This is a genomic window from Palleronia sp. LCG004, from assembly GCF_032931615.1.
GTDB lineage: Bacteria > Pseudomonadota > Alphaproteobacteria > Rhodobacterales > Rhodobacteraceae > Palleronia.
Genome location: NZ_CP136760.1, coordinates 57,672 through 113,896, shown reverse-complemented (window position 1 = coordinate 113,896; position 56,225 = coordinate 57,672). Strand labels below are relative to the sequence as shown.

Annotated in this window: 53 protein-coding genes and 2 pseudogenes (1 of these 55 only partly in view); 32 read left to right on the top strand and 23 right to left on the bottom strand. The window is 65.0% G+C overall.

Annotation, left to right across the window (positions count from 1 at the left end):
• Positions 1-708: 708 nt before the first annotated feature.
• On the bottom strand, positions 709-1,563 hold the full coding sequence (locus RVY76_RS15020; protein WP_317377065.1) for a fumarylacetoacetate hydrolase family protein: 855 nt from the start codon (positions 1,561-1,563) through the stop codon (positions 709-711).
• A gap of 72 nt (positions 1,564-1,635) precedes the next feature.
• A complete protein-coding gene (locus RVY76_RS15015; RefSeq protein WP_317377064.1) occupies positions 1,636-2,367 on the bottom strand; it encodes a GntR family transcriptional regulator in 732 nt (243 codons plus the stop codon).
• A 113-nt stretch (positions 2,368-2,480) separates the two neighbouring features.
• Between RVY76_RS15015 and RVY76_RS15010 the strand changes: the two genes are divergently transcribed.
• The 4 genes from RVY76_RS15010 (at position 2,481) to RVY76_RS14995 (ending at position 6,537) form a co-directional block, all read left to right on the top strand.
• Positions 2,481-3,503 carry an ABC transporter substrate-binding protein gene (locus RVY76_RS15010; RefSeq protein ID WP_317377063.1) on the top strand — a complete coding sequence of 341 codons (1,023 nt, stop codon included), beginning with the start codon at positions 2,481-2,483 and terminating at the stop codon, positions 3,501-3,503.
• A complete protein-coding gene (locus RVY76_RS15005) occupies positions 3,500-4,309 on the top strand; it encodes an ABC transporter ATP-binding protein (RefSeq protein WP_317377062.1) in 810 nt (269 codons plus the stop codon). Before RVY76_RS15010 ends, RVY76_RS15005 begins: the two co-directional genes overlap by 4 nt.
• Positions 4,306-5,193 (top strand): ABC transporter permease, encoded by an 888-nt coding sequence (locus RVY76_RS15000; protein ID WP_317377061.1) that lies wholly within the window; start codon positions 4,306-4,308, stop codon positions 5,191-5,193. The genes RVY76_RS15005 and RVY76_RS15000 overlap by 4 nt, the downstream gene beginning before the upstream one ends.
• A 726-nt stretch (positions 5,194-5,919) precedes the next feature.
• Positions 5,920-6,537 carry a hypothetical protein gene (locus tag RVY76_RS14995; RefSeq protein WP_317377060.1) on the top strand — a complete coding sequence of 206 codons (618 nt, stop codon included), beginning with the start codon at positions 5,920-5,922 and terminating at the stop codon, positions 6,535-6,537.
• 317 nt (positions 6,538-6,854) lie between these two features.
• On the opposite strand, the gene RVY76_RS14990 is transcribed toward RVY76_RS14995, so the two are convergent.
• Genes RVY76_RS14990 through RVY76_RS14965 form a run of 6 tightly spaced genes read right to left on the bottom strand, consistent with a single transcriptional unit; the run spans position 6,855 to position 14,679 of the window.
• Positions 6,855-7,931, bottom strand: coding sequence for an AbrB family transcriptional regulator (locus RVY76_RS14990; protein WP_317377059.1), 1,077 nt, complete (start codon positions 7,929-7,931; stop codon positions 6,855-6,857).
• A 35-nt stretch (positions 7,932-7,966) separates the two neighbouring features.
• Positions 7,967-8,743 (bottom strand): class II aldolase/adducin family protein, encoded by a 777-nt coding sequence (locus RVY76_RS14985; protein ID WP_410796051.1) that lies wholly within the window; start codon positions 8,741-8,743, stop codon positions 7,967-7,969.
• 2 nt (positions 8,744-8,745) lie between these two features.
• Positions 8,746-10,113: an aminotransferase gene (locus RVY76_RS14980; protein WP_317377056.1), complete on the bottom strand. Its 1,368-nt coding sequence runs from the start codon at positions 10,111-10,113 to the stop codon at positions 8,746-8,748.
• A gap of 27 nt (positions 10,114-10,140) precedes the next feature.
• Positions 10,141-11,793 carry a hydantoinase B/oxoprolinase family protein gene (locus RVY76_RS14975; protein ID WP_317377055.1) on the bottom strand — a complete coding sequence of 551 codons (1,653 nt, stop codon included), beginning with the start codon at positions 11,791-11,793 and terminating at the stop codon, positions 10,141-10,143.
• The gene (locus RVY76_RS14970) at positions 11,790-13,901 is read right to left on the bottom strand and encodes a hydantoinase/oxoprolinase family protein (protein WP_317377054.1); all 2,112 of its coding nucleotides are present in this window, start codon (positions 13,899-13,901) and stop codon (positions 11,790-11,792) included. The genes RVY76_RS14975 and RVY76_RS14970 overlap by 4 nt, the downstream gene beginning before the upstream one ends.
• A gap of 22 nt (positions 13,902-13,923) precedes the next feature.
• Positions 13,924-14,679 carry an amino acid ABC transporter ATP-binding protein gene (locus tag RVY76_RS14965; RefSeq protein ID WP_410796046.1) on the bottom strand — a complete coding sequence of 252 codons (756 nt, stop codon included), beginning with the start codon at positions 14,677-14,679 and terminating at the stop codon, positions 13,924-13,926.
• Positions 14,680-14,931: 252 nt separating this feature from the next.
• Here RVY76_RS14965 and RVY76_RS14960 point away from each other — a divergent pair, with 252 nt between their 5' ends.
• From RVY76_RS14960 to RVY76_RS14930, 7 genes are all read left to right on the top strand, one after another.
• The gene (locus RVY76_RS14960) at positions 14,932-15,651 is read left to right on the top strand and encodes an IclR family transcriptional regulator (protein WP_317377053.1); all 720 of its coding nucleotides are present in this window, start codon (positions 14,932-14,934) and stop codon (positions 15,649-15,651) included.
• A gap of 180 nt (positions 15,652-15,831) precedes the next feature.
• On the top strand, positions 15,832-16,677 hold the full coding sequence (locus RVY76_RS14955) for a transporter substrate-binding domain-containing protein (RefSeq protein WP_317377052.1): 846 nt from the start codon (positions 15,832-15,834) through the stop codon (positions 16,675-16,677).
• 119 nt (positions 16,678-16,796) lie between these two features.
• Positions 16,797-17,468 carry an amino acid ABC transporter permease gene (locus tag RVY76_RS14950; RefSeq protein ID WP_317377051.1) on the top strand — a complete coding sequence of 224 codons (672 nt, stop codon included), beginning with the start codon at positions 16,797-16,799 and terminating at the stop codon, positions 17,466-17,468.
• A 10-nt stretch (positions 17,469-17,478) separates the two neighbouring features.
• On the top strand, positions 17,479-18,153 hold the full coding sequence (locus RVY76_RS14945) for an amino acid ABC transporter permease (protein WP_317377050.1): 675 nt from the start codon (positions 17,479-17,481) through the stop codon (positions 18,151-18,153).
• A 9-nt stretch (positions 18,154-18,162) separates the two neighbouring features.
• Positions 18,163-19,638 carry an aldehyde dehydrogenase gene (locus RVY76_RS14940; RefSeq protein ID WP_317377049.1) on the top strand — a complete coding sequence of 492 codons (1,476 nt, stop codon included), beginning with the start codon at positions 18,163-18,165 and terminating at the stop codon, positions 19,636-19,638.
• Positions 19,635-20,585 (top strand): NAD(P)-dependent oxidoreductase, encoded by a 951-nt coding sequence (locus RVY76_RS14935; protein WP_317377048.1) that lies wholly within the window; start codon positions 19,635-19,637, stop codon positions 20,583-20,585. The genes RVY76_RS14940 and RVY76_RS14935 overlap by 4 nt, the downstream gene beginning before the upstream one ends.
• 12 nt (positions 20,586-20,597) lie before the next feature.
• Entirely contained in the window at positions 20,598-22,904 is a 2,307-nt protein-coding gene (locus RVY76_RS14930) for a molybdopterin-dependent oxidoreductase (protein ID WP_317377047.1), read from the top strand.
• 226 nt (positions 22,905-23,130) lie between these two features.
• Here the strand turns inward: RVY76_RS14930 and RVY76_RS14925 are convergent.
• A pseudogene (locus RVY76_RS14925) lies at positions 23,131-23,841 on the bottom strand (transposase); the annotation flags it as partial.
• A 683-nt stretch (positions 23,842-24,524) separates the two neighbouring features.
• Here RVY76_RS14925 and RVY76_RS14920 point away from each other — a divergent pair.
• From RVY76_RS14920 to RVY76_RS14880, 9 genes are all read left to right on the top strand, one after another.
• Entirely contained in the window at positions 24,525-25,355 is an 831-nt protein-coding gene (locus RVY76_RS14920) for a transporter substrate-binding domain-containing protein (protein ID WP_317377046.1), read from the top strand.
• 47 nt (positions 25,356-25,402) lie between these two features.
• Positions 25,403-26,059: an urea carboxylase-associated family protein gene (locus tag RVY76_RS14915; protein ID WP_317377045.1), complete on the top strand. Its 657-nt coding sequence runs from the start codon at positions 25,403-25,405 to the stop codon at positions 26,057-26,059.
• Positions 26,050-26,679 carry an urea carboxylase-associated family protein gene (locus RVY76_RS14910; RefSeq protein ID WP_317377044.1) on the top strand — a complete coding sequence of 210 codons (630 nt, stop codon included), beginning with the start codon at positions 26,050-26,052 and terminating at the stop codon, positions 26,677-26,679. The genes RVY76_RS14915 and RVY76_RS14910 overlap by 10 nt, the downstream gene beginning before the upstream one ends.
• A 2-nt stretch (positions 26,680-26,681) precedes the next feature.
• A complete protein-coding gene (locus RVY76_RS14905; protein ID WP_317377043.1) occupies positions 26,682-27,344 on the top strand; it encodes an amino acid ABC transporter permease in 663 nt (220 codons plus the stop codon).
• Positions 27,341-28,033 carry an amino acid ABC transporter permease gene (locus RVY76_RS14900; RefSeq protein WP_317377042.1) on the top strand — a complete coding sequence of 231 codons (693 nt, stop codon included), beginning with the start codon at positions 27,341-27,343 and terminating at the stop codon, positions 28,031-28,033. Before RVY76_RS14905 ends, RVY76_RS14900 begins: the two co-directional genes overlap by 4 nt.
• Entirely contained in the window at positions 28,030-28,851 is an 822-nt protein-coding gene (locus tag RVY76_RS14895) for an amino acid ABC transporter ATP-binding protein (RefSeq protein WP_317377041.1), read from the top strand. The genes RVY76_RS14900 and RVY76_RS14895 overlap by 4 nt, the downstream gene beginning before the upstream one ends.
• The gene (locus tag RVY76_RS14890) at positions 28,848-29,516 is read left to right on the top strand and encodes an urea carboxylase-associated family protein (RefSeq protein WP_317377040.1); all 669 of its coding nucleotides are present in this window, start codon (positions 28,848-28,850) and stop codon (positions 29,514-29,516) included. Before RVY76_RS14895 ends, RVY76_RS14890 begins: the two co-directional genes overlap by 4 nt.
• Complete coding sequence (locus RVY76_RS14885) at positions 29,513-30,367, top strand: MurR/RpiR family transcriptional regulator (protein WP_317377039.1); 855 nt, start codon at positions 29,513-29,515, stop codon at positions 30,365-30,367. Before RVY76_RS14890 ends, RVY76_RS14885 begins: the two co-directional genes overlap by 4 nt.
• Positions 30,368-30,717: 350 nt before the next feature.
• Positions 30,718-30,957, top strand: a complete 240-nt coding sequence (locus tag RVY76_RS14880; RefSeq protein WP_317377038.1) for a hypothetical protein — start codon at positions 30,718-30,720, stop codon at positions 30,955-30,957.
• A 381-nt stretch (positions 30,958-31,338) separates the two neighbouring features.
• On the opposite strand, the pseudogene RVY76_RS14870 reads toward RVY76_RS14880, so the two are convergent.
• The 4 genes and pseudogenes from RVY76_RS14870 to RVY76_RS14855 form a co-directional block, all read right to left on the bottom strand.
• Positions 31,339-32,311 (bottom strand): annotated as a pseudogene (locus RVY76_RS14870) (saccharopine dehydrogenase family protein).
• Positions 32,312-32,325: 14 nt separating this feature from the next.
• Entirely contained in the window at positions 32,326-32,679 is a 354-nt protein-coding gene (locus RVY76_RS14865; protein WP_317377037.1) for a nuclear transport factor 2 family protein, read from the bottom strand.
• Positions 32,669-33,070 carry a VOC family protein gene (locus RVY76_RS14860; RefSeq protein ID WP_317377036.1) on the bottom strand — a complete coding sequence of 134 codons (402 nt, stop codon included), beginning with the start codon at positions 33,068-33,070 and terminating at the stop codon, positions 32,669-32,671. Before RVY76_RS14860 ends, RVY76_RS14865 begins: the two co-directional genes overlap by 11 nt.
• 10 nt (positions 33,071-33,080) lie before the next feature.
• Positions 33,081-33,626, bottom strand: a complete 546-nt coding sequence (locus tag RVY76_RS14855) for an SDR family NAD(P)-dependent oxidoreductase (RefSeq protein WP_317377035.1) — start codon at positions 33,624-33,626, stop codon at positions 33,081-33,083.
• 131 nt (positions 33,627-33,757) lie between these two features.
• On the opposite strand from RVY76_RS14855, the gene RVY76_RS14850 reads away from it, so the two are divergent.
• Entirely contained in the window at positions 33,758-34,645 is an 888-nt protein-coding gene (locus tag RVY76_RS14850) for an AraC family transcriptional regulator (RefSeq protein ID WP_317377034.1), read from the top strand.
• A gap of 188 nt (positions 34,646-34,833) precedes the next feature.
• Here RVY76_RS14850 and RVY76_RS14845 read toward each other — a convergent pair whose 3' ends face one another.
• Positions 34,834-35,838 (bottom strand): hypothetical protein, encoded by a 1,005-nt coding sequence (locus tag RVY76_RS14845; protein WP_317377033.1) that lies wholly within the window; start codon positions 35,836-35,838, stop codon positions 34,834-34,836.
• Between the two features lie 208 nt (positions 35,839-36,046).
• Here RVY76_RS14845 and RVY76_RS14840 point away from each other — a divergent pair, with 208 nt between their 5' ends.
• Both RVY76_RS14840 and RVY76_RS14835 read left to right on the top strand, forming a co-directional pair.
• Positions 36,047-36,259: a hypothetical protein gene (locus RVY76_RS14840; protein WP_317377032.1), complete on the top strand. Its 213-nt coding sequence runs from the start codon at positions 36,047-36,049 to the stop codon at positions 36,257-36,259.
• A 44-nt stretch (positions 36,260-36,303) separates the two neighbouring features.
• A complete protein-coding gene (locus RVY76_RS14835; RefSeq protein WP_317377031.1) occupies positions 36,304-37,368 on the top strand; it encodes a molybdopterin cofactor-binding domain-containing protein in 1,065 nt (354 codons plus the stop codon).
• 60 nt (positions 37,369-37,428) lie between these two features.
• Here RVY76_RS14835 and RVY76_RS14830 read toward each other — a convergent pair whose 3' ends face one another.
• From RVY76_RS14830 to RVY76_RS14820, 3 genes are all read right to left on the bottom strand, one after another.
• Positions 37,429-38,367 (bottom strand): SDR family oxidoreductase, encoded by a 939-nt coding sequence (locus RVY76_RS14830; protein ID WP_317377177.1) that lies wholly within the window; start codon positions 38,365-38,367, stop codon positions 37,429-37,431.
• A gap of 649 nt (positions 38,368-39,016) precedes the next feature.
• On the bottom strand, positions 39,017-41,335 hold the full coding sequence (locus RVY76_RS14825; RefSeq protein WP_317377030.1) for a xanthine dehydrogenase family protein molybdopterin-binding subunit: 2,319 nt from the start codon (positions 41,333-41,335) through the stop codon (positions 39,017-39,019).
• A 10-nt stretch (positions 41,336-41,345) separates the two neighbouring features.
• Positions 41,346-41,807 carry a (2Fe-2S)-binding protein gene (locus RVY76_RS14820; protein ID WP_317377029.1) on the bottom strand — a complete coding sequence of 154 codons (462 nt, stop codon included), beginning with the start codon at positions 41,805-41,807 and terminating at the stop codon, positions 41,346-41,348.
• A 338-nt stretch (positions 41,808-42,145) separates the two neighbouring features.
• On the opposite strand from RVY76_RS14820, the gene RVY76_RS14815 reads away from it, so the two are divergent.
• The 9 genes from RVY76_RS14815 (at position 42,146) to RVY76_RS14775 (ending at position 50,119) form a co-directional block, all read left to right on the top strand.
• Positions 42,146-42,871 carry a response regulator transcription factor gene (locus RVY76_RS14815; RefSeq protein ID WP_317377028.1) on the top strand — a complete coding sequence of 242 codons (726 nt, stop codon included), beginning with the start codon at positions 42,146-42,148 and terminating at the stop codon, positions 42,869-42,871.
• A complete protein-coding gene (locus tag RVY76_RS14810; RefSeq protein ID WP_317377027.1) occupies positions 42,868-44,280 on the top strand; it encodes an ATP-binding protein in 1,413 nt (470 codons plus the stop codon). The genes RVY76_RS14815 and RVY76_RS14810 overlap by 4 nt, the downstream gene beginning before the upstream one ends.
• Positions 44,281-44,497: 217 nt before the next feature.
• Entirely contained in the window at positions 44,498-45,433 is a 936-nt protein-coding gene (locus tag RVY76_RS14805) for a LysR substrate-binding domain-containing protein (protein ID WP_317377026.1), read from the top strand.
• A 323-nt stretch (positions 45,434-45,756) separates the two neighbouring features.
• Positions 45,757-46,137, top strand: a complete 381-nt coding sequence (gene pcaC, locus RVY76_RS14800) for a 4-carboxymuconolactone decarboxylase (protein ID WP_317377025.1) — start codon at positions 45,757-45,759, stop codon at positions 46,135-46,137.
• Positions 46,134-46,850, top strand: a complete 717-nt coding sequence (pcaH, locus tag RVY76_RS14795) for a protocatechuate 3,4-dioxygenase subunit beta (RefSeq protein ID WP_317377024.1) — start codon at positions 46,134-46,136, stop codon at positions 46,848-46,850. The genes pcaC and pcaH overlap by 4 nt, the downstream gene beginning before the upstream one ends.
• Positions 46,850-47,455: a protocatechuate 3,4-dioxygenase subunit alpha gene (gene pcaG, locus RVY76_RS14790; protein WP_317377023.1), complete on the top strand. Its 606-nt coding sequence runs from the start codon at positions 46,850-46,852 to the stop codon at positions 47,453-47,455. The genes pcaH and pcaG overlap by 1 nt, the downstream gene beginning before the upstream one ends.
• Entirely contained in the window at positions 47,448-48,281 is an 834-nt protein-coding gene (locus tag RVY76_RS14785; protein ID WP_317377022.1) for a 3-keto-5-aminohexanoate cleavage protein, read from the top strand. Before pcaG ends, RVY76_RS14785 begins: the two co-directional genes overlap by 8 nt.
• Before the next feature lie 3 nt (positions 48,282-48,284).
• The gene (pcaD, locus tag RVY76_RS14780; RefSeq protein WP_317377021.1) at positions 48,285-49,067 is read left to right on the top strand and encodes a 3-oxoadipate enol-lactonase; all 783 of its coding nucleotides are present in this window, start codon (positions 48,285-48,287) and stop codon (positions 49,065-49,067) included.
• Entirely contained in the window at positions 49,064-50,119 is a 1,056-nt protein-coding gene (locus RVY76_RS14775; RefSeq protein WP_317377020.1) for a 3-carboxy-cis,cis-muconate cycloisomerase, read from the top strand. Before pcaD ends, RVY76_RS14775 begins: the two co-directional genes overlap by 4 nt.
• Positions 50,120-50,409: 290 nt before the next feature.
• On the opposite strand, the gene RVY76_RS14770 is transcribed toward RVY76_RS14775, so the two are convergent.
• The 6 genes in view from RVY76_RS14770 to RVY76_RS14745 are tightly spaced (at most 48 nt apart) and all read right to left on the bottom strand, a layout consistent with a single transcriptional unit that may run on beyond the window.
• Positions 50,410-50,763, bottom strand: coding sequence for a hypothetical protein (locus RVY76_RS14770; RefSeq protein WP_317377018.1), 354 nt, complete (start codon positions 50,761-50,763; stop codon positions 50,410-50,412).
• A 13-nt stretch (positions 50,764-50,776) separates the two neighbouring features.
• The gene (locus tag RVY76_RS14765) at positions 50,777-52,246 is read right to left on the bottom strand and encodes a glutamine synthetase family protein (RefSeq protein WP_317377016.1); all 1,470 of its coding nucleotides are present in this window, start codon (positions 52,244-52,246) and stop codon (positions 50,777-50,779) included.
• Positions 52,247-52,294: 48 nt separating this feature from the next.
• Positions 52,295-53,764 carry a hypothetical protein gene (locus RVY76_RS14760; RefSeq protein ID WP_317377015.1) on the bottom strand — a complete coding sequence of 490 codons (1,470 nt, stop codon included), beginning with the start codon at positions 53,762-53,764 and terminating at the stop codon, positions 52,295-52,297.
• A gap of 29 nt (positions 53,765-53,793) precedes the next feature.
• Positions 53,794-54,750 carry an ABC transporter substrate-binding protein gene (locus tag RVY76_RS14755; RefSeq protein ID WP_317377014.1) on the bottom strand — a complete coding sequence of 319 codons (957 nt, stop codon included), beginning with the start codon at positions 54,748-54,750 and terminating at the stop codon, positions 53,794-53,796.
• Positions 54,751-54,794: 44 nt separating this feature from the next.
• Positions 54,795-55,550 carry an ABC transporter permease gene (locus RVY76_RS14750; protein ID WP_317377013.1) on the bottom strand — a complete coding sequence of 252 codons (756 nt, stop codon included), beginning with the start codon at positions 55,548-55,550 and terminating at the stop codon, positions 54,795-54,797.
• Positions 55,547-56,225, bottom strand: partial view of an ABC transporter ATP-binding protein gene (locus tag RVY76_RS14745; protein ID WP_317377012.1) — the 3' portion only. It continues 146 nt past the right edge of the window; only the last 679 of its 825 coding nucleotides appear in the window; its start codon lies beyond the right edge, outside the window — the gene reads right to left on this strand; the stop codon is at positions 55,547-55,549. Before RVY76_RS14745 ends, RVY76_RS14750 begins: the two co-directional genes overlap by 4 nt.

Below are 56,225 nucleotides of genomic sequence, written 5' to 3'. Positions count from 1 at the left end.
TCTCAAAAAATTACGTCAGTCTACGGGCAATGCGTAACGTAGTGCGTCCGAGATGCCGCCGCTCAGCGTTGAAGCTGTCTTCCTAAGACAGCTTTGGGGAAGTTCCTCCTCGGCATTTGAGCGCTGACGAAAGGCAGCGCTGGAGCGATCGTGACAGGCGCACCCATGCTGCAACTGCGAACTCTCCCAAGATCGACACGGTCAGTTTGAGCTCGAAGCGGTCATGCGGCAGCGCGGCAAGGTGGCCTACAGCGCAGATCGCTGGTTGTAGGTTCCGGCCCATCGCTGACATTCGCTTTCCTACCGAGCGCTGTGGCACAGCTTCACGAGACCGGCCGTTCGTCCATCATTCAGCGTTTGCGGAGGTTGGAGGGCGGAGAACGGCAGATTGGGCTTCGATGCCGTTCGCTGCACGCGCGAGATAACCGCTGCGTCGGCAAGGGATACGATTGAAGGAGGGGAGGCTCGCTGTGCCGACAGTAGAATTCCCGTCAAACCGTGGCGGCGGACGTGATGGAAACAGATCAGCGGGGATGGTCTGGAAATAATTGTTTCAGCTGTGCCGAAAATCCTCCACGTCGGTTCAACCGGACAGGAAAGGAGAGGACGGAGCGCCCTCTCCCCCATGTTCTGCAACTTTTTCGGTGGGAGGATGGCCAGGACTTGAAGTGCCGGGGCCATTCCCGATCTGTCCGGTCAGCTCCCGCGTCATCCCATCGTGTTGACGAGCCGCGGGAGCCCCTCGATTTCGATCTCGATCCGGTCGCCCGCCTTCATGAACACCGGGGGCTTGCGCGCAAAGCCAACGCCCGATGGCGTTCCGGTCACGATCACATCGCCTGGTTCGAGCGTCATGCACTCGGATACATCAGCCACGATGCGAGCGACATCGAAGATCATGTCAGAGGTTGTGCCGTCCTGCATGACGTTTCCGTTGAGGATGGATCTGATGGACAAACCTGCAGCACCCCGCGGAAGCTCGTCCTTGGTGGCCAGAACGGGTCCAAGGGGCCCAGTGCGGTCAAAGTTCTTGCCCGCCGTCCATTGGCTGCTCCGCCGCTGGTAGTCCCTGACCGAGATGTCGTTGAAGGGCGCATAGCCGTAGACAAAATCGAGTGCATTCTCGACATCTACCCTCTTGGCCTGCTTGCCAATGATAATCGCAAGCTCTGCCTCATAGTCGATCTTGTCGGAGACCTCGGGGGTCGGGATCGTCTCTCCATGTGCCGCCATGCTGGTATTCGCGCGCAGGAAGAGGGTCATCTGAGTGGGAACGTCGCGGCCCCCCTCTTTCGCGTGCTCCGCATAGTTGAGGCCGAGACAGACCACTTTGCCGGGGTTCGGCACGACCGGGAGGAGGTCCAGCTCCTCGAGCCCCCCAAGCCCTGACTGTGAGTGTCCGATCGCATCCGCGATCCGGGCAGCAAGGTCGTCGCCACCGGCAATCACGTCGATCATGGAACTTGGGGCATCCGGCACAAGATCATCCAGGGCATGAACGATCCCTTCGTTCAGAACCCCGACCACCGGAATCCCGTCCCGGGCAAACGACAATAATTGCATGTATCCTCCATAGCTTCAAAAGCGCGAGATGCGCTGCGAACGTGTTCGAGATTCTTCGGGGGCCGTCCGAGGTCAGGTACGTCCGTCCTCCGGCTCCTCATCCAGGGCGCGAAGGTATTCCTCCACCACCCCGAGCGTTACTCTGTAGTGTTCCGTGAGTTGAGAGACGGCTCCGTCGATATCACCTTCGAGGCACGCATTTGCGATGTCCTGATGCTCGTCGTTGTAGGTGGTGCGGGCCGAAGGCGCGATTGCAGCGATGTGGCGGTACCGGGAAGCCATGTCACCAAGATCGTGGCAGAACTTGAGCAGGAGTTCCGCCCCGCACGTTGCAATGAGCGCGTCGTGAAATCGCCGGTGCACCGGCTCCCATTCTGGATTGGCAGCTTTCGAGTTGCCGGGCAAAAACCTCGGTGTCTTCTTGAGGCGATGCAACGAGAGGACAATTTCGTCCTCCCACTGCTCCGTACGCTGCGTGATGGCCTCGCGCAGGGCGGTGCCTTCGGCGAGGCATCGCGTGTGAACAAGGTCGCGCCAGTGCGAGAGGGACACGGGGGTGACCGAGAACCCGCGCTGATCTGCAACTTCGACGAGGCCTTCGGATACCAGCCGGTTGAGCGCTTCCCGTGTCGGGTTGATCGTCGCCTCGTACCGCGCACAGAGCGCGTCGACCTTGAGGCGTTCGCCAGGCGTAAGAACCCCCGAGAGTATGTCAGCTCGGATCTTGCGCGATACCACGCTGGCTGCGGTGACCCGCGTCCTCCTAACAACTGGTCTCGCAGCAGCTCCGCCATCCTCCGGCATTCTCAAACCCCCAAACCGCACAGCATTCGGCGCTGTTGTAAGAAAAAAACATTTTTGACAGGTCTGTGCAAGTGTCTTACACGATTGGGTGAGACAACAGGGAGGAATATAAAATGCGACTTCACTCGTGTCTGAAGCTGACCAGCTTCATGGTCGGTGCCGCGGTTTGGGGAAGTGTAGCTACGGCCCAGGATCTGGAGCAGGTGACTGTGGTCGTCCCCAATCCGTCGGCCATTCTGTATATGCCCATCGCCGTCGCCATGGGCGAAGGCTATTTCGAGGAGGAGGGGCTGGACGTCGAGGTAGAGGCCGTGAATGGTTCAGGTGCCGTTCTCCAAGCCCTTGTCTCCGGTCAGGGCGATATCGGGAACCCGGGTGCCGGTCCGTTCCTGCAGGCCCGGAATCGTGACGTACCGGTCAAGTTCATCTACCGATTGAACCCCAACAGCTCCTACGGGATCGTGGTCCCGGAAGATTCCGACTATCAGAGCCCGGAAGATCTCCGCGGACTGACGATCGGGGTTGGGACCGCAGATGGGGCAGAAGCTGCGTTTGCTCGAACGATCTTCAGCGAAGCCGGAATGCAGGAAGGCGAAGATTACGAGATCCTCGTGGTCGGAGATGGCGGTCAGGCGACTGCCGGTTTTCTGAGAGAGGATATCGACGCCTATGTTGCTGCGACCAATGATGCAGCGATCTTGAATGGCCGTGGGATGCCCGTCAGGAACATCACGCCGGCCGAGTTTCGGGTCTATTTCGGAAATGGCCTTGCTGCCATGGAGTCCTGGCTCGAGGAGAACGAGGAGACCGTCTTGGCCTTCGGACGCGCTCTGGTACGTGGAGCCGAATTTGCAGCGCAGCCGGACAATATCGAGGCCGTAATCGATCATGCTGCCGCACAGAACCCTCAGGAAGGCGAGGATCGGGATTTCGCTCGAAATCTCGTAGAGCAGATCGTCATCCGGCAGACGCCGTTCGAGCCGGAGCGTGGCTGGGGTTATCAGGATCTGGACGCCTGGCAAGCTTGGCAGGACAGCCTTGTCTCGTCTGGTGAACTCGACGAGCCGATCGAGGACTTGGAGGCAGTCTACACCAACGAGTACATCGATCCGTGGAACGAGGCGGTCCAGCAATGATCGCCGAGCTCAGAGAACTGAGTGAGGGAGCGGCACCGGCCGCTCCCCCGATCTACGAACTCCAAGGCGTGGGAAAGGTCTACGGCAACGGTCTCGAGGCGCTACGCTCCGTGGACCTGACTCTTCCCCGGGCCAGCTTTTCGTCGGTCATCGGCTCGTCAGGCTGCGGCAAGTCGACCCTTTTGAAGATCATGGCCGGCCTCACTTCGCCGAGCAAAGGGTCCGTCTACCTGGCAGGACGGCCCGTACTTGGTTCCCGCGAGGACATCGGCATGATGTTTCAGCAGGCGACGCTGTTTCCCTGGCGGACGACCCTCGACAACATCCTTCTGCCGATACAGATCCGGGGAGGCCGGAAGGCCGCAAATGCCAAGAAAGACGATGCGATCGACCTCATGAGGCTCGTGGGGCTCGGCGGCTTCGAGGATGCCTATCCCACCGAATTGTCCGGAGGTATGGCACAGCGCGCTGCCATCTGCCGCATGCTCATCACCGAGCCCGCTGTTCTGCTGCTGGACGAACCCTTCAGCGCGCTCGACGAAATTGTCCGCGACTTCATGAACATGGAATTGCAACGGATCTGCATGGAGCGCGAGGCAACGGCCTTCCTCGTGACCCATTCCATAGGCGAAGCCGTCCTATTGTCCGACACTGTCTATGTGATGGCACCGCGACCAGGACGCGTTGTCCGCGCCGTTCAAATTGACCTGCCCCGGCCACGGACGCTCGACATGATGAACTCGCAGAAATTCGGCGACTATGTCAGCGAAATCCGCAACCTCCTCGGGGAGGAGATGACCCCATGACAGACATCACACCAAGCGATGCTCTCGGCCCCAGTCACGCTGTTCTTCCCACGGAGGATAGGCGGTCGGATACAGTCTGGACTGAAACGACATCATTCGCAGACCGGATCCCGAAACCGATCGCCATCCTTCTGCTCGGCGTCATCATCCTCGTTGTCTGGCACCTGGCGGCGACCGTCGGCGTGGTTTCGACGATCATCCTGCCCACCCCGCTCCAGACGGCCAATGAGTTGGTGGTCGTCGGCACGAACCTCCTGACCGGAGGCTACATGCTCGGAGCCCTGTGGATCACGTTCCTCGAAGTGCTGCTCGGTTTTCTCCTCGCCACCGTCATAGGAGTGACCCTGGGCGTCATCGTTGGCGAAACATCGTTCGGCGAGCGGGCGGTTATGCCCTATCTCGTTGCCCTCGATACGATGCCGAAGATCGCCTTCGCACCGCTCTTCGTCGCGTGGCTCGGCTTCGGCATCGAATCGAAGCTCGCACTCGCGACGTTCATGGCAACGTTCCCGATCATCGTGGGCACTGCTGCGGGTATCATGTCGGCGGAGCGGAATGCGGTCATGCTTTTCCGGACAATGGGTGCCACGCGCTGGCAAGCTCTGACGATGATGAAGATCCCGACTGGCCTGCCGCACATATTCACCGGGCTGAAGATCGCGTCCCTCGCGGTCATGGCTGGCGCAATTACGGCAGAGTTCCTCGGTGGCGGCAAAGGATTCGGCGAGTTGATCAGGGTCTCGGCATCTCAACTCGACACCGCCCGGGTCTTCGCTTTCATAATCTATCTGAGCCTCGTCGGCGTCCTGATGTACGGCACTGTCCGCCTTGCCGAGCGTCGTCTCGTCTTTTGGCAAAGCAGCAAAAGCCGCAGCACGGAGTAGCATCGCTAGGCACGGAGTGGGCGAGCAATCGGCCACTCTATCGACCGTCGCGCCTCGTATGACAGCTCATGGGAACACCGGCTTGAAGGACTGCCGCCTCTTCGACCAGGATTGCCATGTCAGTGGGTATGGCCGGTACGGCCGTAGTAGGCGAGCAAAACTGACCCCGACGGGGCAGTCAGCGGACGGCAGTTCACTGAAAGCGCGTCGCAGCATCAGATGAGGAGGGGTGACGGCGACTTTGCGCGTTCACATGCCAACGCTTATACTATGACCGCGAGAAACCCCTTCCTCGCTGAAATTGCAAAGGGCTCTGAGCGGTCATGCGGCAGCGCAACAGGGTTGGCCTGGAATGCAGATCGCGAGTCGTAGCTTCTCGGCCCTTACCCGCAATTCGCTTTCTGACCCAGCGCTGCGGTGCAGTTTCACGAGACCGGCCATTCGTCCATCGCGCAGCATTTAAAGAGAGTTAAGGTCGGCAAATTGGACTACCCGGTCTTTCAGTAACCAATCTATGCAGTTGCAGAATATCAATGGAAGTCGCTCGCAGCAGCAGCAAGTAGAAGTCCGCGCCGCGACCCGTCATGCACTAAGATTGAAACCGGACCATCCGAAAGGGGCAGGCCACCCCCAGATCACGACGGTCATGCCGTCTTTCTACACTTTGAACAGCCTCCGAAAGACTGAGCATTCGCTAGTCCATTAGCCCCGCCATAACCTGACTTGATGCCAGTCGACGATTGCGCTGTTGATAACCGTGATAGCCGCCTAGGAATCCATAGCGGATGGAAGAACCCTGTCGGAAGTATCCACAATCTGATCGATATCCTCGGTCGAAAAGGCCAGAAGGCCAATACCGGCCATGAGCACGCCTTCCTCGAACAGCGCCCCGGTCAACGCAGCTACCTTTCGGGTGCCGCCCCCGCCGGCCATCACGGTCGAGCGGAAGTCGCTGAGTTTAGCCCCGCTGGTCTACTGTGCAGCCTCGCTTTCGCGCTGGCGCTAACCGCGATCGGGGCGGAGGCCGACGCGTGGAAGCCCGACGTCGACCTGACGTTCCTATCGCTCAAGATCGAAGCCTCGGTCGACAGGCCTGGCCTCGGCGATCACGCGACGCTCAGTGCAAATTCGGGCTCAGCAAATTCCTGTCCCTCGGGGGCGATGCCAGCCAACCTGTCTCCCGGCGTCAGCATGGGCATCGTATTCCTCCAGCCCCCCGCCCTCGGCTCCAGACCGAACGTCTTCTCCATGCAGCGGGGCATCGGCGGCACCAATGTGACGGGCGAGCGCCGCGCTCCGTTGCGGTCCGGTTTTGCCCGGGGCCGGCCCTACGAAGCCCCCTAGGGCAACGTCTGAATGGGTATCGACGCGACCTTCGCCATCAACCACGCCAACGGTTCGCTGAGCTCTGACCGACAAGCCTTTCCAAAGCTGAGCGCGGTGCAGGAGCTTGGCAACGATGTCGCCTCGCTGAAACTCGGGGCTGGACAACGTTCCGACACAGCCTTTGAGGCCTACCAGCCAACCCCGCCCCACCGGGGTCGGCATGCAGGCAGACGTGTTCGGATGTCAGCAGGTGCCGCAGCCTCCGATGACACCTCTTTCGGGGAGGCGCAGAGGAAGAGAGGCCATCAGGCCCCTCTCCACGTTACTGACCCTGCTCAGCATAGCTTGAGGCGATCGGCCAGCCGCCAGACCGGCTCGATCAGAAAGTTTGCCACGACGACCCGGACCAGATGAAAGCCAAGCACCAGCGGCACTGATACGCCAAGCGCATGGGCGGTGACCGCCATCTCAGGCATGCCGCCCGGTGCCATCCCGAGCAGCAGCGCCCCGAGCGGCAGATCTGTAAGCGCATAGACTGCAAAGGCGAGGGTGATCAGCACGGCGCTGATCAGCAGTGAGGACGTTACCGACGCCACGAAAAGCGGCCCTGCCTGGCGCAGAAACTGCGGCGTCACCTGCACCCCCAACGACAGGCCCAGCACGATCTGCGCCGCGACGATCATCGGCTGCGGTATCTGCGCAGGCAGCACGTCCAGTGACGCGGCCGCGATGGCCAGCAAGGTCGGTGCCAGCATCCACGGGTTCGGCGTGCCGAGCTGCCGCCCGACCACCGCCGCCATGCATCCGGCAAGGAACCAGAGCGGCAGCACCCAGCTCCAGCTGGAAATCGAGGTGCCGACACTCAGGATATCCCCGGTCTCATGCGGCACCAGCAGTGTGATGAGGGGCGGATAGAGCAGCACAACCACCAACAGGCGCACGGTCTGCGCAAGCGCGACCTCATGCTCAGGAAGCCCCGCACGCTCGGCATGGATGGCCATGAGCACCACGCCGCCGGGAACGCCGCAGAAAAAGGCTGTCTTCGGGTCCAGCCCAGCTTGGCGCCGGTAGATGCCGGCCCCGAGCGCACCGCTTGCGATGGTCAGAACCGCGCAGATCAGGATAAGCGGAAACATTCCGGCGAGAGAAGCGAGGATCGGCGCAGTGAAACTTTGCCCGAGCCCCAGCCCGAGTACGATGAGCGCATAGCGCCTGGCCCCTCGCACGTCGAACGCGAGCCCAGCAGAGGCAAGCAGGATGGCCGCAATCAGCGCCCCCAGTAGCCAGGCGAGTGGCAGGCCTGCGAGATGCGCGAGCGCCCCCCCGAAGGTTCCGAAGGCAAGTGCAAGCACAAGCTTGCCGGTCCCACGCCAGAACCCGGGCGCGAGAAGGTTTGAAAGCTGGCGGGGCATGCGCCCTTCCTTGTCCTAGAGGGGTATGACGGTGATCAGGTCCAGACGTCCGAGTTTTCGGCGTCGATCAGCCTCAGCGCCGCCATCCAGGCCATATCGACGTAGGAGGGGATCTCGTCGTGCCGAAATTGCGAGGCGGTGTGTGCGCGCACTTCCTCGTCAGGCAACATGACAAGCTCGGCACCCCCGGATTGCGCGGCGATCTGGGCCTCGCAGGCGCGCTCTAGGAAATAGATGTGGTCGAAGGCCTCGGGTACTGTGCGCCCCCCGACAAGCAGTCCATGATTGCGCAGGATCATCGCGCGGTGCGACGTCCCAAGATCCGCCACCAGCCGATCGCGTTCGTCCAGATCGAGCGCGATGCCCTCGTAGGTGTGGTAGGCGAGGTGGTTGTAGAACTTCAGCGCATGCTGGCTCATCGGAAGAAGTCCGTCGCGCTGGGAAGCGACAGCGATGCCGGCCTTGGTGTGCGTATGCACGATGCAGGTCAGTTCCTCGCGCGCGGTGTGGAGCGCCGAATGGATGACGAAACCCGCGCGGTTGACCATCTGCTCGGGGCGGCTCTCCGCGTCGAGTTTCTTGCCCTCCAAGTTGATCTTGACGAGATCCGAGGCGCGCATCTCGTGAAACATGCGCCGGTAGTCATTGATAAGGAAGTGATGCTCCTCGCCCGGCAGACGGGCGGAGATATGCGTGTAGATAAGATCGGTCCAGCCGAAGTGCGCAACCAAGCGGTAAAGGGCCGCCAGATCGCACCGGATGTCCCATTCTTCCGACGAAATGTCGGCGGGTCGGTTCCTCAGCTTGTCCATGGTCATGCGATTTCCTTGGCGACGGCATCGAGCGCATCGCGGTAGCGGGAGAACATTTCCTCGACCTCGGCGGCTGTGATGATCTGCGGCGGCGAGAGCGCGATGCGGTTGCCGATGTTGCGGGTGATCAGTCCCCGTTCCAGCGCGGCGGCCTCGAAACGGGCCGTAATCTGGACCTCGGTCGCATGTTTCGCCTTGATCTGCTTGTCGGCAACAAGTTCCGCGCAGCCGATGAGACCGACGGCGTTGACGTCACCGACAAGCGGATGGTCGCGCAGGCTCTCGAAGCCCTGCACAAAGGCCGGCTCGACCGATTTCACATGGCCGATAAGGTCCATCTCCTCGTAGATAGTCAGCACCTCGGCCGCCACCGCGCAGCTCACCGGATGGCCGCCATAGGTGTAGCCGTGGGTGAAGGTGCCGTACTTGTCCGACTGGTTCAACATTGCCTCGAAGACGCGCTCGCCGATCAGAACTGCCGAAAGCGGCAGCATCGCCGCCGAGAGCGACTTGGCGCAGCAGATCAAGTCGGGGCGAATTCCGTAGGTCTGGCTACCCCACATCTCGCCGGTGCGCCCGAAGCCGCAGATGACCTCGTCGGCGACGAAGAGAATGCCATACTTGTCAAGCACCGCCTGGATTTTCGGGAAATACCCCTCCGGTGGGGTGAACACGCCGCCGGAGCCGATCACCGGCTCGGCCCAGAAGGCGGCGACGGTCTCGGGGCCTTCGGCGAGGATCATGTCGTCGAGCTCCTGCGCCAGCCGCGAGGAGAACTCGGCCTCGGTCTCCCCCGGGAGCGCCTTGCGGTAGTGGTATGGCTCGGTCACGTAGCGGAACCGGTCAAAGGAGGGGCCGAAGCCAACGTGGAAGTTGGCCTTGCCAGTCAGTTGCGAGGTCAGCGCGCCAGTGCCGTGATAGCTATTGTGGCGCGAGATGATCTTGACCCGCGCCGGCTCGCCCTGGGCTTCCCAGAACGACCAGACCAGCTTCATCGCCGTGTCGTTGGCTTCCGAGCCAGAGGTCTGCAGCAGCACCTTGCCGAGCCCCTTGGGGGCAATCGCACCAAGTTTGGCCGAAAGGTCCGAGACCCAAGGCGTCGAGGCCCCACGGAACGTGTGATAATAGCCGATGTCGGTCATCACCTGCTTGGCGACCTCGCCCAGCCGTTCCGATCCGAAACCGAGCGCCGCACACCACAGGCCGGCAGCGCCCTCGATGTAGCGCTTCCCCTGGGCGTCGATCACCTCGATGCCATCGCCCTTGACGATCATGTTGGGACCGGACTGCAGATGGCGCCGCAGGTTGGTATGCGGGTGCACCGCATGTGCCGCGTCAAGCGCGGCCGTTTCGGAGATGCGTTCGTTCATCGCGATGTCCTCTGGAAGTCGAATGGGTCAGGCCTGACCGCGCGCGGCACCTGCTTCGGTGACGAAGCCGTCGGCAATGTCATTTTCAATGGCGGCGGCGTCGCGGTCTTCAACTGGTCCGAAGCCGCCGGCACCAGCCAGTTGCAAGCGCAGGATGTCGCCCCTTTGCAGATCGACCATCTGTTTCGAAATAAGGGCGATCTCCTCACCGCCGCGCAGCAGGGTCGAGCTGGCGAGCGCGCCGGCCTCACCGCCGAAAAGGCCGTGTGGCGGTTTCACATGGCGGTCACCCAGAAGGGTCAACGATGCGTTGGAGGCCAGCAACTCGACCTCCTTCACGATCCCGCAGCCGCCGCGATACTGCCCTGCCCCGCCAGTGTTGGCCTTCAACGCCAGACGGTGAATGACGACAGGGTTGTAAGTTTCGTGCACCTCGACGGGAATGTTGGCGCAATTGATTACGGGTGCCGTGCCCTCGAGCCCATCGGCCCCATGACGTGCGCCGTAGCCGCCGAAGATCAGGTCGTAATAGATGAAGCGTTCGCCGGTGTCGTCATCGGTCCCCGACAGGATCGGGTTCGACCAATGTGAGTAGGCGGCCATCACCCGGTCCGGCAGTGCCTTGGACATGGCACCATTGATCAGCTCGAAGATACGGATCTGGATCGCCGCGCGGCCACCGGAGGGTGCCGGGAACCTGGGATTGAAGAAGCACCCTTCGCGCGCGCGCACGTCGATGGCCCTCAGGCCGCCCTCGTTCTGCGGCAGCTCTGGATCGGTGAAGACCTTTACCGCGAAGAACCCATGCGCCCGGGTATAGTTGAAATAGGCGTTGATCGCCGCGGCGACCTGATCGCCGGAGCGCGAGAAGTCAATGACCATGCCGTCCCCCGCGACGGTGACATCCACCGCCACCGGGATCAGACCCGCCTCGCCCTCTTCTATGCCATCGAGCCAGTCGTCAAAGGAGTAGGTACCGTCGGGGATCTCCGCAATCGCCTCGCGCATCCGCGCCTCGGAGGCATCGAGGATCGCATCGACAGCCGCGTCCAGGGTCTCGCGCCCGACCGAGCGCAGCAGTTCGGCAAAGCGGTCCACGCCGACCTCGTTGGCGTTACGCTGTGCCGCGAGATCACCCTCGACTGCAGCCGGGATGCGGACGTTGGCGGTAATCATCCGCAGCAGTTCCACGTCGAAGACACCTTCGCGCACCAGCTTGACCGGCAGGATGCGCAAGCCCTCTTGATAGGCCTCGGTGACACCTATCACCTTCTGCGAGCCGGGAGCGGCCCCGCCGACATCGACGTGGTGGGCGATGTTCACGACCCAGCCGGAGAACGCCCCGTCGACGAAGACCGGGGTTACCATGTAGAAATCGGGGAAATGCCCCGAGCCGAGAGCGCTGTCGTTCAGCACGATTGCATCTCCGGGCCTGAGACTCTCCCCGAGATACATCGAGGACACCGTCTCGACCACGGCAGGCATCGAGCCGAGGTGACCGGGAGTGAAATTGCCTTGGCTCAGCAGCCGCCCATGTCGATCAAAAACGCCAGTCGAAAAGTCGTCCGCCTCGCGCACGGCTTCCGAGAAAGCCGTCCGGCGCAGGGTCGATCCCATTTCCTCGGCAATGGATACCAGCGTGTTCCAGACCAGCGATTGCGTGATTGGCGAGATGGTCATGCGTCTGCACCTTCCATGCTTTTCGTTGTGGCGTTCTCTCCGACGTTGATCGTGATGACGAGATTGCCACAGGCGCTGATCTCGGCGCGGTCTCCGGGCAGAAGCAAAATGGTGGTCTCCGCTTCTTCGATGACACAGGGTCCGAGGACGGGTGTGCCCGGCACTATCCGGTAGCGATCGTGGATGGCTGTTTCGACGGGGCCGGCGGTTTCGAACCAGCCCTCGCGGGTTCCGATGCGGCTGTCGCCCTCGGCCGGACGATCCGGTGCCGTGAGGCCGGCACCGATAGGCATCACCGCTTCGAAGCTCCAGTCGATCGCCTCGATCGGGCGGGCCGGGTCATGGTAGCCGTAGGTCTTGGCATAGGCTGTGCCGAACCGCGCCCGCGCGGCATCGAGGAACTTGGCCTCGGGCAGGTCGGGATCGGGCATCTCTACCGAGATCTCATAGCCCTGACCGACATAGCGCAGCGAGGCGATGAGCCGGTGCCTGCGCGCACCGTTCGCCACCAGACGGTCGAGATCGGCGTCAGCCTTGCCGCGCAGTGTGTCACGCAGGGCTTTGACAGTGGCACCGGCCCCTTCGACGAGACGCACCGGACAGGTCATCGCGTAATCGACCTTCGGATCCGCCGCCAGCAGACCCACCGCCGAGCCGACACCGGCACCGCGCGGCAGGATCAACTTGGGCACATGCAGGGCCCGCGCCAGGCGCGCCGCATGCACGGGGCCAGCTCCGCCGAAGCCGACCAGCGTGTAGTTGCGCGGATCGCGTCCGCGTTCGACAGAGACGATGCGCAGGGCGCGCTCCATGTTCGCCGTTGCCATGAGGTGAATCCCCAAAGCGGCTTCCTCGATGCCCAGTCCCAGTGGCTCGGCCAGGTGCACCCGGATCGCCTCGCGGGCGGCCTGCAGATCGAGGCTCATGTTGCCGCCGTTGAAGATGCCGGGGTTGAGATACCCCAACACGAGGTTGGCGTCGGTCACGGTGGGCCTGGTTCCGCCATTGCCATAGCAGGCCGGACCTGGCTCTGAGCCTGCACTTTCCGGGCCGATGCGGATGCCGCCGAGATGCGGCGTCGCGATCGACCCGCCCCCCGCACCGATTTCGAGCAGTTCGATCGCCGAGATGTTGAGAGGCAGGCCCGAGCCCTTCGTGTACTGGACCTGATCGACTTCGAAGGTCGGCAGAATCGCAGGCTCGCCGTTGTCGATCGCGCCGAGCTTGGCTGTGGTGCCGCCCATATCGAAGGTCAGAAGGTCCTTGATCCCTTCCTCGGCACCCACGGCGCGGCACATCAGAACGCCCGCAGCCGGGCCGCTTTCAACGATGCGCACCGGAAAGTTCGAGGCCAGCTCCGGCGAGACAAGCCCGCCGTTGGACTGCATGATGTAGAGATCGGCGGTCAGCCCCTCGGCCTTCAGCGCTTTCTCCAGCCGGTCCACATAAAGCGCCACGACCGGCTTCACATAAGCATTCGCGGTGACCGTCGACGAGCGCTCGTATTCGCGATAGCGCGGCGAGACATCCGAGCTGAGCGACAGTACGATATCGAGACCCAGCGCCTCGGCGCGCGCGCGGATCAGGCGCTCATGCGTTGGATCGACGTAGGAATGCAGGAAGCAGACAGCGATGGCCTCGTAGCCCGCCTCTGCGATCCTGATCAGCAGAGCGTCGATTTCGGCCTGTTCCGGGGCGCGGGCCTTGTGGCCACGCAGATAAACGCGCTCGGAGAGCTCGAAGATGTCCCGGCGCCTGATCAACGGATCTGGCTTGGCAAGGTGCATGTTGTAGGTCGAATAGCGCTTCTGCCGGCCAAGCAGCAGCACGTCGCGGAACCCCTCGGTGGTGATCATCGCGGTCTTCGAGCCCTTGCGCTCGAGAATGGCGTTCGTGGCCACGGTGGTGGCATGCAACACCATGCCAACATCCGCCGGGTCGACCGCTTCGGCTGCCAGCAGCTCCCTGACCCCGCGCACCACGGCCTTTTCCGGCGCGTGCGGTGTGGAAAGAGTCTTCCAGAAGCGGGTGCGGCCACGTGCGGAATCCTGGAGCACGAAATCGGTGAAGGTCCCCCCGATGTCGAAGGAAAGGCGGATCTGGCTCATCTTGGTTCCTCTTGGCCGGTCTTTAGTGCCCGTCGAGCGAAGACAGGAATTCACGAGTGCGCACGACTTGCGGTGCGCCGAAAATCTGTTCAGGCGGGCCCATTTCCTGGATCACGCCGTCGGCCATGAAGACGACCCGGTCCGCCGCATCGCGCGCGAACCGCATCTCGTGGCTGACCACGACCATGGTCATGCCTTCCTGGCGCAGCTTCCGCATGACTTGCAGCACACCGCCCACAAGCTCCGGGTCGAGCGCCGATGTAGGTTCATCGAAGAGCACGATCTTCGGGCCGAGGGCTAGCGTACGCGCTATGGCGACGCGCTGCTGCTGCCCGCCGGAAAGCTGTGAGGGAAAATGATCGACGCGATCGCCCAGGCCGACACGGGTCAGCATCTCGATGGCGATCTGGTCGGCTTCGTCCTTGGACTTCTTCTGCACCTTGCGCAGGGCAAGCATCACGTTCTGCTTCGCCGTCATGTGCGCGTAGAGATTGAATGACTGGAACACCATGCCGATCTTTTGGCGCAGCTTGTTAAGATCGTTCTTCGGGTCGCAGATGTCCTTGCCGTCCACGTAGATACGCCCGTCGCTTGGCTCTTCGAGCCGATTGCAGCAACGCAAAAGCGTCGACTTGCCCGACCCGGACGGACCTATGATGAAGACCATCTCTCCCTGCGTCACAGCGAGATCGACGGCCTTGAGAATTTCCGTGTCCCCGAAGGATTTGGTCAGCCCTCGCAATTCGAGGATGGGCCGGGTCGTCTGGGCGTCGGACAAGAGAGCCTCCGAAGTTGCGCTGTGCGAAACGTTACGTTCGTAAGGTAGAACGACGATTTTTAGGTAGGTCAAGCGCAGTCGCAGGATTTCCCCGCCCTCCCCGATGTTCGCCTATTTTTTTTGCAATCTCCTCCCGCGCAGCGATCAACAAGATGATCGCTCCTTGAGGTGTTCCACTTGTCGAAATGATGTTCTAAAAAAGGGGCCGAGGCAGACGTCACTTATGACGCGCGTTGGCGCTTTGGAGGAGCAATGACAGACCCGCAAACCGAGCGAAAAACAAAATCCGTGGAGGCCGTGATTCGCGCCCTCCAGGTACTCAAGCTCTTCGACAAAAGCACTCACGAAATGTCACTTGCCGAGATCAGTCGCCGCACGGGCATGGTGAAAAGCACCGCGCTTCGCATGCTGGTATCACTTGCGGAAGAGCAGATGGTGACCGTCACCGCAGACCGTAAATATGCCCTCGGCCCCGAGATCTATCGCCTCGGCAAGGCGTATACTTCAGGCTTCAACCTCGAGTCGCATGTGCGCCCCGCCATGAAGCAACTGGTGCTCGATGCCAATGAATGCGTGTCTTTTTTCCAGAGGGTGGGCAATCGCCGCATGTGCCTGTTCCGTGAGGACAGCGACCACCTGCTGCGCGAGCACGTGGCCGAGGGCGATACAGTCAGCCTCGATCGCGGAGCGGCGGGCCGGGTTCTCACCACCTTCCCCAAGCAAGACCCGAACCTGACCGCGCCGCTGCGCACCCTGGAGCAACTGCCCATCGTCTCGGTTGGTGAACGCGATGCTGAAATCAACGGCCTTGCCGCGCCGGTGTTCTCCGCCGCGCAAGGGCTTGTCGGGGCGCTAACGATCTCCGGGCCACAGTCACGCCTCAGCGAGAGCTATCTCGATGAGCTCAAGCCGAAGATGTTGCGAACCGCAGCCGACCTCTCGGCGCGCTTAGGTGCACGGTTCTACGGTTGAGTGATTAATTTGCGGGCAGAGAGGGGATCGGAGGGGAGTTTTCGACGGAAATAATAGGAAGTCAGCTTGACCTGAATGCTGCCAGCGTTCCAATCGACGGATATGCGTTGTAACAGGCAGAACGCGCGGATTAACAAGACCTGAGTTGCTCGGGCGTATATCCCAACAGGAGACTTCCAGATGAACACTCTCTTCCCTCTCCGCCTCACCATTTGCGCCCTAGGTGCCGCCGCGCTGACTGCCGGCACGTCCCAGGCCGAGATTGTCGCGGCTGCCGATGTCGGCTATGCGCCTTTCGCGATGGTTGCGCCGGACGGCACCTTCGAAGGCATCGACATCGACATCGCAAAGGCGCTGTCCGAAGAACTCGGTGAGGAGATCAGGGTCATCGACCAACCCTGGTCGGCGACGATCCCCGGGCTGATGGCCGGCAAGTTCGACATGATCCTGGCACCCGCGACGATCACCGAGGAGCGCGCGCAGAGTATCCTCTTCGCGGAGGGCTACGGCGACGCGACCTTCGGCCTGCTGCTGAATGCAGGCAACGACGATGTCACCTCGCTGGAGGACCTGCGCGGCACGACCGTGGCAACCAACAAGGGCAACCTCTTCGATCGCTGGATTTCCGGTCAGGCCGAGCAGTATGACATTACCGTCGCACGCTTCGACAAGCATTCTGACTCGGCCCAGGCCGTGGCCACTGGGCAGGCGGATGCCGCATTGATGTACAGCGCCTCGGCCGGTCAACTTTCGAAGGAACAGCCGATCTTCAAGCCCTCGAGCTTCTACGTCGATGAGCAGCAATATTTCGGCTATGCGTTCAACAAGGATGATGCAGAACTGCGCAACCGCGTCGACGCCGCGCTCGAATGCCTCAAGATCAAAGGCGAGATTGCCGCGATCTTCGAGAAATGGACCGGCATCACCGCGATCGAGAACAGCATCACCGGCACGCCGGTTGCAGGCTATGGCCCCGAAGGCCTGACCGGTCACGACGCCACCAAACACGAGACGACCTGCAAGTAAGGGCGCGCCGGCAAGACCGGCAGTCCCATCGGCGGCTGGGCCATGTCTCGGCAACCTCTCCCTACCGGCCGCCGAAGTTTCCCTTGCAACCTTACCGTCCCTGACGACCCGGAGCTCCCATGAACGATCTGCTTCAGGCGTTCTTCAACCTGAATGTCATCCTGACCTATCTTCCGGACCTGTGGAAAGGCCTCGTCGTCACGGTCGAGCTTTCAGTGCTCGTGGTGACCACTGGATTTGCCATCGGGATCGGCCTTGCACTGCTGCGCACCCTCGAGAACCGGGTCATCAACCTCTTCATCGTGCTGTACGCCGATATCCTGCGCGCGCTGCCGCCACTGATGCTGATCGTCGTAGGCTTCTTCGGCCTGCCCTATCTGGGGCTGAGACCCAGCGGCTTCGGCACTGCGTGGATAGTGCTTGCCATGGTGCTTTCGGCCTTCACCGAGGAGCTTGTCTTCGCCGGGATCAACGCGCTGCCCAAGGGTCAGAGCGAGGCCGCGCGAGCCTCCGGCCTGACGCGCTGGCAAGTGCTGATCTACGTGGTGCTGCCGCAGGCCATACGCCTTGTCATCGCGCCGCTCACCTCGCGCACCATCGCCACGGTGAAGAACACCTCGCTGGCCTCGGTCGTAGCAGTGCCTGACCTTCTGGCAGAAGCGACGGCAGCGCTCGGCTATTCGTCCAACGCATCGCCGCTCTTTGCCGCCGCGATCGGCTACCTGCTGATCCTATTCCCCCTCGTCATTTTCAGCCGCCGGCTCGAACGCCGCCTGCGCTGGTCTCACTGAGGAAAGCCTGATGGAAACCTTCCTGTTCCAGTTCCTCAACGTCGAAATCGCCAAGGCCGCGTTGCCTCAGCTGCTGATCGGGCTGAAGACCACGTTGATCCTGTCGTTCATCGTCGTGCCGCTCGGGGTTCTCGGCGGCATCGCGATCTCGGTCCTGCAGGATCTGCGCATCCGGTCGCTCAACATGCTACTGATCACCTACATCGACTTCTTTCGCGCCTTCCCGCCGCTGGTGCTGCTGATCTTCATCTACTACGGCCTGCCGTTCCTAGGCTTCGAGACGTCCTCGATGCAGGCGGTGGTCCTGGCGTTAGTGTTCAATACCTCGGCTTATTTTGCCGAGGTCGTCCGCGCCGGCATCGAGAGCGTGCCGCGCGGGCAAGTCGAGGCGGCACGCGCCACCGGGCTCGGCACCGCGCAAACCATGCGCTGGGTGGTACTGCCGCAAGCGGTCCGCAACGTGCTGCCCGACCTGATGTCGAACGTCCTCGAGTCGATCAAGCTGACTTCCATCGCCTCGGTGGTGACCATGCCCGAACTGCTGCGTATGGCCCGGGTGGCGCAGGGCAACATGTTCAACACGACACCGCTGATCATGGCCGCGCTGATGTATCTCATGCTGCTCTGGCCGCTGGTCCGGCTTATCACCACCATCGAACGCCGCTCGTTGAAAGCCCGTGGCTGAGGAAGATTGATGCAACACCATACCAATTTCATCGACGGCACCCGGGTTGCGCCGATCACCGGGCAATACACGGACACCGAAAACCCCTATACGACCAAGGTCTGGGCACGGATCGCACGCTCGGGCCCCGAGGATGTCGACCGGGCTGTCGCCGCGGCTAAGGCTGCCTTCACCACAGGCACTTGGTCACGACTGACAGCGCCACAACGTGGTGCCCTGCTCCGGCGCTTTGCCGAGCTCGTCGTGGAGAACGCCGAAGAGCTTGCCCGGATCGAGGTTACCGACAACGGCAAGCCGATCTCGGAGATGCTGCCACAGGTCAAGAAGATCGGCGACTGGCTGATCTACTACGCCGGTCTCGCCGACAAGATCGCAGGTGCGACGCTGGCCACTGACAAGCCCGGCTTCATGGCGCACACGCTGAAGGAGCCGCTTGGCATCATCGCGATGATCACGCCTTGGAACTCGCCGCTGATGCTGCTGACCTGGAAGCTCGCGCCGGCGCTGGCGGCCGGCAACGTGGCAGTGATCAAACCGTCTGAATACACCTCGGTTTCGGCCCTGCGCTATGCCGAACTGGCCAGCGAGGCTGGGTTCCCGCCGGGGGTGATCAACGTGGTCACCGGCCTCGGACATGAGGTGGGCAGCGCACTTACCGCCCACCCCGACATTGCCAAGGTTGCCTTCACCGGCGGCGGAACGGGCGGGCGGGCAGTCTATCGTGCCGCATCGGACAGGCTGGTTCCGGTTACGCTGGAACTTGGCGGCAAATCACCCAACATCGTCTTCGAAGACGCCGACATCGACATGGCGGTCAAGGGGATCGTGTCGGGCATCTTCGCCTCGGGCGGACAGAGCTGCGTGGCTGGCTCGCGCGCGCTGATCCAGCGCCCGTTGCTCGACAAGATGCTGCCTCGCATGGCCGAGCTGGCCGGCAAAATCCGTCTTGGCGATCCGATGTCCTCCGAGACCGATATCGGTCCGATCGCCACGCGTCCGCAGTTCGAGCGCATCCAGCAATGCATCGCGTGGGCCAAGGAGGATGGCGCGACATTGCTTTGCGGGGGCGGTCCGGTGCCCGACCCCTCCGGCGGGCCCGCACTTTTCGTCGCCCCCACGATCTTCACCGATGTGCGCAGCGACATGCGCATTGCCCAGGAAGAGGTCTTCGGTCCAGTGCTATCGGTGATCCCCTTCGACACCGAAGAAGAGGCCCTGAGGATCGCCAACGACACGCCATTCGGGCTCGGAGCCGGCATCTGGACCCGTGACCTGCGCCGCGCCATGGTGCTGTCCCGCGAAACCAAGGCGGGCACGGTCTGGATCAATTCTTACAAGGGCGTCTCGCAGACGGCACCCTTCGGCGGCTTCAAGGAGTCCGGCATCGGGCGCGAGGGCGGTTCCGCGATGATCGACGCCTACCTGCAAACCAAGACCGTGTGGCTGAACCTCACCGACTCCGTGCCATACACCTTTCCGCAATGAGCCTGCGCATCGTCAATCATCTGGGGCCGGAGGTGGGCGCGCAGCTCGCCGCGCACCCCGCCGCGCCAGAGGTGATCACGCCCAACGCGGAGGACCCGGCCTGGCAGTTGCCAGAGGGCACCGAAGCGCTGGTCACCGCGCCGCGGTTCTGGAAGGGTGCCCCGACGCCTCTGGATCTGCCGGCGAGTCTGCGCTGGGTCCAGAGCCTGTCGGCGGGCATCGAAGCTTATCCGCAGGAACTGCTCAGCGGCCGCACCGTCACCTGCGGGCGCGGCCTGACCGCCCAGGCGATCGCCGAATACGTGCTCGCCGCAATCCTTCAGCATCGCAAACCCCTCGCCTCCCACGCCGTGCGCAACGGGGACTGGAGCAAGGCTGGCAACAGTGACGGCCTGCCGGCGCTGGCAGGTCAGACGGTGGGGCTTGTCGGTTTCGGCGCGATCGGCCAGGCCGTCGCGCTGCGCGCCCGCGCCTTCAACCTCGCGATCGTCGCCACCCGGCGCGGCCCCTGGACTTCGGAGCCGGACGGCATCGAAATCCGCCGCGATCCAGCCTCGGTCGCCGCCGAGGCAGATCATCTGGTGATCGCCGTCCCGGCGACGCCGGCGACCCGGGGCATGATCGGCAAGGACGTCTTTGCCGTCGCCAAGCCAGGCCTGCACCTCATCAACGTTGCGCGGGGCGCGATTGTCGATCAGGACGACTTGCTCGAGGCTCTCGCCTCTGGCCGGGTCGGCGCTGCCACGCTCGACGTCACGGACCCAGAGCCGCTGCCCGACAGCCATCCACTCTACGCTCATCCGCGGGTGACCATCACCCCTCACATCTCGTGGGTTGGAGGCAATGACCAGGTGCTGTTCTCCCAGCAGCTCATGACCAATCTCGATCGCTGGCTGTCAGGCGGCCAGGACATGATCAACCGCGTCGATCCCGAACGCGGCTACTGACCGGAGTCTCCGATGCGCTACACCATGTCTCACTGGGGCACCTACGAAATCCACGAAAAGGCCCGTGGACCTCGCCTCAAGCCGTTGACCGGTGATCCAGATCCGAGCCCGATCGGCCTACACCAGCTCTCGCCCCAGGTCTCCGCCACCCGCGTCCGCCGGCCCGCGGTGCGCAAGAGCTGGCTGGAGAAGGGCGCAGGCGCACACCCGGAGTTGCGTGGCCGGGAGCCCTTTGTCGAGGTAGACTGGCAGACGGCTTTCCGGCTCGTCGGCGACGAGCTGGACAGGGTACGCGGGGAGCATGGCAACGAGGCCATTTTCGGTGGTTCCTATGGCTGGGCCTCGGCCGGGCGCTTCCACCACGCCCAGAGCCAGGTCCACCGCTTTCTAAACGTGATCGGCGGCTATGTCGCTCATCGCGACAGCTACTCCCTCGCGGCAGCGCGGGTGATACTGCCGCATATCGTGGCCCCGATGAACTGGCTGATGGAGAATCACAACAGCTGGGACGATCTGGAACAGAATTGCGACCTCTTTCTCACTTTCGGTGGCGTGCCCGCAAAGAACGCGCAGATTTCCCAGGCGGGGGTCGGACGGCACCGGGTGCGCGAGGGGCTACGCCAGATGGCCGCCGCCGGCGTCGAGTTCGTCAACGTCTCGCCGATCTCGACCAACCTCGAGACCGGTGCCCCGGTCGACTGGGTTCCCGTCCGGCCCGGCGGCGACACCGCCTTCATGCTCGCCCTGGCACACGAGCTGCATCGCCAGCGGGCGCATGATCTGGAGTTTCTCTCCCGCTACTGCACCGGCTGGGAAACCTTCGAAGCCTACCTGACCGGCGCGATTGATGGCACGCCCAAGGATGCCACTTGGGCCGCACCGCTCTGCGACGTGCCCGCCGAGCGGATCCGCGCACTCGCGTCAAGGATGATAGGCAAGCGCGTGATGATCAACATCGCCTGGGCGTTGCAACGGGCTCAGCACGGCGAGCAGCCGTTCTGGATGGTCGTGACGCTTGCCGCCATGCTTGGCCAGATTGGCATGCCCGGCGGCGGCTTCGGTGTAGGCTACGGCGCCGAGAACATGCTGGGCAGCCCCCACGCGGCCCTCAAGGGGCCAAGCTTTCCGCAGGGGCGCAACCCGGTGAAAGCCTTCATTCCGGTCGCGCGGCTGTCGGACATGCTTCTCAGCCCCGGCGCAGCTTTCCGCTACAACGGGGGCACCTACAGCTATCCCGACATCCGCCTGATCTACTGGGCCGGGGGCAACCCCTTTCACCACCACCAGGATCTTACCCGGCTGGAACGCGCCTGGCAGAAGCCCGAGACGATCATCGTGCACGAGCAGGCCTGGACGGCCACCGCGCGCCGGGCCGACATCGTCCTCCCCGCCTCGATGAGCCACGAGAAGGACGACATTGGCTATGCCACGCTCGAGGGCCTGCTGCTCGCGACCCGCGCCGCCTGTCCGCCGGAAGCCGAGGCCAGAAGCGACTACGACATCTTCGCCGGGATCGCGGCACACATGGGGCTAGGCGAGCCTTTCACCGAAGGCCGCAGCGCCGAGGACTGGGTGCGCCATCTCTATGACGAGCTGCGCATTCGCTGGGACGCGGAGGGCGTCGAGTTGCCCGAGTACGACGCCTTCGTCGCACGCGGGATGATCGACCTATCCGACCGCGATCCGCAGACGCGGATCATGCTCTCGGAGTTCCGCGCCAATCCAGAGGCCCATCCGCTCTCGACGCCCTCGGGCCGCATCGAGATCTTCTCCGAAACGATCCAGATGATGGACCTTCCCGACTGTCACGGCCACGCGACCTGGCTCGCCCCGGAGGAATGGCTGGGCAGCGCGGGCCGGCAGACGCTCCTCCACCTGATATCGGACCAGCCAGAGCGGCGCCTACACAGCCAGCTCGATGCCTCGCAGCATAGCGGGGCCGGCAAGATCAAGGGTCGCGAGGCGGCTGCGATGCATCCTGAAGAGGCGGCGCGGCGCGGCCTCTCGCACGGGCAGATCATCGAGATTTACAACGGGCGCGGTCGGTGTCTGGCCGGGCTTTGCATCGACCCCGAGATGACCCTGCGCTGCGTGCGCCTGTCGACCGGTGCCTGGTTCGATCCCGACCCCGAAACCGGTGTCGAGCGCCATGGCAATCCGAATGTGCTCACCGCCGACGTGCCCGCCTCGGAGCTGAGCCAAGGCTGCACGGCGCACAGTTGCCTCGTCGAGGTTCGCGCAGCGACGCATCACCCCGAGGTTCGCGCCTTCGACCTGCCAGAGTTCACGCAAGGCACCGAGGACATGTCCGAGGGGTAGTTGGCGTTCGGCGGAGACGCCGCACCCGGCGAGGTCGGGCTCGGTGCGCCCGCGATCTGCTCACCAAGGACCATGCGCGGGACTGATCGGACCGATCCTGCTTTAGAGGATCGAGGTAGAGCTCCACGATATCCGTGACCTGAACAGCCCCATGTTTCGTAGACGCCTTTTCGCTAACCTCGAGGCAAAAAGAAAGCTATGGCAGAATTTGGGTGACACGGCCTGATCATGCGGCGCGGTCGGTGGCGTCGGTCTCGGCGACGCAGTTGGTGAATTTGACGCCCTCGATCACCTTTGGCAACTGGTTGGCACCCTTCAAACGTCGCCAACCTTTTGATGCGGCCTGGATGAGCTTTTATACCATCAGCCGAGCCGTCTTGTGCGATAGCGCCCCCTTGGTTCGAACGGTCCGATGTCTGACCGTGGCGAAGACACTCTCGATCGGGTTGGCGGTTCGCAGATGGTCTCAATGCTCCGCGGGGTAATCGTAGAAGGCCAGCAAGGCCTCGCGATTCTCTGTCAGGCACGTGACGGCCGTCTCGTACTTCGCTCCGTACTTGCCGGCGGAGACGTCCATCGCAGACCCGGCCGCGGCGCGGGCCTATGCCTGCCAGATGTCACGGAGATCGGATTTCACTGCCGGCTGGATCGACTTTGGGACGTTGCTGAGCCCCTTCGCCGTCTTGTGGACCCAACAACGCTGGTGTCGCGTGGCCGGGAAGGTTTCGCCGAGGGCCTTCCAGAACCCCAAAGCGCCATCGCCGACAGCAACCTCTGGCGGTACCGCGAGGCCACGCGCCGTGATGTCGACCAGCAACTCGCGCTAGCTCTGAGCGCTCCTCCGCATGCCCACCCCGGATCAAGTCCGGGGCAGGCTATAAAAGCCGACGAGCTCTTTCTTCCCTTCAGGCGTCGCCCCGATCATCCCCGGCATGCACCCCGGCCTGCGTGCCGCACGATCACCTTTGACCAGGGCTCCGGGTTCGCCAGCCTGTCGCCTTTCCGGGCCAAGCCGGGACACGGAGCCGGGTCCGCGACGCTCGGTCTCCACACTGAAAAGGCACCGTCGAGAACATCGACCGGCACCTCCCCCGCTTCCTGCCGAGAAAGACCGGCACGCGTTGGCGCACCGACGTTGGCATTCACTTGATCGCCGACGGTACGAACACCACCCCTCGCACGTGCGTCGGGGGAGACCTCGCCGAGATCCTCACGGAGATGTCGGTGAAGAGCGGCGTCCGACAGTCCCCCCCTTCGACCACGGGAAAGTCGCGTTTCACGCAGCGCTCACCGGTCGAAAACACGAGCGACTCGCTCTTGCAGCGATCATCCAGGTGCCCCGATATTGGGCAGACGTCTCAAAACGGGGCCAATGTTTGGTCACGCCCCCCTAAACTACAGCTACGGAAGGGTGCCGCCCCCTGCCTGACTGGAAAGCCCGCTCCCCGTGGATAAACCTTCTCGCAGACGGCGGCAGATGTCGCCTTTTTTCAAACCGCCGAATGAAATTCTAATTTCATTACACAAAACCGAAGAAACAGAACTTTCTCAGGAAGCGTCGAAGCCCTTCCCGCAAGCAACAGACCAGGAGACCATCTCGTGACACAGCAGGCATCCCCCATGCGCCGCCTTGTTCTCGGCGCATCCGCGGTTCTCGCAACCGCCATCGGCAGCGCTGCGGTCGCCGATACGCTCGATGACATCATGGAACGCGGCACCATTGTCGTCGGGCTGGACCCGACCTTCGCGCCGTACGAGTTCACCACCGACGATGGCGCGATCACAGGCTATGATCCGTCGCTACTCGAGGCGATCGCCGAGGATATGGGCGTAGACGTCGAATACCGCGTCATGGCGTTCAGCGGCATCATTCCGGGTCTGATTGCCGGCTCGTTCGATTTCACCGCCACCGCCCTCAACGTGACGGCCGAACGCGCCGAGCGTATCTCCTACACCATGCCTGTCAGCCAGACAGTCAACGGAGTGCTCCGCCGGGTCGGCGATGAGCGGGTCAACGGCGACGACCCTGCCTCGCTCGTTGGTCTTACTGCCGCGGTGAAGCAATCCAGCACTCCCGAGCGCGTCGTTCAAGAAGCCAGCGCGGCACTGGACGAGGACGGGACGGGAACCATCAAGACACTCAGCGTCGAGACCACGGAACAGACCGTGACGGCGCTCGCCACGGGCCGTGCCGACTTCCTCGTCGATGACATGAGCGTCCTGACTGCCGTGATGGCCGGGCGCCCGGACCTCTTCGAGGTCGCCGGCTCGCTCGGAGCCACCGATTACATCGCCTGGGGCGTACGTCAGGACGACACCGCCCTGCTCGAGGCGATCAACGCCGGCCTCGCCGGGCTGAAGGAAGACGGGACCATGGCCGCGCTCCAGGAGGAGTTCCTCGGACTGACCTTCGAGCTTCCGGAAACCGATTTCATCCCGGCCGCCGAATAATTCCAACGCGAAAAGGCAGGCCTGCGCATGCAGGCCTGAAAAAACCCATGTGCAATCAACAGACGTCCGTCAGTCCGAAGGGCACCGTGGTTCCGGGTGGTTTCGGCCGGGGCTTCGAAGCGAAGGCCGGGCAACACGTTACCATCGTCGATCTCGAAGGCCAGCAGGCGGGCGATTTCGTCGCCCTCTCGCTCGCCGATCACGAGGAAATCCTCTCCCCCGTCCACACCCGCCGGCACAACCGGTCGATCTACCTCGGGCTTGGCGACTACCTCGTTTCCTCCGAGGGGCGACCGATGTTTCAGGTCGTCAAGGACACGGTCGGCATCCACGACGCCAACGTGCCCGCCTGCGATCCCACCCGTTACGCCGTCGATTTCGGCGTGCCGGGGCATCGCAACTGTCTCGAGAACCTCTACGAGCCGCTAGCGAAATACGGCATCGACATCCTGCAGGTGCCCGAGCCCTTCAACTTCTTCCAGAACGGCCCCGTCTCGCCCGATGGCCGCATGGGCGTGACCGATCCCGTCAGCCGGGCCGGCGATTACCTCGTTCTGAAGGCGCTGATGGACGTGGCCTGCGCGCTCTCGCCCTGCCCGCAGGACATTATTCCCGGCAACGGGCTGGTGGTGACCGACATGCTCTACGCCGTCACCGACGAGGCCCCTACCGACGCGACCCTGGAGATGCTGCAATGCCATTGATGATGATCGAGCCGGCGAGCAGCGAGCTGCCGCCCGAAGCGACGCTTGTCGTAGAGCACGGCAGTGTTACGGCGATCCCGGTCAAATGCGGACAGCTGATGACGATCACCGATCTGCAAGGCGGCCAGCCGGTGCAGCTGCACGCCTATACCGACGCTTCCACGGGGGAATTCCTGTCGGCGCATCACACGCGCGTCTTCTCCAATTCCTACCGCCTCAACCAGGGCATGCGCATGGTCACCAACCGGCGTCGCCCGCTCATGGTTCTGGGAAAGGACAGCTGCGGAAAGCATGATCTCCTCATGCCCGGCTCGACCGGCACCAGCCTCGTGGAAGCCGGGTTCCAAGACGAGACCGGTTCCCGCGAAGCGTTCCGGGCGGCGGTGGCGGCGGCCGGGCTCTCTCCGGTCAAGTTTCCCGACCCGATCAATCTCTTCCTCGACGTGGAGATCGACACCTCAGGCACGATTACGCCACGCGACCTGTCGCATCCGGCCGGAACCTCGGTCGTCTGCCGCGTCGTGATCGATTGCACGCTGTTCGTCGGGGCCTGCGCCTCTGACCTGCCCATCGCGCAGTCGCGCGGGCCGGTCGAAGTGAAGATCAGGAACCAGCTCTGATCATGCTCGACCTGGCGAACCTGCAGGCGGCGTTGCCCGAGCTCGCGCACGGGCTGTACATGACCGTCATGCTGAGCGGGTGCGCCATGGTCCTGAGCTGGCTCTTCGGCACAGCGCTCGTCGTCTGCCTGCTCTCGCCCGCCGCCCTGCCGCGGCGTGCGGCGGCGATCCTCGTCAGCTTCCTGCGCGGCACGCCCGCGCTCGTGCAACTCTTTCTCGTCTTTTTCACTCTGCCGCTGGCGGGCATCAAAGTGCCCCCCTTCACCGCCGCTGCCGTGACACTGGGCCTCAATTCCGGTGCCTATGTCGCCGAGATCCTGCGCGGCGGGCTCGGCTCGCTCCCTTCCGGTCAGGCGGAAGCGGCGGAGGCGCTCGGCTTTCCCAGATGGCGGATCTGGACCCGGGTTCTTCTGCCCCAGGCGGTTCGCGTCAGCCTGCCCTCGCTGGTCAACGAGCTGACGTTGCTGGTCAAGACAACTCCGCTCGCCTCGGTCGTGGCCGTGACCGAGCTGACCTTCGCAGGCCAGATCGTTGTCGCCCGCACCTTCGAGCCGACCGAAGTTCTGCTGGCCGTGGCCCTCGCCTACATCCTCCTCAACCTCGCGCTGACCGATCTGGCCGCGCGGCTCGACCGGCGCCTCGCCCCGGCGGGAGGCAGATCATGACCCTCGATCTCGAGCTCTTCGCCTACGCGATCCCGGTCCTGCTGACCGGCGCCCTGTTCACCTTGAAGATCGGCCTCGCCATCGCCGCTGCCTGTCTCGTGCTCGGCGCGCTCCTCACCATCCCCCTCTCCTCGAGGAACCGGTTCGTCTCGGGGCTCGCGCGCGCCTATATCGCCGCGATGCGGGGTACGCCGCCCCTGATCCTCATCCTGATCTCCTTCTACGTCCTGCCGGCGGTGGGGCTCCTGCTATCGCCCGCGCTGTCGGGTGCCACGGCACTGTCGCTCTACTTCACGGCCTATGTGGCCACGGCGATCCGCGGTGCCATCGCGTCGATCGAGGCGGGCCAGATCGAGGCGGCGCTCTGCATCGGCATGGGGTGGCGGCAGCGGCTCTTGCGCATTCTCTTGCCGCAGGCCTGGCCCGTCGTGCTGCCCGCCCTCGTCGGCCTGATGATCGGGCTCTTCAAGGAAACCGCGCTTCTGTCGGTGATCTCTGTCCCCGAGCTGACCTTCCAGACCAAGCAGGCCGTCGCCCGCACCTACGCGCCCTTCGAGATCTACCTGCTCGCCGCCCTCGCCTACTGGCTGTGGTCGGCAGTGCTGGAAGCCCTCGGGCGCCGGCTTGAAAGCCGGGCGACCCGCTTCCGTCGGCCGCGCCCCATGCTCACGAAAGGAACTGCGCAATGACCAGGCCGGCCCTTCGCGTCGAGTCCCTGACCAAGGCCTTCGGCGATACCGAGGTTCTGCGGGGCGTCGACCTGACCGTCATGCCGGGCGAAGTCGTCTGCATCATCGGGCCCTCGGGCTCGGGCAAGTCGACCTTCCTGCGCTGCCTGAACTGGCTGTCGCCGCCCAGCAGCGGGCGGATCTTTCTCGATGGCGAGCTGATCGGCGAGGCGGAAGACCGCGGCGGGCGGATCTGTGCGCTGCCGCATTCGGTGCTACAGAAGCAGCGCCAGCGCATGGGCATGGTCTTTCAGGCTTTCAATCTCTGGCCCCACCGCACAGCGCTACAGAACGTGATGGAAGGCCCTCTCATCGTGCAGGGGCGGCCGCGCGCGGAGGCCACCGAGCTTGCCGAAACCCTCCTTGCCCGCGTCGGCCTCGCTGCCCGGCGCGATTATTACCCCGGCCAGCTCTCTGGCGGCCAACAGCAGCGCGTCGCGATTGCCCGCGCGCTGGCCATGCAGCCAGAGGTCATCCTCTTCGACGAGCCCACCAGCGCGCTCGACCCCGAACTCGTCGGCGAAGTGCTGGCGGTGATGAAGGAGCTGGCTGCGGGCGAGACCACGATGGTGGTCGTCACGCACGAGATCGGCTTCGCCGCCGAGGTCGCCGACCGGCTCGTCCTGATGGACGGCGGCGTGGTGGTCGAGGAAGGGCCGCCGCTCGAGTTCATCCGCTCCCCGCGGGAAGAGCGCTCCCGCCGCTTCCTGCGCCACATCATGAACCGCGGCCTGCCGTTCGACCCCTCCCATCTCCCCCCCGAAGAGGATACCCCATGACCCGCACCATCGTGCCCGCCCGCCACGGCAAGGCCCTTCGCCTTACCCGCGGCCAAGCCGTCAAGCTGATCAACATCCATGGCACCCAGGTGGTCGACTGCTGGGCGTGGAACGCGGCCGATCTCGAGGAGCATATGTCCATGGAGGCGAGCCGGGTGTGGAACCAGCGGCTCAATCCGCTCGTCGGCGACACCTTCGTTACCAACCGCCGCAACCCCATCCTGACGATCGTCGAAGACACCTCCCCCGGCGTGCACGACACCTTCATGGCCGCCTGCGATGCCCATCGCTACGAGCGGCTCAACGTGAAGGAGTATCACCGCAACTGCCTCGACAACATGTATGAGGCTCTCGAGGAACTCGGCCTGAAAGCGCCGCATCCCATTCTGGCGTCGTTCAACATCTTCATGAATATCGCCGTGCAGCCCGATGGCCGGGAACTCAAGACCCAGCCAACCGTGACAAGCCCCGATGATCATATCATCCTGCGGGCCGAAATGGATTGCGTCGTTGCCTTCTCCGCCTGTCCTCAGGATATTGTGCCCATTCAGGGCCGGGACCAGAACATACCCAAGGATGCCGCATACGAGATTCTGGACAGCGGTTTCCCGGATCTTCCGATCTCCATCACCTGGGTGCCGAACGAAGGGATCGACCGCGCTTGAATGACCTGCCCGCCAGCTCGCTCGAACGACGCATTCGGTCCAGCTATGCGACGCTGCCCCTGAACGAGCAGCGCCTCGCGGACACGATCCTGAGCTTCCCGGGGGAGCTGGCGAGCTATTCCGCGGCGGAGCTCGCCCGGCTTGCGGAGGTCTCGCCCGCGACGGCGAGCCGCTTCTTCAAACGCATCGGCTACGAGAATTACGCCGCCGCCCGCCGTGATGCCCGCGCGGCGCAACGGTGGGGTTCGCCCTTCTACATGCAGACCCGCGAGGCGACGGGCCGCAGCATCGGCGAGTCCCTCCGGCAGCATGTCGAGGTCGAGAAGGCCAATATCGACCACACCTTCCAGCGCCTGTCCGAGAGCGATCTTCTGGCCGCGCTGGAGATGCTGAAGGAGGCCGAGCGCGTGTTCTGCCTCGGCTTTCGCACCAGCGCCATGGTCGCCAGCTATGCCGCCTGGCTCTTGGGTCAATTGCGGGACCGGGTCACGGTCATCGGCCGGGCCGACAACACGCTCTCCGAGCAGATCGTCGGCATCGGCAAGGGGGACGTCGTTCTCGCCGTCGGTCTCCGGCGGCGCCTGCCGATCTTCTCACGCCTGCTGGGGGAGATGCGCAAGAATGGCGCCCGCGTCATCCTCATCGCCGATCCTACGGCACAGAAATCGGCTGCCAATGCCCATCTCGTCCTCTCCGCCGACGGCCGCAGCTCCTCGCTCTTCGACAGCGACGCCGCCGCCAACAGCATCGTCCACCTTCTCTGCGGCCTCCTCTCCGCCCACCTCGGCCAGGCCGCTCAGGACCGCCAACGCGCCATCGAAAGCCTGCATTCGGACCTCGGCGAATTTTGATCGCTATCGAAGGGGCTTGATATTCTAAAGCCGGGACATTGCCGGACGGGATGTCCAAGCTTTCGCCCCCCTGTTACCGTAGCCTGAACTGGTCCAGTCACAACGTGACGCTGCGCAAGCATGGGTCGGTGACGGTCTGGTTCGATCCATCGGTGCCGCGGCATGCCGCCGTCCGGCAAGCGCGGCGCGGAGCCGGCCTACGACGACATCGCCATCCAGGCAGGCTCTACGATCAAAGGACCGTTCGGTCTGCTGCCGACCGCGCTGCCCAAACGCGTCGCTTGTTATGCCACCGCCGAACCATATCGTCAGTGAAGCGCGGTTGCGCATCGACGCATTGTGGCTGGCCGATGCTGCTTCTGGTATTCTTCTTCACCTTCTTCACTCTCTTCGGTGCTTGGGTCAGTCCGTATGACCCGGCCAGGCAGGACCCGATGTCGGCCATGCAGTGTTTTCCGATCCAGCACTGGTTGGGCACCGACAAACCTGGCCGGGACACGCTCAGCCGGCTGATCGCCGGAGCGCAGACCACGCTGATAGACGTCACCACAGTTCTTCTTCTGGCCGGCATCGCTGGAATGCTCTTGTAAGCGCCCGGCCGGTTACTTTGGTGGCCGGCTCGATGAAATCGTGATGCGTCTGTGCTGTTTCGGTTTCTCTGTCTGGCCTGCCCCTATCGGGTGGTCCGGTTTCAATCTTGGTGCATGACGGGTTTCCGTGCCAAGGCGGATGCCTGCGGCGGGGCTGATCCCCGCCCACGAGAGGGCCAGTGAACAGCCTCCGGCGCTCGCGATCGGTAGCCCAGCGACGAATGGGGCTTGGCACCCTCCGACGCAAACCGGGTGGCGATCGCTTCGCCGATGCCGCTGGTCCCGCCGGTGACGAAGGCAACCTTGTCCGCAAGTCTTCCTGTCATCTCGCTGTCTCGATTCATGTTTCGATGTTGCCTGCCGATCCCGTGAGCCTCGCGGTCAGAAACCGACGATCCGGGTATCGGCGATGGCTTCGGCGAACGCTGCGCCGAACAGTTCCGCCGGGGTCTGGAAGCCTGCCCGCCAGCACCCGCCGCGCGGCCTCGGCCGCGGCCAGTGGGGTGAAGCTGTAGCCGTTGACCGTGTCGAGCCGCGACCTGGCGACGCGCCCGTCCGCGCCGGTGACCTCTGCCACGGCCCGATAGCGATGCGCCGCGCGCTCCGCGTCGGTAGGTCCGTCGGCCAACGTCTCCGTGTCGCCCTGCGGAAAGGCCCCGGTTGCGACATGGACGAAAGTCTCCACCTCGCCGATGCCGGTCGACCGGCCGATGGTCAGCAGATCAGGCAACGTGACGCTGAAGCAGTCGACGGCCCCGTGCCCGAAATCGAAGCCAAGGGTCGGGGTCGCCTCAAGCAGCACAAGCCTGCCGTCCCGGAGTGCGAGAACCTCCGATGTCACGCTTTCCGCCGCGCTCAGGACAGAGCCGCGCGACATCGGGCCGGAGACGCGCAGCGCAACGGCGATCGAGTACGGTTCGGCGACCCTCGCCACGGCGTGGGCTGCCAAGCTTCCGAGCATCGCGACGCTGCCGCCACTTCCCGGGAGAAGCATGACGCCGGCCACCGTGGCGCGGGCGTCCAATTCCCGGGCCCGGCGATAGCTGTCGACCTCGGCCGAGACATCGAGATAATGGCAGCCGGCACGCAGCGCCGCTTCCATCAGCGGCGCGGCAGTTCGACGGTAGGGGCCAGCACAGTTCAACACCACCGATGCACCCGCCAACCCGGTCTCGATAGCTGTCGGATTATCGAGGCCGAAGCAGCGTTAGGGCACGCCCAGTTCAAAGGCCAGCGCGGCCAGGCTCTCGACCGAGCGGCCTGCCAAGATGACTGACAGCCCGGCTTCGAGGGCGCTGCGGGCCGCCAGGCACCCGGTATATCCGGTCGCGCCGTAAAGGATCAGGTCTGACATGGTGGTCTCCGAGGTCACTCGAGATCCGCATCGATGCGCAGGATGCGGCCATGCTTGTCGGTCACGACGTCGAGCCGGCCTATCTCGTGGCCGAAATCGCCGGTGAAATCGACGCGAAGCCGGGCGCGGTCACCCTCCAGCCGGTCCACCGAGATCACTCGCGAACGGGTCCGATAGCCGACGAAGAAGCGCATGACGTAGTCTTGCACACCTTCGATCCCCTCGAAGCTCTCGCCGGTCGAGGGGTCATCGATCACCGCATCGGGACGAAAGCAGCGCAGCACCGCCTCGATGTCGAATTCATGGGTCGCGGCGAGGAAAGCACGCGCTGCGATCGCGGAGCGGAAGGGGGTGGCCTCAGCTGTCATGCTGCCAGCTCTTGAAGACGAATTCCATGGAATGGCCGTCGGGGTCGCGGACCTGCGCCGCGTAATAGCGCGGGTCGTAATGCAGCTGCGGTCCCGGAGCATGGATCTCTTGCGCTCCGGCCGCGAGTGCGGCGGCATGCGCCTTGCGCACTTCGGCCTCGGATCGGGCGACGAAGCCCACATGCACGGCACCGCCGGACGCTTCGCCCTGCCTGAGCCAGAAGAAGATCCGGCCGCCGGCACCAAAGCCCTTAAGATCGGGATGGCCCTCGGGGCCATCCTTGCCGTGATAGTCGTGCCGCACGGTAATGCCGAGGCCCGGCAGGACGGCCTCGTAGAAGGCCACCGATCGCTCCAGGTCGCGGACGGTGAGGAAGATGTGGTCCAGCATGGTCATTCCTTCAGATTGCGCAGCCGCCAGAGACCTCGATGGTCTGGCCACTGATCCAGGCATTTTCCGGCCCGAGAAGGCTCGCGACCATCGTACCGACATCCGCCGCCTCTCCGACGCGGGCGGTCGCACTTGCCATGTTGACGATCTGACCGCCCTCGGCGAGCAGCGGCAGCAGGAGCTGGGTCAGGAAGAATGGGCCCCTCAGACGGACCATGTAGAGGCTTTCGAACTGCGCCTTCGTCACCGTCTCGATCGAATTGTAGAGCCCGACGCCCGCATTGTTGACGAGCACGTCGAACCCATCACGCCCCCAATGCGCGCTCAGGGTCGCGACCAGCGCCGCGCGGAAGGCCGGGAAGCCCGCGCTGTCGGCCACGTCGAGGGGCAATGCAACCGCAGCGCCGCCTTTGGACGCGATCCGCTCGATGACGGCCTCCGCCGCGTCGCGTCGGGTGTTGAACGTCAGAACGACTCCCATGCCGCGTCGGGCATATTCGACCCCGATGCTGGTCCCAAGGCCGCGTCTGCCGCCGGTGATGAGGACGATGCTCATGGTCGGTCTCCTGTCTTGTTGCGACTGAGATAGCGACCGGATGGCGCGACAGCGCGCCTGTTCCTCCTCGGATCTTGCCTATTCCTGCTCCGTCGTTGTGCGTTCGCGTCGAACCTGCCAGCATCTCCCTCATGAGAGAGCAGCTTCAGGAACTCCGCCACCTCGCGCGCAACGCCGGGCCATGGCACACCGATACGGGCATCCCGCGCGTGGCCATGGTTCAAGGTGAGATCCCTGCGCATCGCCTTGCGGCGGTCTACGACCCCATGATCAACCTGATCCTGACAGGCTGGAAGACGATGACGGTGGGCGAACGCTGCCTGCGCTACGATCCGGCCACCTATTTCGTGATGTCAGTCGGCTTGCCCGCGGTCGGTGCGGTTCACCCATCCGAGGACGGCGCGCCCTACCTCGCCGTCAACCTGACACTCCGGCCCGAGATCATCACGAACCTGCTCGCGGATCTGCCCAAACCTGTCGCGCCGTCCCCGGGCCAGCCCGGCTTCGACATCGCCGCCGTCACGCCCGAACTGCTGGACGCCTGGGTCAGAATGCTGCGACTCATGGAGCGGCCACATGACATCGCGGCACTGGCCCCGGCCTACGAACGCGAGATCCTCTACCGCGTGCTGCAGGGGCCGCTCGGCTGGCTTCTGCGCGATATCGCCACACCGGACACGGCGCTTTCGCGCATCGATGTAGCCATCCACTGGATCCGCGAAAACTTCGCCGCGCCACTGCGCGTGGAAACACTCGCCGAGATGACGGCCCTCAGCGCCTCGGCCTTTCATCGCCAATTCAAAGCGGCGACGGCGCTCAGCCCGTTGCAGTATCAAAAGCGCGTCCGTCTGCTGCACGCGCGGTCACGCCTGTTCGCAGGCGAAGGCAACGCGACCTCGATCGCCTTCGACGTCGGCTACGAGAGCACGACCCAGTTCAGCCGCGAATATGCGCGTGCGTTCGGTCAGCCACCTGCACGGGACGTGGCGAAATTCAGGGCAGAGCTACATGCAGGTTGACGTCGCATCGCGTGCTCCCGGGGCTATTCCAGCAACGGCTCCACGACCGCAATTCGACGCCGAGCCATCGTGCCCGCAATCACCACGCTAGATCTCCTGCGTTGGAAGCGGTGTCCTCGTTTCCTATGCTTCCAAATGGAAAAATGCTCACACGATTGAATGGCAGCTTTATCCGCATAATGCGATTTCTAGCGCCTCGTGTCGAGCGGGGGTTTCCGAGCCAGACCGTCGCTGAAAAACTCCGATGCCAGCGGCCATAAGAATCGGGCGCCAAAGTCGCTTGGAACAGCCAGACGAGCCTGAACGACATCCCTATCGTGGATCCGACTGATCCTGAACGCGGCGATGACAGGCTCGATCTGCATCTTGTTCAGATGGTTCACCGGCAGACCGGCGACGGTGTTGAGCGCCTTGGCGAGGAGCCCGATGGTAATATGCTTAGCGAGAAACTGCTCGAGGCTGTGACGGTCGACATACCATCGCATGTTACGGCTTGAAGGATGCCGCAACTTCCGGATTTTAAGGAACCCATGCTTGGCCAGGTAATGGATGGTGTACCCGTCAGGTCGGAGTTTTATCGCAGCCTCCGTCAAGTGGGGATCCCGAGGGGTGCCTGGAACCGGGTGATCGCGGATCTCTTTGGGGTCCATGAGCAAGGCGGTGAAGTGGGTCGGCCCAAAGGACCGAGCTGCTGTCATGACGAGGCCGGATTGGATCATCTCGTACACATCGACGACGGTGCAGTTCAGCTGGCTACAGGTTTTCCAGAATGAACGAAGTCGAGCGGTCTCCCGGCTCAGTGGAAGATCCTCGGTCGGCTTCGTGAAGCCACGGACGTCGGACCATAGGAAGCGCCGGGTTCCTTTTTCCATCTTGCTTTGGGATATCAGGCAGACCTCTCTTAGACGCAGCCATAGCGATGGACCGCACCCGATATATGAAATCGTCTCCTTGTACGTGGCGAAGCGGCCGACGTACTCGAGGAAATCCTGAAAATCACCCTCACCCAACGACGCCCGATCTTCGCGAACGACGATCCCTGCGGCAGCGCAAAGAGACCTGACCCTCACCTGCCTAATACGCAATCTACGGCTCGCCTCGCTGAGGCTGATCCGTCTGGGGCGATGCACGGCATGACCGAGTATGACCCGGCCGGGGTCGAGAGGGTAATGGTTGACGATGAAGTCGCGCACGATCCTGCGGACGGGGCTCGTTTCTTCGGTGCCCTGCCCACCGTCAACCATTGGAAGAAAACACCAGGATCATGGGTATGGTATCGACCGCTCTCGGATTAGCCCTGGTTCGGGCCAAACAAGCAGTCTCTGAGCGCAGTCGGTCCGCGTCTGACCGCACCGACACCAATTGCCAGTCAGCGCGCCGAAGCAAGCCTGACGCGCCATTTTGGTCTTAAGCGCCCGCGATGCAGTCCGGACAGATACGGCTCTTTTCTGGGCACTGCGAAACGAGCTCGACCTGAAGGGCTCGTGGTACGGCAATGGTGCCGGGATGTGCGGCACGTGGACGGTCCATATCGACGGACAGGCGACCTTTGCCTGCCAGATGGCGATCGAAGGCCTTGCGGACAGCGAGATCACCACGATCGAAAGCCTGTGAGGAACTCGACGCCGACTGGTCCACCGTCGCCTCCGAGCAGATCAGTGAAAATCCCGAAAACTTCTTCGGCCCCCGCGGCCGGGGGCGCGCTTGTCGCGATGGGCTGTTCGTCGGTCGAGGGATACTTCACACATCTACGACAAGCCGGCGCGCAGGCGCCAGATACCGATCCAGATCGCCGCCGCGCATCGGGATGTCCCTGCCAAAGAGGTCATGACCCGGCACGGCACGGTGCTCCACGTCCCCACCGGACCATCGCCGGCACCGAGGTCGAGCGGCTGGACATTCCAGACAAGACGACCGGCACGCCTGTCTCTGCTATCGATGTCGACCTCCCCGACACGGTTCATCCGGCCTTGCTCCTGTCCCCGGTCAAAGGCGAGACGCCGATACCGAACTCAGCCGCCGCTGCCCGCGCAATCGACGTCATCGTTATGGATCACGCCGCCGCTGTCGACGCGGACGGGAGGGGCGCGGACGTCTGGCTCGGCACACAGAGTCAAACGATCTCGATCATGATCGCCGCTGCCGTCCTCGGCACCACGCCCGACCGCATCCGGTTCCATGCCATGCAGATGGGTGGCGGCTTCGGGTGCCGGACGGTCGCGACGCGCAAGCAGCGACCCCGGCATCGTCATTCGTCCTCAGGCCCATCGCGCCAAGACGAAGGCGGCATCACGTTTGGTCTGTCGAGTGTCCTGCGCGAACGCTCGACCTTCACGGCGGGACAGATTGAAAAGACCAACTTCTACAATCAGGTGCCAATCCGGATCTCCGACATTCCGGAGATCGAAGTGCAGTTCGTCGGGTCGGGAGAGCCCCCGAGCGGTGGCGGTGAGATCGGCGTCCCGATGACCGCTCCCGCCATCGCAAACGCCCTGTCCGCGCTCACGAACGAACCGCAGCGGCAATTGCCGTTTTCGATGGAACGCCAGGCCCGGGTTGTCGGAGAAACGACCGATCCGCCACTTTTCCGTCATCCACACTTCGAACGAAGCGTACAACAGGGCCGTCGACCGGACACCTCCCATCGGTCCCGACCCACTTGGAGATCGGCGCGTTCGGCACCAGATTTGCTGGTTGGCTGCGGGCCTGATAATACTCCATAACCCGCTTGCGCCCCGGTCGGAGGCGCACGCGGATGACCGCGGCGGTCTAGGTTCTCACGCTCATCCAGTGCCCCACTGCCCGCCATCACCGAAGCGAACGCCCGTCAAACGCTCCGAGCCCACCCATAGCCGCGAGGCTGCTTCGGTATCCGCTGCTTGCGCGGGTAGACGGGCCCTTACGGGATATCCGCGTGTCTCGCTCAGCCGGTCGGGCCCGAAATATCCGCCGCCCGCCGCGGCAGGAGAGGTCGCGGCGTAGAGAATGGGCAGGGCACCCTGTGCGGCGGGCTGGAAGAGGATCGGAAGCCAGGTGCGGACAAGTCGGGCGACGTCCCAACGGCCCGCCGAGTTCGGCAGCAGATCGGTGCGCGACACGCCGGGATGGGCGGCGACGCTCGTGATCCCCCATCCCTCGTTCCGGCTGCGGCGTTGAAGCTCGATGGCGAACAGCAGGCAGGCGAGCTTCGACTGGCTGTAGGCGGTCATCGGTTTGTAAACGCGTTCGGCATTGAGGTCTTCGAAGTCGATGGTGCCGGCGCGGGCGGCGATACTGCTGACCGAGACGACCCGTGCCGAACTGCATCCTCGGAGGAGCGGCAGCAAATGCGCGGTCAAAGCGAAGTGGCCGAGATAGTTCGTGCCGAGTTGCAACTCGAAGCCGTCACGAGTCTCGCGCCGATCCGGCGGCGTCATCACCCCGGCGTTGTTCACGAGTACGTCGATCCGGTCGAGTTCGCGCCTCATGCGATCGCCGAAGGCGGCCACGGAAGCGAGGCTTGCGAGGTCGAGCTGTTCGAACCGCACGCGGGCATGTGGCTCCGCATCGCGGATACGCTCGACCGAACCCGATCCCTTCGCCGGGTTCCGGCCGGCGAGGATCACGTCCGCTCCTGCCCGGCACAGGGCGAGCGCGGTCTCGAACCCGATGCCGCCGGTTCCGGTGACGACGGTCAGGCGGCCGGTCAGATCTGGAATGTCGTTTGTCGTCCATTTCATGATGAGGATACTCGTTTTGTGAAGGACCGGCCCGGGTCGGGACGGGCTATGCGGCGTGAGATCCGGTAGACCGAAGATGGCGGGACGTTCCGCCAGGTTCCGCCCGCCCGCCGTGCCTCGAGGCCCAGGCGGTCGAGGACCGCCTGTGGGACCGGGCAGCGCGGGCCGTAGGTGAATTGGTGGAAATGGCCAACGGGGTGCAGACAATCGAACGCACCCGACAGGATCCGTGTCACGGTTCGCGTCAGCATCGAGAGAAGTCCGAGGCCGCTTACCACCCCGCCGGCTTTCGCCGTCGGAAAAGGGCCCTGACGTCAGACCGGGACGCATCCCCCTGCGCCACTCGCACACCCGGGAACCGGCTCCGCAGATCGGTGTGAAGTTCCACGAGTGTCAGCTCTTCCGTCCGAATCCCTCGATCGAGCAGCGCCCGGGTAAAGACGCCTGTCCCGAGTGCGAGTCCGAGCACAGGGGCCAATCCGAGATCGATCTCCCGGGTCATCGGGTTCGCCAAGGCTGCGCCGGACGGAAGGATGGCGGCGACCTGCAGCGGATCGGCCGCCCCTGCCCGCAGGAACCGCCGCATGTCCGACGGGCGGTCTCCTCCCGGTCCACGTCCGCAGGGTGAAGCGACTGTCATCCGTTTCACCCCTCAGACCTGCGCGGCCGGCAGGACCGAGCGGATGCGCCCGCCACCCAAGGTCTCCGTCACGGCCAGCGGGAGCGAGCGTAGCCGCCGCCCCGTCGCCGCGAAGATCGCGTTTGCGATTGCCGCAGCCGCCGGTACGACGCCGGGTTCGCCCACCCCGGAGGGCGGCTGGTCACTCTGAACGAGAGCGACCTCGATTGCGGGCGCGTTCGCGAGCCGCTGGACCGGAAAGTCGTGGAAGTTCGTCTCGACGACTTCGCCGTTCCGGATGGTCAATGCGCTCATCAACGCGCTCGTCACGCCCCAGGCGATGCCCCCCTCCATCTGGGCCACGACCGAGTCCGGATTGATGACGAGACCCGCGTCGATTGCGCAGAAGACCCGATCGATGCGGACTTCGCCGTCATCCGACACCGTCACTTCCGCGACCTGCGCGACGATGCTGCGATAGCAGTCCTCGATCGCGATGCCCCGGCCCCGCCCGGAGGTCATTGGCCGGTCCCAACCGGCCATTTCGGCGACGCGATCCAGCACGGCGCGGTGACGGGGGCTGTCCCGAAGCAGGTCGCGCCGGTAGGCGAGCGGATCGATCCCGGCCTCGGCGGCGCATTCGTCGACGAAGCTCTCCGTGAAGAAGGTGTTGAACGAGTAGCCGTTGGACCGCCAGAAATGGATCGGCATGTGGCTCGGGACGTTCTGGCTGCGTATCCTCCGGGCCGGGATGGCGTAGTATGCCTTGTCCAGCCCCTCGACCGTAAGCGCGTCGCCGTCCGCGCCGGGTGCGAAGGGCAGGTTGCGGCTCGCCATCGAGTTCAGGATCGATTGCGCCGCGACCGTGGCATCGTAGGCCAGCGGCATCCCGTTCGGCCCCAGTGTGGCGCGGAGCCGCCCGGCGGCCTGGCTGCGGTAGAGACCGCGTCCGATGTCCTCCTCGCGCGGCCAGAGGAGTTTGACGGGGCGCCCGGGATACGTCGCCGCGAGGAACGACGCCTCCGCGATGACGTCCATGTCGCTGCGCCGTCCGAAGGCCCCGCCGTTCATCGTGACGTTGAGCGTTACCCTGTCGGGCGAGACCCCCGCCCATCCCATGCCGCGGGTCACCCCGCCGCTCATCGTCGCGCGGTTCTGCGAGGGTGCCCAGACCTCGGCACGGCCGTCTTCATGCAGGACGGCCGTGGCGTTCATCGACTCCATGCAGGCATGGGTCGCGTAGGGCACGTCGTATTCGGCCTCGACGATCCGGGCACCCGGGGCGGACAGAGCCGCCGCGACGTCGCCGTCGTCGATATGGTCGTGGGGCGCGGCGGCGTCCAACGCGGCCTTCATCCGGGCCGCCAGGCTTGCGGTGTCCTCGCCATCGGCATCTGTCCCGCGCCATTCGGCGTCGAGACGCCAGGCGGCCTCCTCCGCCTGCCACCACGAGGTGGCGACGATCGCGACGTGCCGCCCGTCGATCGCCACGACGTCGACCACACCGGGTGCCTCCCGCACCTCGCGCTCGTTGCGAATGAGCGCGAGTTCGGCGCCGAAGACCGGCACGTGCCGGATCGACGCGTGCAGCATGTCCGGCAGGACGACATCCATGCCGAAGACCGGCGCCCCGCGCACCTTGGCCGGAATGTCGACACGGGACTGCGAACGTCCGACGATCCGCCAGTCCGCGCGCGCCTTTAGGACGGGATCGGCGGGGGGTGCCAGCCGGGCGGCCTCCCGCGCGAGGTCGCCATAGGCGATGACGCGGCCGGACCTGTCGTGATGCACCGCGCCGTCGGCGGTCCGCAGATCCGCGACCGGAACGCCGAAGCGGATGGCCGCGGCCTCGACCAGCATCCCGCGCGCCGCCGCGCCTGCCACGCGCATCGGGTGCCAGAGCGCCATCATCGACGCCGACGCCCCCGTCGCGATGAATCCCAGTTCACCCAGTATGCGCCGTCCCAGCCATACGACGGGACCGCGTGCATCCTCTGGCCGGACCTGCAGAACGTTGAACCACGAGGAATAGGCCGGGTGAGACTCGGTCGGGAACACCACCCTGATCCGGTCGTCGAAGGGCAGGTCCATCTCTTCGGCCAGCACCATGGCCAGGCCGGTATGGATGCCCTGCCCCATCTCGGTCCGGGGTACGTTGATCGAGACGCCCCCATCCGAATGCAGGACGACGAAGGCGTTCAACTCGGTTCGGTCGGCACCGACCTCGCCGCCATCCAGGCCGTCGACGTCCAGGGTGGCCAGGTAGCCCACGCCGCCGATCCCGGCGACGAGCGCGGTGCCGCCCGCGACGGCACCGGTCAGAAGGAAGGCGCGTCTCGATAAGATAGGCATGGTCGTTCCCTCAGTTCTGCTGCATCGCTGCGGCGCGGTGGATCGCGCGGCGGATGCGGGGATAGGTGCCGCAACGGCAGATGTTGGTGATCGCCTCGTCGATCTCCGCATCGGTCGGGGCCGGGGACCGCGCCAGCAGGTCCGTTGCCGCGATCAGGAAACCCGGCTGACAGAAGCCGCATTGCGGCACCTGTTCATCGATCCAGGCCTGCTGGACGACCGAGGGCGTGCCGTCGGCGGCCTCCAGCCCCTCGACCGTGGTGATCGCGACGCCTTCGAGGCTGCCGAGCGATACGACGCAGGACGGGGTCGACACGCCGTCGATCAGGACGCGGCACGCCCCGCATTGTGCGATGCCGCACCCGTATTTCGGGCCCATCAGGCCCAGATTTTCGCGCAGGACCCAGAGAAGTGGTTTGGCCGGATCGGCCGCGACGTCGACCGGCATGTCGTTGACGGTGAATGCGGTCATGAGACCTCCCGTGGGTGCAGGGGCCGATGCGGGACATCCGCCGGCCGGCCCTGGATCGAATGGCGGCTCCCTCGCGCGGCTGTCGCGCTCCGGACCCGGAAGCGGCCTGCCGGCGACCTGCGGTACGTCGGTGCCATCGTGCAGCTTCGCGGCCCTCGTTAGGGCGTGCGTGTCGCGCGGCTGTGTCGCCCGTGTCGTGGTCCGTATCGAATTGTATCGCTCCTACCCGGGACCTTCGACGCGGCACGGGTTCGGATACATTCCGATACAGTTTTGCACGCCGATCCCCGCGCCGGATGCTGTAGAAGGGTTGCAACCGTCATGCCACGAGACCCGCGATGGACCACGTCCCTCATATTGCCGTCGTCGACGACCACCGCGAGATCCGCGAACTCATCGGCCAATATCTCAAGAAGCAGGGCTACCGCGTCAGCACGGCCGAGGGCGGGACGGCGCTTCGACGGCTTCTCGACACCGGTGCGCCGGACCTCGTCGTTCTGGACATCATGATGCCGGGCGAGGACGGGCTGACGCTGTGCCGTACCATCCGTTCGCGGCCCGGGCCAAGCATTCCCATCATCTTCCTGACGGCGCGGACCGAGGAGACGGATCGCGTGATCGGGCTCGAGCTGGGGGCCGACGACTACATCGTCAAACCGTTCTCCTCGCGCGAGCTGGTGGCACGCATCAAGGCGGTGCTGCGAAGGTCGAACTCACTGCCGCCGCAACGGGTCGTTCGGCGCGCGTCCGCCATACGCTTCGATCGCTGGGTCCTGGATTTCGGCCGGCGGGAGCTTCAGGGCGACGACGGCATCGGCGTCCCGCTGTCCACTGCGGAGTTCAGGCTGCTGAACGTGTTCGTTGAGCGTCCCGGAATAGTCCTGTCCCGAGACCAGCTGCTCGACCTCACCGTCGGCCGGGAGGCGGAGCCATTCGACCGCTCGATCGACAACCAGGTCAGCCGCCTGCGGCGCAAGGTCGAGCGCGACCCGAAGAATCCCGTCATCATCCAGACCCATCGCGGGGGCGGCTACAGCTTCATGCCCGAGGTCTACACGACGTGACCCGTCTCCTGCGCATCTGGCACGGCAGCGTCGCCGCGCAACTTCTCGTGTCCATGCTCGCGGCCCTCGCCCTGTCGCAGGTCGTGTCCCTCTCGATCCTGTGGGACTACCTGCAGGAGGACCTGCGCGCGTCGGCCCGGACGGAACTCGCGCATCGGGTCACCGCGCTCGCCCGTCTCTTCGAGACCGCGCCCCCGGCCTTCCGGGACGATCTGATCCGGATCAGCAGCACCGAGACGTCGCGCTTCTGGATCACGCAGGAGGCGCCGGTCACGCGCGATGCCTGGGTGCGCCGCGCCTTCGGTCTGTTCGACACGCCCCTGGGCGACCTGCTCGACGACATGGATGGAGCCACGGCGCAGAGCCCCCTGCCCCCCGACGCGGATGCGCATCACTTCCTGTCGGGCGCGGCGTGGACGGGACCGATGCCGGCCTCGGGCGATCTCTCGGACGCCTCCCTGTCCCTCGACTTCGCCAGCCGGAACGGCGCGGGCCTCATCATGCCGCTTGCCGATGGCAGCTACCTGAATGCCGCATATTACAAGGGCCTTCCGAAAACGCTTTTTCGAACGCACCTGCCGCTCTCGCTCGCCCTTGCAGCGATCCTGATCTCGCTGGTGGGGGTCCTGACCGTCCGCCGCATCGCGCGCCCGCTACGCGACCTGACCGTCGCGGCCGAGACCCTGGGCCGGGGTGAAGCCGTGCTCCCGTTGACCGAGCGCGGACCCGAGGACGTCCGCCGGACGATCGCGGCCTTCAACGTCATGCAGGACCGGATCCACCGCTTCGTGGCGGATCGAAGCCGGATGCTCGCCGCGATCGGGCATGATCTTCGCACGCCCCTGACGACGCTGAAGCTGCGCGCCGAGCTGGTGGAGGATGCCGAATTGCAGGAGCGGATGCTCACGACCATCGACGAGATGCAGGCGATGACGGAATCCGCCCTGTCCCTCAGCGGACGCGAGACGACCTCCGAGCCGACTCGCACGATCGATCTGAACGCCCTGGTCGAGAGTGTCTGCGACGACCTCGCGGAACTGGGGCAGCCGGTCCGCTTTCGATCGGGCGGGCGCAGGACGTATCGCTGCCGTCCGGACGGATTGCGCCGCGCCATCCGCAATCTCGCCGAGAACGCGGTACGCTACGGCGGCGGCGCTGAGGTGCGCCTGGCTGCGGACAGGACGGCCATCCGCATCCTGGTGGAGGACGACGGTCCGGGCATTCCCGCCGACCGGACCGAGGAGGTCTTCGCGCCGTTCTTCCGGCTCGAAGGATCGCGTTCGCGCGAAACGGGCGGCGTTGGCCTGGGCCTGTCCATCGCCCGCGCCGTCGCCCGCCAGCATGGCGGCGACATCGTCCTGTCGCCACGTGACCCGGGGCTACGGGCTGCCATCGTCCTGCCCGTCTGAAAGGCGATCCAGGCTGGCCGTCCTGACGGACGATCCGGCATTGACGGTCAGGTATCGCCTGTCGCTGCAATCATCGAGCGATTTGCGCGCCACGGCCGTCGACTGCCCCTTGCACCCGCCATGGTGACGCGGCGGGATGCGCCCTGTGCCCCGTCGCGGGTCTTCCATACCGCGAAAGGCGCAGTAAGGTGGGGTCCGATTGGGGAGCTATGAAGCTTTGACTATACATCGCGGCGTCAAGCTCCGGCATCTCAGGATATTCCTCGCCGTCGCCGAGGAACGCACGATCTCCGCCGCGGCCCGCAAGCTGGGAGTCGCGCAGCCTTCGTTGTCGAAGGCGATGGCGGATCTCGAGGCGATGCTGGGCGTGGAACTGCTTGCGCGCGTGGGCCGCGGCGTCGTTCTGACCGCGGAGGGGACGACGTTCCGGCGCCATGCCATTCTTGCCCTGCAGCAGCTTGAAACCGGCGCCGAGGCCATCCAGGCCGGAGGGAGCGCCGGAACGATTGCGGTTGGTGTGCTGCCGACGGCGGCGGGGCGGCTTCTTCCGGACGCGGCGCTCGATCTGCGGACCCGCCGCCCCGGTCTGAGGCTCGCGATCACCACCGGACCGCACCGTCATCTGGTCGAACGGCTCAGGGCGAACGAGATTGCCCTGATGGTCGGGCGAATGCCGGAAGCCGCTGAGATGCCCGGCCTTCGGTTCGAGTGGCTCTACGATGAAGAGGTGGTTCTGGTGGGCCGGAAGGATCATCCTTTCGCCCTGCACGATCATGCCGCCGCGTTGCGGGCGAACCCGCTGATCCTTCCGAACCGCAACGCCATCATCCGCCGCCCGGTAGAGGATTTCCTGGCGGTGTCGGGCATTCTCGACCCGGTCATCGCCTTCGAGACGGTATCGCTGGCCGCCGGTTTGCGTCTTCTGGAGGGGTCGGACATGCTCTGGTTCATCTCCCGCGGCGTGGTCGAACGAGAATTGCGGAACGGTTCGCTGCATCGATGGCGTCTCGAGGCCCCGTTTCTCTCGGGCGCGCTCGGGATCACGACCCGGAGGGAGGAGTCGCCGCCCGAGGACGTCGAAGCCCTGATCGACGCCCTGAGCGTCGTCGCCGCCCGCCTTCGGGGGTCCCGGATCGTTCGGTTCGACCGGTAAACGCCCAGCCTTTTCCCTCTGGCCCGCCGGAACCTCCGCGAAAGGCACGCCGGATCGGCACACGGGCAATTCGCAGGCGAACCGAGGGATCGTGTTTGCGGTAGAGGCGCGCGTCCTGCATCGGCGTGGCCTCGACGAACGCGGCTGCCGTCATTCGGCTCACCGACAGGCAGATGCGGCTCGGATGATCCGTGCAATGACGTCGGCCCGCCCCCGATCCATTCCCAAACGGTTATAGCTCAGGCTGCGGATTGCCAATGTATCCGGCGTTTTCGTTATGCCATGGTGGGATGCGGGAAATTCCGAGGATGAGGCGCTGCAGGATGACGACACGAAACGAAACCGGCACGAAGGTGCGGCGGCGGGTTCTGGGCGATGATCACGTGGCCCGTGCAGAGCGGTCCAGAACGTCGTTCGACGCGCCGTTCCAGGACTTCATCACCGAAGGGGCCTGGGGATCGGTCTGGTCGGGACCGCAGTTCAGCCTGCGGGAGAGATCGTTGGTGACGCTGGCGCTTTTGGCGGGGTTGGGCAATTTCGAGGAGTTCGCGCTGCATGTGCGCGCGACGGCCAATACCGGCGCCAGCCCCGAGGATGTGCGCGAGGCCTTGATGCACGTGGCGGTCTATGCCGGCGTGCCCCGCGCCAATCACGCGATCAAGGTCGCGAAGGAGATCTACGCCGAGATGGGAGTGAATTTGTGAGTTTCGAATATCATCAGCGGGACCGGCGCCAGCACCCACCTGCCCTGACGCCGGACTACAAGACGACCGTCACGCGCGCGTCCCGGCTGCCGCTTCTGTCGGTCGAGAATTCGCTATCGGAGATCACCGGGCCGACCTTCTCCCATGCTGCGCTGGGGGACCTCGACCACGACCTCGTGCACAACTATACCGGCGCGCCTGCGATGGGAGAGCGGACCATCGTCCACGGCCGGGTCACCGACGGGAACGGCAACCCCGTGCCGGGCGCGCTTCTGGAAGTCTGGCAAGCCAATGCCGGCGGACGCTACCGGCATGTGAAGGACGGCTACGTCGCACCGCTCGATCCGAATTTCGGCGGCTGCGGGCGCTGCCTGACGGACGAGACAGGCTACTACGCGTTCCGCACGGTAAAACCCGGAGCCTATCCGTTCCGGAACTTGTCCAACTCGTGGCGCATGGCGCATATCCATTTCTCGATCTTCGGCGCGGGCTTGGCGCAGAGGCTGATCACCCAGATGTATTTCGAGGGCGATCCCCTGCGCGCCCAGGACCCGATCGCGCAGACGATCCCCGACCCGGCGGCGCTCGATCGGCTCATGGCCCCCCTCGATCTCGACGCCTCGGTGCCGCTCGACAGCCTCGCCTACCGGTTCGACATCGTACTGAGAGGGCGGCGACAGACCATGTTCGAGAACAAGCTGGAGGGGGCGTGATGCCGCTTGAAAACCCAAGGGAGACGCCGTCTCAGACCGCCGGACCCTTCGTCCATATCGGCACCCTCCCGAGCCTTGCCGGGCTGTCAGCCTACCCCGCCGAGATCGGTGCCTCCATCGCCGGGCCCGAGGTTCTCGGACAGCGCATCGCGATCGAGGGATGCGTCTTCGACGGGCTCGGCGTTCCGGTCGGCGACATGGTGATCGAGGTCTGGCAGGCCGATCCGCAGGGCATTTATCCCCACCCGGCCGATCCGCGGCACGCCGATGCCGCGTCCGGCTTTACCGGCTTCGGTCGTGTCGCCACCGATTTCGAGACCGGCGCGTTCCGGATCGAGACGGTGAAGCCCGGCCCCGTGCCGGGAAGGCATGGGCATGTCCAGTCGCCGCACCTCTCGCTCTGGCTGGTGGCGCGGGGGGTGAATGTGGGCTTGCACACGCGGGTCTATTTCGGCGACGACGACACCGGGGCGGATCCGCTCCTCGGCATGGTCGCTCCCGCCTTCCGTCGCGAAACCCTGATCGCGACTCCGGCGGAGGACGGCGTCTATCGCTTCGACATTCATCTTCAGGGCGACAAGGAGACGGTGTTCCTCGATGTCTGATCCCGCCATCATCTGCGTCGCGATCACCGGATCGGTGCCGCGCAAATCCGACAATCCGGCCGTGCCGGTCACCCTGACCGAACAGGTGGAAAGCACCCAGGCCGCCTTCGAGGCCGGGGCCACGATCTGTCACGCCCATGTCCGCAACGAGGACGAGAGCCCGAGTTCCGACCCCGACCGCTTTGCCGCCCTGAAAGAGGGGGTGGAGCGGCACTGTCCCGGCATGATCGTCCAGCTCTCCACCGGCGGCCGGTCGGGCGCGGGAAAGGCGCGTGGCGGCATGCTGTCGCTCAGACCCGACATGGCGTCGCTGTCGGTGGGATCGAACAACTTTCCCACGCGCGTCTACGAGAATCCGCCCGATCTCGTGGCCTGGCTCGCCGCCGAAATGCGCGAACACGACATCAAGCCCGAGATCGAGGCCTTCGACCTTTCCCACATCTATCAGGCGAAGGCGATGCACGACCGCGGCGAGCTAGCGGACATCCCCTACGTCCAGTTCGTCATGGGGGTGCGCAACGCGATGCCTGCCGTGAAACGGGTGTTCGATTTCTACGTCGAGACGGTGCGCGACCTCTTCGGTCCCGACGCACCCTGGTGCGCCGCCGGAATCGGACGCCACCAGGCAGAGCTGAACCGCTGGTCGGCCGAGGCCGGCGGGCACCTGCGGACCGGGCTCGAGGACAACATCCGGCTCGACCGCGACCGGCTCGCGCCGTCGAACGCGGCTCTGGTCGCGCGCGCGGCGGAAATCGTCGAGAGCGCGGGTCGCCGTGTCGCCACCCCGACCGAGGCGCGGGCCATCCTCGGGCTGCGGGCCGCCTGAGCGATGCCCGACTTCGTCCGGATCGACGGGACCGTGCTGCATGTCGATCATCGCGCGGGCACCGGGCGCGCGGTGGTGTTCCTGAATTCTCTGGGCACGGATCTGAGGATCTGGGACGCGGTGGTGGAACGGCTTCCGGTCGAGCGCCCCATCCTGCGGATGGACAAGCGCGGCCACGGGCTGAGCCAGACGACGCCGGCCGACATGGCACGGTATGCCGCCGATGTCGCGGCCACGATGGAGCGGTTCGGCCTGTCCGGCGCGCTTGTCTGCGGCGTCTCCGTGGGCGGCATGATCGCCCAGGAACTGGCGCTCGCCCGGCCCGACCTCGTGGCGGGGCTGCTCCTCTCCAATACCGGCGCGAGGATCGGCGACGTGGAGAGCTGGACGGCGCGGATCGATGCGCTCCGTGCCCACGGGATCGACGCGATGGCCGATGCGGTGCTCGAGCGTTGGTTCTCAGCCGATTTCCGTGTCAGGCGCGGGATCGAGCTCGAGGGCTACAGGGCGATGCTGACCCGCACACCGCCCGACGGGTATGCCAATTGCTGTGCCGCGATCCGCGATACCGATCTGCGCGCGCGGACGGGCGACATCGCGGTCCCCGCGATCTGTCTTGCCGGCACGGCGGATCTCGCGACGCCGCCCGAGCTTCTCGCAGATCTGGCCGAAAGCCTGCCCCGCGGCGCGTACCGCGAGATCGAGGGCGTGGGACACCTGCCCTGCATCGAGCGGCCCGACGCCGTGGCCGAGGCGATCCGCGACCTGTGGGACCGGATCGGATGATCTCGGTCTTCGACCATCCCTGGCTCGGCGGTCTCTTCGGCGACGCGGCGGCACAGGCCATCTGGTCGCCCGAACGCCAGCTCGGCCACCTCGTATCCGTGGAGGCGGCCTGGTCCCGCGCGCTCGGCACCGTCGGACGGGTGCCTCCGGATACGGCCGCGACCGCGGCCGCGGCGATTGCCGGATGGACCCACGATTTCGACCTTCTCCGCCAAGGCACCGCCCGGGACGGCTTGCCGGTTCCCGCCCTCGTCCGCGCGCTGAAGGATGCCGCAGGCGACGCGGCGGGGGCGGTGCATGCCGGTGCCACGTCGCAGGACATAATGGACACCGCGCTTGCCCTGACCCTCCGGGAGACGTCGGATCTGCTTGAGGAGCGGATTGCCGCGCTGGAAGCTGCGCTCGCCGTACTTTCCGACCGGTTCGGAACCCGGCCCCTGATGGGTCGCACACGGATGCAGGCGGCGACTCGGATCACCGCGGGCGACCGGATCGGCGCCTGGGCCGATCCTCTGCCTCGCCACCGCGCGCGGCTGGCCGAGCTCCGTCCGCGCGTGGAACGGCTGCAGGTCGGCGGGGCATCGGGCGACCGCGCCGCTCTCGGTGCCGACGCGGACGCGATGATGTCGGCACTCTCGACGGAGCTCGGCCTTGCCCCCGCCGACAGGGCCTGGCACGCCGCGCGGGACGGGGTCGCGGAATACGCCTCCCTCCTGTCCCTTCTTGCGGGAAGCTGCGGAAAGATCGGGCAGGACATCTGCCTGATGGCGCAGCAGGGCGTCGAGGAGGTCGAACTGGCGGGCGGCGGTGGGTCTTCGGCCATGCCCCACAAGCACAATCCCGTCCGGGCCGAATTGCTTGTCACCCTCGCCCGCTCGGCCGCAACCGACGTCTCCGGCCTTCATCACGCGCTGGTCCACGAGCAGGAACGTTCCGGAGCCGCCTGGTCGCTGGAATGGATGATCCTGCCCGGCCTTGCCATGACGGCTGCACGCGCCCTCGGCCTTGCCGCGGAGGTCGTCGGGAACGTGAAGCGGATCGGGTCAGCCTAGCGGGAACCGCTGCATCGAGCGGGATATATCGGTGCATCCCGACACCGGGAAACATCGATCCCGGGCCGTGATCCGGTCCGAGACTATCGGTTCACCAAAAAACGTCATGCTTCCGGCCCTGCGCTGGTATCCCGATACCCGCTGTCCTGCCGCGACGTTCGAGGCATGCCGCTCCGAGGCAGGATCGTCGTCGGCACGGCCACCATCTGCCGCAGGCTGCGCGCGTTCCAGCGCGTCTCCCCTGCCAGGGCGATCCGGTTCGGACGGCCCCGCGCTCGCCCGAGCACTCTCTATGCGGCGGTCCCGCCCGGCTCGGACGTCAGGCTTTTCCTGTAGCAGTACGGGTCCATGTCGCGGATGTCCGCGCTGATCGCCTCGATGTCGGGAAAGGCATCCCTAAGCGCGCAGACCAGGGCATCCGACAAGGCGAGCTTGGCCGCATCCTCGCGCCCTGCCAGAAGCGAAACGGTAACGTGCAGGAACGAGCTTCGCCCGTCGCCTAGCAGCACGGTTCCGGCGCACTGCGTCCGGACCTTGATATCCTCGCGCCGCATGATCCCGCTGCGGGCCGCGACATCCAGGGCGACCCGGCACAATGTGGTGCCGTCGATCTCGGGGAAATGTTCGATCACCAGATGGGGCATGGCCGCGCGTCCTTCACAACAATCCGAAATATTCGCGCTGCTCCCAATCCGAGACGGCGGTCGCGTAGCGGTCCCATTCGGCCTGCTTGAGGGTCACGATGAACTCGGCGAATTCCGGACCCAGCTCGGTCCGGTAGAGCGAGCTGGCGTGGAACGCGGTCAGCGCATCCGCAAGCGAGCGCGGCAGACGCGGCGCGCCCGAGGTATAGGGCGACTCGGCCGGAGGACCGGCATCGAGGCCCCGGTCGATCCCGTCGAGTCCCGACAGGATCTGCGCGGCGAAGACGTAGTAGGGATTGGCCGCCGGCTCGGCCACGCGGTTCTCGATCCGGCTGGCCCCGTCGCCGGGCTCCATCAGCGCGCGGATCATCGCACCGCGATTGTCGCGCCCCCACTGGACGCGGTCCGGGGCCATCTGGAACGGCTGGTAGCGCTTGTAGCCGTTGACGGTGGGCGTGGTCAGGATGCAGCTGGCCTCGGCATGGGCCAGAAGGCCGGCGATCCAGCCCGACGCCTCGGGGGTCAGCGTCTGCTCCGTCTCGGGCACGAAGAGGTTCCGGCCCGTCGCCATCTCGACCAGCGACTGATGCAGGTGCCAGCCTGCCGAGGCACCGCCGTCGATCCGGGGCCGGCACATGAAGCTCGCATGCAGGCCCCGCCGCGCCGCCAGATCCTTGGCCATGGCCCGCAGCATGATCATGTTGTCGGCATGGCTCAGGGCATCGGCGGGATCGAAGACGAACTCGACCTGTCCCGGCCCCATCTCGATCTCGACCGAGCGCAGCGGCAGACCCAGATCGCACGCCGCCTTGCGCATCTCGTCGAGCACCGGCTCCATCCGGTCGTAGACCCCTTCGGCCAGGAACTGGTAGCCGGGGGCCAGCAATTCGGTCTCGGGGGGGCGATGCGGCATGCCGCTGTCGCCATGGGCCAGCCGCGGCTCGGTGCTGCGGAACAGATGGAATTCCACCTCGAGCCCGACGGTCAGCGACCAGCCCCGGCTGGCCAGCCGCGACAGCGCCGCCTTGAGCACCTGACGCGGGGCGAAGGGGATCGGGCTGCCGTCGGTGAAGGCCAGATCGCAAAAGAGCCATGCCGAATGCGGTGCCCAGGGCAGGATGCGGAAGGTCTCCGGGGCGGGCACCATCAGCATGTCCCCTGCCCCGGTCCCGGCGACCGGACTGCCCTCGGCCGACCAGACCGGAAAGGCGGTCCGCCCCGAGGTATCCTTGAGCAGCAGGGTCGAGGGCGCGCGCAGGCCGACCTTGAACAGCGACGGCAGCGCCTTGGCGAGGATCGTCTTGCCGCGCAGCACCCCGTGCGCATCGGCAAAGACGACGCGGATCGTCTCGACCCCCGCACGTTCGACCGTCTCGAGGATCTCGCCGGCGCGTTGTTGCGCGGCGGCGTCCAGAAGGCCGAGCTGGGCCAGGCGTCCGTTCCGGAGGTCCGGCGCAGGATCGTGCGAGGGTTCGTCAGACATCACGTCGGAGCCTTTTGTCAGAGTGCCGTTGCCGCGCCGCCGCGCCGCTCAGTTGATGAAGACCGGGCTGGACCAGGCCATCTGCCCGTTCTTCTGGGTCACCCGCAGGTAGAGATGCGAGCTGCCCGCAGGGATCTCCACGTCCACCGTGGCGACCAGCCGCGACAGCGCCGCCGGCACGATACGGTGCATCTGGAAGCTCTCGGACGGGTAGGCCCCGGTATGGACCTCGGCAGACGCCGCGCGCAGATCCGACAGGCGGAAGCGGCGCGTCATCTCCACCGGACGGGTCATCCTGAGCTCGACCTCGGCCGCGTCGCCGGCCTCGATCTCCATCACCACGGCCTGGTTGGGATTGCCCATCGAGGGTTCCTGCCGCGAACTGTAGGAGACGACGCCCATGCCGGCCTCGGACGGAGCGAAGCGGTGGCGGCGGTTCTCGTCGAACGGACCGGAGGTCAGGCATGGGAAATGCCGCATCAGCCGGGCCCCGTCGAAGGCCAGGTCGAACTCCCAGTCGACGATCCGCGCCTTGTCCAGATCGCCCCAGGGACCCCAGCCCCATTCCAGCCGCAGCTGCTCGGGCCCTTCCGCCTCGCCGCCCGGCTGCAGGACCTGCACGACCTCGTTGTTGAGCACCAGCTCGACCCGGTCGATGACATCGCGCCCCTGGATGTCGCAGGTCACGGTGACCGTGTCCGACGCCGCGATCTCGGCCCCCATCGGCGCGCCGTCGACGGTGAAGCCGACCTCGATCTTGTCGCCGGTCAGCGCGTAGGTGCGCCGGGCATGGATCGCCTCCATGACGCTGTCGCGGCTGACCACCCCCTCGACCAGGGCCCCCATCAGCCCCTCGCCGTAGGCACCGGGAAAGCCGCGATGGCTGTCGGTCGATCCGGTAAAGCCGAACCGCGCCCCCTTGGCCAGGTTGTGCTGGATCGTCTGCGCGGTGGACCGTCCGCCGGGCGAGCCGATCTTCATGGGGAAGGGCGAGGTGTCGGATTCCGAACAGCCATGCATCGAGAAGATCTCGACCACAGGCGACAGGGACGGGTCATACTCGTCCCAGTTCAGGCCGCGCACCCCTTTGGGATAGGCGACATGGTGGGGCAGCAGGATGGCGCCGTTCTCGCGGCAGAAGGCGCGCAACCCCTCGATATCCTGTGCGTAGCACATCTCGCGGTTGTCATCGGCGAAGATCACGCATTGATCGCCGTAGAAGTTCGAATGCCACTCGAACCCGAGGAAGGCCGCGAAGCCCTCCTCGAGATTGGCCTCGGCGATGGCTTTCTGCACGCGCGGCCAGGTCTCCGCCAGGCGATCGAAGCCGCGGCTGAAGTGATCGAACCGCGGATCGGTGCCGACGGCCAGGTCGTGCCAGCTGGAATGGCCGGTGAAGGCGTAGAAATCCAGATGTTCCCGGGCGATGTCCAGGCTGCGCTCGATGCTGCCCTTGCCGTAGCCGTGGCCGTTGTGATTGTGGATGTCCCCGAAGGCCACCCGGTAGGAATGTGTCATTGGGTCGTGTGCTTCCTTGGGGCGGTGGATCAGCGCGATTGCGTCCGGATGGCCGCGTCCACATCGACAGGCGCGTCGATCAGCTCGTAGGTGACCATCAGGTTCATCGTCTTCTCGATGGAGTCGGTGTCGATCTCGGCGCTGTACTGCCAGGGCGTTTCCATGATCGCTGACACCACGGCCGGATCCATCTGGGTGTAGCCCGACACCAGCTCGATCGCGGCCTCGTCGCCGTAATTCTCGTTGGTCCAGTCGATGCCCTGCTCCAGCGCCTGCACGAAACCGTCCACCGCCTCGGGGTTCTCCTCGGCGAACATGTCGGTGACGACGTAGAACGAGGTCGCGGTCGCGGTGTCCTCGAAGCCGTAGGGCCAGCCGACGACCTCGACCGCATCGTCCTGCATCAGCCGGCCGAGGAAGGGCTGGCTGACGAAGGCGGCATCGATCTGGTCGTTCAGCACGGCGTCGGGCATCTGCGGGAACGGCACCTCGACGAAGGTGACCTGGCTGGAATCGCCGCCGGTGGCGTCGATCCAGTGGCGGGCATAGAGCCAGATGATGTTGTTGCGTGTATTCACGCCGACGCGCTTTCCGGTCAGGTCGGCCCCCGACGTGATCTGCGCGTCGCTGCGGGCCACGATCCCGGCATTGTCGGGCTCGGTCCCCTGGGTCTTCTGGGCCGGGGCGATGATCTGCAGCGGCAGGCCGCTGTCGAGACCCTGCAGGATCGACACGATGTTGGTGAAGACGATGTCGACGCTGCCCGACAGCAGCGCCGGGATGCCGGTCGCGCCGCCCTGGGACGGGGTGTCGTTCATCGTCAGCCCGTTCTGCGCGAAATAGTCCTGCGCCTCGGCGGCGTGGTAGGGGATCACATCGAAGATCGGGATCAGGCTGGCGCGCAGCTCGGTCGTCTCCTGGGCCGTGGCGGGCAGAACCATGAGCGCCGTGACGGCGGCCAGGCTGGGCAGGGTGAGGTTTTTCATGGCATGTCCTGGAGTTGCTTGGAGGTGGAAGGGGCGGCCGTCGGTCAGGCCCAGAAGGCGAGCTTGCGTTCGAGAAGGCGGAGGATCGCGGTCTGGGCGATGCCCACGATCGAGACGACCACGATGTAGGCGTACATTTCGGGCAGGCGGAACGCGCGTTGCGCGTCGATGATCTCGGCCCCGAGCCCGCCCGAAGAGGCCAGCATCTCGGCCAGCACGGCCAGGACCAGCGCAAGGCCCAGCCCGACCTTCGCTCCCGTCAGGATCATCGGTGCCGCGGCCGGCAGGATGATGCGAAAGATCCGCCGGGTGCGCCCGACATGGAAGGTGCGGGCCGTCTCGATCAGGACCGGGTCGGTGTTGCGCACCCCCTCGATCGTGTTGATCAGGATCGGGAACAGCGACGATAGCCAGATGACGACGATCTTCATCTCGGCACCGAAGCCGAGAAACAGCATCAGGGGCGGCAGCAGAGCCGGTTTCGGGATCGGACGCAGGACCTCGACCAGCGGCTCGAACAGGTTGTAGGCGCGGCGGCTGAGCCCCATCAGCACGCCCAGGCCGATGCCCGTGACGCAGGCCAGAAGGAAACCCGACAGCAGCAGCATCAGCGTATGGGCCAGTGGCGAGAGGAGGCCGCCGCCGCGCACCAGCTCGACCAGCGTCAGCGCGACCGCGCTCGGCGCGGGAACCATGTAGGGGCTGATCGCACCGCTGCGGCAAGCGATCTCGAGGATCAGCAGCAGCGCGGCCACGAATCCCGGCCCCAGGATCATCGGGAGGGTCGATGCACGGGTCAATTATGGAACTCCCGGCCACCCAGAAGGCGCGTCAGCAGGCGGCCGCGCAGCTCCTGGTATCGGGGCATGCCCTGGGTCGCGACCGGATCGCGCGGCCGCGGCAGCTCGGTCTCGATCACCTCCTCGACACGAGAGGGTCGCTTGCCCAGGATCGCGATGCGGTCCGACAGGTAGATCGCCTCCTCCACGTCGTGGGTGACCAGCACGACGGTGAGACCGCTCGCGGCCCAGAGGTCGAGGATCAGCTCATGCAGCTCCAGCCGGGTCAGCGCGTCGACCGACGAGAACGGCTCGTCGAGCAGCAGCAGCTCGGGGCGTGCGGCCAGGGCGCGGGCGATGGCCACGCGCTGCTGCATGCCGCCCGACAGCTCGCTTGGATATTTCGCGCCCATGTCGCCCAGGCCGACCTTGCCCAGGAAGTCGTTGCAGACCGCCCGGCGCTCGGCCGCGGACATCTTGATGCGATGCTCGAAGCCGAAGGCCACGTTTTCCTCGACCGTCAGCCAGGGCAGAAGCGACCGCGAATATTGCTGGAACAGGTAGACCATGTTCTCGGGCGGCTCCGAGACGACCTGATCGTTCATCCGTACCTCGCCCGAGGTGGCCGGCAGCAGCCCGGCCATGATCTTGAGCAGGGTGGACTTGCCGCAGCCCGACGGTCCGACGATCGACAGG

Excerpts from the sequence above, each read along its gene's own strand:
- RVY76_RS15000 (WP_317377061.1), top strand. The coding sequence starts at position 4,306 with ATGACAGACATCACACCAAGCGATGCTCTCGGCCCCAGTCACGCTGTT.
- RVY76_RS14970 (WP_317377054.1), bottom strand. The coding sequence starts at position 13,901 with ATGAGCCAGATCCGCCTTTCCTTCGACATCGGGGGGACCTTCACCGAT.
- RVY76_RS15015 (WP_317377064.1), bottom strand. The coding sequence starts at position 2,367 with ATGCCGGAGGATGGCGGAGCTGCTGCGAGACCAGTTGTTAGGAGGACG.
- RVY76_RS14785 (WP_317377022.1), top strand. The coding sequence starts at position 47,448 with ATGTCTGATCCCGCCATCATCTGCGTCGCGATCACCGGATCGGTGCCG.
- RVY76_RS15005 (WP_317377062.1), top strand. The coding sequence starts at position 3,500 with ATGATCGCCGAGCTCAGAGAACTGAGTGAGGGAGCGGCACCGGCCGCT.
- RVY76_RS14975 (WP_317377055.1), bottom strand. The coding sequence starts at position 11,793 with ATGACCATCTCGCCAATCACGCAATCGCTGGTCTGGAACACGCTGGTA.
- RVY76_RS14950 (WP_317377051.1), top strand. The coding sequence starts at position 16,797 with ATGAACGATCTGCTTCAGGCGTTCTTCAACCTGAATGTCATCCTGACC.
- RVY76_RS15020 (WP_317377065.1), bottom strand. The coding sequence starts at position 1,563 with ATGCAATTATTGTCGTTTGCCCGGGACGGGATTCCGGTGGTCGGGGTT.
- RVY76_RS14945 (WP_317377050.1), top strand. The coding sequence starts at position 17,479 with ATGGAAACCTTCCTGTTCCAGTTCCTCAACGTCGAAATCGCCAAGGCC.
- pcaC (WP_317377025.1), top strand. The coding sequence starts at position 45,757 with ATGACGACACGAAACGAAACCGGCACGAAGGTGCGGCGGCGGGTTCTG.
- RVY76_RS14930 (WP_317377047.1), top strand. The coding sequence starts at position 20,598 with ATGCGCTACACCATGTCTCACTGGGGCACCTACGAAATCCACGAAAAG.
- RVY76_RS14815 (WP_317377028.1), top strand. The coding sequence starts at position 42,146 with ATGGACCACGTCCCTCATATTGCCGTCGTCGACGACCACCGCGAGATC.
- RVY76_RS14820 (WP_317377029.1), bottom strand. The coding sequence starts at position 41,807 with ATGACCGCATTCACCGTCAACGACATGCCGGTCGACGTCGCGGCCGAT.
- RVY76_RS15010 (WP_317377063.1), top strand. The coding sequence starts at position 2,481 with ATGCGACTTCACTCGTGTCTGAAGCTGACCAGCTTCATGGTCGGTGCC.
- RVY76_RS14755 (WP_317377014.1), bottom strand. The coding sequence starts at position 54,750 with ATGAAAAACCTCACCCTGCCCAGCCTGGCCGCCGTCACGGCGCTCATG.
- RVY76_RS14915 (WP_317377045.1), top strand. The coding sequence starts at position 25,403 with ATGTGCAATCAACAGACGTCCGTCAGTCCGAAGGGCACCGTGGTTCCG.
- RVY76_RS14775 (WP_317377020.1), top strand. The coding sequence starts at position 49,064 with ATGATCTCGGTCTTCGACCATCCCTGGCTCGGCGGTCTCTTCGGCGAC.
- RVY76_RS14825 (WP_317377030.1), bottom strand. The coding sequence starts at position 41,335 with ATGCCTATCTTATCGAGACGCGCCTTCCTTCTGACCGGTGCCGTCGCG.
- RVY76_RS14990 (WP_317377059.1), bottom strand. The coding sequence starts at position 7,931 with ATGCCCCGCCAGCTTTCAAACCTTCTCGCGCCCGGGTTCTGGCGTGGG.
- RVY76_RS14935 (WP_317377048.1), top strand. The coding sequence starts at position 19,635 with ATGAGCCTGCGCATCGTCAATCATCTGGGGCCGGAGGTGGGCGCGCAG.
- RVY76_RS14955 (WP_317377052.1), top strand. The coding sequence starts at position 15,832 with ATGAACACTCTCTTCCCTCTCCGCCTCACCATTTGCGCCCTAGGTGCC.
- RVY76_RS14760 (WP_317377015.1), bottom strand. The coding sequence starts at position 53,764 with ATGACACATTCCTACCGGGTGGCCTTCGGGGACATCCACAATCACAAC.
- RVY76_RS14890 (WP_317377040.1), top strand. The coding sequence starts at position 28,848 with ATGACCCGCACCATCGTGCCCGCCCGCCACGGCAAGGCCCTTCGCCTT.
- RVY76_RS14985 (WP_410796051.1), bottom strand. The coding sequence starts at position 8,743 with ATGGACAAGCTGAGGAACCGACCCGCCGACATTTCGTCGGAAGAATGG.
- RVY76_RS14910 (WP_317377044.1), top strand. The coding sequence starts at position 26,050 with ATGCCATTGATGATGATCGAGCCGGCGAGCAGCGAGCTGCCGCCCGAA.
- RVY76_RS14995 (WP_317377060.1), top strand. The coding sequence starts at position 5,920 with ATGCCAGTCGACGATTGCGCTGTTGATAACCGTGATAGCCGCCTAGGA.
- pcaG (WP_317377023.1), top strand. The coding sequence starts at position 46,850 with ATGCCGCTTGAAAACCCAAGGGAGACGCCGTCTCAGACCGCCGGACCC.
- RVY76_RS14895 (WP_317377041.1), top strand. The coding sequence starts at position 28,030 with ATGACCAGGCCGGCCCTTCGCGTCGAGTCCCTGACCAAGGCCTTCGGC.
- RVY76_RS14880 (WP_317377038.1), top strand. The coding sequence starts at position 30,718 with ATGCTGCTTCTGGTATTCTTCTTCACCTTCTTCACTCTCTTCGGTGCT.
- RVY76_RS14920 (WP_317377046.1), top strand. The coding sequence starts at position 24,525 with ATGCGCCGCCTTGTTCTCGGCGCATCCGCGGTTCTCGCAACCGCCATC.
- RVY76_RS14980 (WP_317377056.1), bottom strand. The coding sequence starts at position 10,113 with ATGAACGAACGCATCTCCGAAACGGCCGCGCTTGACGCGGCACATGCG.
- RVY76_RS14765 (WP_317377016.1), bottom strand. The coding sequence starts at position 52,246 with ATGTCTGACGAACCCTCGCACGATCCTGCGCCGGACCTCCGGAACGGA.
- RVY76_RS14850 (WP_317377034.1), top strand. The coding sequence starts at position 33,758 with ATGAGAGAGCAGCTTCAGGAACTCCGCCACCTCGCGCGCAACGCCGGG.
- RVY76_RS14940 (WP_317377049.1), top strand. The coding sequence starts at position 18,163 with ATGCAACACCATACCAATTTCATCGACGGCACCCGGGTTGCGCCGATC.
- RVY76_RS14900 (WP_317377042.1), top strand. The coding sequence starts at position 27,341 with ATGACCCTCGATCTCGAGCTCTTCGCCTACGCGATCCCGGTCCTGCTG.
- RVY76_RS14905 (WP_317377043.1), top strand. The coding sequence starts at position 26,682 with ATGCTCGACCTGGCGAACCTGCAGGCGGCGTTGCCCGAGCTCGCGCAC.
- RVY76_RS14855 (WP_317377035.1), bottom strand. The coding sequence starts at position 33,626 with ATGAGCATCGTCCTCATCACCGGCGGCAGACGCGGCCTTGGGACCAGC.
- RVY76_RS14865 (WP_317377037.1), bottom strand. The coding sequence starts at position 32,679 with ATGACAGCTGAGGCCACCCCCTTCCGCTCCGCGATCGCAGCGCGTGCT.
- RVY76_RS14860 (WP_317377036.1), bottom strand. The coding sequence starts at position 33,070 with ATGCTGGACCACATCTTCCTCACCGTCCGCGACCTGGAGCGATCGGTG.
- pcaD (WP_317377021.1), top strand. The coding sequence starts at position 48,285 with ATGCCCGACTTCGTCCGGATCGACGGGACCGTGCTGCATGTCGATCAT.
- RVY76_RS14960 (WP_317377053.1), top strand. The coding sequence starts at position 14,932 with ATGACAGACCCGCAAACCGAGCGAAAAACAAAATCCGTGGAGGCCGTG.
- RVY76_RS14770 (WP_317377018.1), bottom strand. The coding sequence starts at position 50,763 with ATGCCCCATCTGGTGATCGAACATTTCCCCGAGATCGACGGCACCACA.